The organism is Yersinia alsatica, assembly GCF_902170305.1.
Classification (GTDB): domain Bacteria; phylum Pseudomonadota; class Gammaproteobacteria; order Enterobacterales; family Enterobacteriaceae; genus Yersinia; species Yersinia alsatica.
On the sequence record NZ_CABHWW010000038.1, the window covers coordinates 1 to 57,671 of the forward strand.

The following is a 57,671-nucleotide window of genomic DNA, read 5'->3' on the forward strand; positions in this document are numbered from 1 at the left end:
TCAGAAGTGAAACGCCGTAGCGCCGATGGTAGTGTGGGGTCTCCCCATGCGAGAGTAGGACACTGCCAGGCATCAAATTTAGAGTGCTGATATGGCTCAGTTGGTAGAGCGCACCCTTGGTAAGGGTGAGGTCCCCAGTTCGACTCTGGGTATCAGCACCAGTTACATGGGTTAAAGTTCGGTAGTTGTAGAAAAGAATTTACCTGGCGGCAATAGCGCGGTGGTCCCACCTGACTCCATGCCGAACTCAGAAGTGAAACGCCGTAGCGCCGATGGTAGTGTGGGGTCTCCCCATGCGAGAGTAGGACACTGCCAGGTATCAAATCAAGTAAAGACCCCATGCCAAAAGCGTGGGGTTTTTGCTTTTCTGCTATCCAGTAAAATTCTATTGATAATCCTGAACAAACCGACTGTAAATACAGTCGGTTTTTGTGCTTTTCAGTATCTAAACTTATATAACGACTATTTCCTATACTGTATATGCTGAAATTTCAGCAATGAAACATTTTCAGGTTGTTGCAGATCGCTCGACTTTTTATCAAAAAACCGCTATCTTCGGGCATCTAGAAGTCTAAACGTATAAACGGATATATTGAGGATATAGGCATGCCAATTCGGGTCCCTGATGAATTACCGGCGGTGAGTTTCTTACGCAATGAGAATGTCTTTGTTATGACCTCATCACGTGCGAAAACTCAGGAAATTCGTCCCCTGAAGGTGTTGGTTTTGAATCTGATGCCTAAAAAAATTGAGACGGAGAATCAATTCCTACGTTTACTCTCTAACTCACCATTGCAGATTGATATCCAGTTGCTGCGGATTGATAGCCGCGAGTCAAAAAACACGCCAGCTGAGCATCTAAACAACTTCTATTGCGATTTTGAAGATATTCAAGAGCAAAACTTCGATGGATTGATTGTAACTGGCGCACCTTTGGGGTTAGTTGATTTCTGTGATGTTGCCTATTGGCCACAGATTGAACGTATTATCGCCTGGGCAAAAGATCACGTTACCTCGACCTTATTTGTGTGTTGGGCGGTACAAGCGGCATTAAACATCCTGTATGGCATCCCCAAGATGACGCGTGAGACTAAGCTCTCAGGTATTTACCACCACCAAACCGATAAACCCTTGGCGCTATTGACGCGCGGCTTCGATGAGACATTCCTGGCCCCTCACTCCCGCTATGCAGACTTCCCGGTTGAGATACTTGAGCAATATACCGACTTGGATATTTTGGTCTCTTCTGAAGAGGCTGGAGCCTACCTGTTTGCCAGCAAAGATAAGCGAGTTGCTTTTGTGACAGGTCATCCTGAATATGATGTCGACACTCTGGCAGGTGAATATCAGCGAGATCTAGCCGCCGGTCTAAACCCACAAGTTCCTCTCAATTATTTCCCAAACGACGATGCTTCTTTGCCACCAAAAGCATCTTGGCGCAGCCATGGGCATTTGTTATTTGCCAACTGGCTGAACTACTACGTTTACCAAATCACCCCATTTGATTTGCGCCACATGAACCCTACTCTCGACTGATTTTATCCCCCTTCAAATGTTAACAAAGGCGGCTGAATCGAGGCCGCCTGCCTATTTCCCCTTCTGATATGCCCTATTATCCCTAGCTCTGACTGGTCGGATCTCTTTGTGAAACAATAAGTTACCGTGAAAAATTAGAGGTAATGGAAGCTAATTCCTATCTATCTAATCTACTCATTCATGTTAACGACATGATAAATAAAGATTAAAAAAATAATTTAAATAAAAATGGAAATCGTTTTTGATTTTCGTAATTAATTGATTATTCTTAGTCCTGTCGGGGTGAAAAATGACCATAAAATCTGACCTTCAATTTCCGGTTGGAACGCGTTACCCGATACGAATCCAAGAGTGACGCTACATTAGCGTTGATGTGAAAGTCGTGAGATTGGGAAGGGGAAGGGCAATGACACAACAGTTAGTCAGCACGGAGTTAGTTTTCACCCAGCATTTTAATGCTGCAGAGCGACAGGTTTTGCCAGATGAGGCCATCGAATTCTTAACTGAATTAGTGGTGAAATTTGCGGAACCACGTAGCAAACTCCTTGCTGCACGGGCATCCTGGCAGCAGGCCATTGATCAGGGCGCATTACCTGATTTTATTTCGGAAACCAATTCCATTCGTGAAGGTGACTGGAGAATTCAAGGTATTCCCACTGACTTGCGCGATCGTCGAGTAGAGATCACTGGGCCAGTTGAGCGCAAAATGGTCATTAATGCCCTCAATGCCAATGTCAAAGTCTTCATGGCTGACTTTGAAGATTCACTGGCGCCGAGCTGGGACAAAGTTATCGACGGTCAGATTAACTTGCATGATGCGGTAAAAGGCACCATTTCATATGCCAATGAATCCGGCAAAATTTATCAATTAAAGCCCAACCCTGCGGTATTGATTGCTCGTGTGCGCGGTCTGCATTTGCCAGAAAAACATGTGAAGTGGCAGGGAGAAGCGATTCCTGGCGGCCTGTTCGATTTCGCTTTGTATTTCTACCATAACTATAAGCAACTGCTGGCCAATGGCAGCGGCCCTTACTTCTATTTGCCGAAGATGCAGTCTTATCAAGAAGCCGCTTGGTGGAGTGATGTTTTCACCTTTACCGAGCAGCGTTTCGATTTGCCGCAAGGCACCATTAAAGCCACGGTGTTAATTGAAACCTTGCCAGCGGTGTTCCAGATGGACGAGATTCTTTATCACTTGCGTCATCATATTGTTGGGCTGAACTGCGGTCGCTGGGACTATATTTTCAGCTATATCAAAACGTTGAAAAACCATGGCGATCGTGTTCTGCCCGACCGTCAGTCGGTCACCATGACCAAGCCGTTCCTGAGTGCATATTCTCGCTTGCTGATTAAAACCTGCCATAAGCGCGGTGCTTTGGCGATGGGTGGCATGGCAGCGTTTATCCCCAATAAAGATCCGGTTCAAAACGCGTTGGTATTGGATAAAGTCCGTGCCGACAAAGAGTTAGAAGCCAGCAATGGTCACGACGGCACATGGGTTGCTCATCCGGGGCTGGCTGACACCGTGATGGCGGTCTTTAACCACGTTTTGGGCGACCGGCCTAATCAATTAGCAGTGACTCGTGAGCAGGACAAACCCATCACGGCTGCCGAGTTACTGGAGCCTTGCACCGGTGAGCGCACTGAAGAAGGGATGAGAGCTAATATCCGCGTCGCAGTGCAATACATCGAAGCATGGATATCCGGCAATGGCTGTGTGCCGATTTATGGCTTGATGGAAGATGCCGCGACGGCAGAGATTTCCCGTACTTCTATCTGGCAATGGATACATCACCAGAAAAGCCTGAGTAATGGTCAGACGGTGACGAAAGAACTGTTCCGCCGCATGTTGAGTGAAGAAATGCAGGTAGTGAAGCTTGAACTTGGCGCAGAGCGTTTTGATGGTGGGCGGTTTGAAGAGGCCGCGCGTCTGATGGAACGGATTACAACACAAGACGAGCTTATCGACTTCCTGACGTTGCCAGGCTACGCATTATTAGCCTGAGACGACAGCCTATTTAACCCTACAAAATTAATTATAAGGAATATCGTCATGACTACCTCTCGTACTCAACAAATTCAGCAGTTGGAAGAAGAATGGAAATCACCGCGCTGGAAGGGGATTACCCGCCCCTATACTGCAGAAGAAGTGATCAAGTTACGCGGTTCAGTTAATCCGGAATGTACACTGGCGCAGCACGGCGCTAAAAGATTATGGGAATTGCTGCACGGCAAATCGCGCAAAGGCTATATCAACTGTCTGGGGGCATTAACCGGCGGTCAGGCTTTGCAACAGGCGAAAGCCGGTGTTGAAGCCATCTATCTGTCGGGTTGGCAAGTGGCGGCTGATGCCAACACCGCTTCCAGCATGTACCCAGACCAGTCCCTGTACCCGGTGGACTCTGTTCCTGCGGTGGTTAAACGCATTAATAACAGTTTCCGCCGTGCAGATCAGATTCAGTGGTCGAATAATATTGAGCCGGGAAGCAAAGGCTATACCGACTATTTCCTGCCAATCGTCGCGGATGCTGAAGCCGGTTTTGGCGGGGTACTGAATGCGTTTGAATTGATGAAAGCGATGATCGAGGCGGGCGCTGCCGGTGTGCACTTTGAAGACCAACTGGCCGCAGTGAAAAAATGTGGTCATATGGGCGGCAAAGTGTTGGTTCCTACCCAAGAGGCGATTCAGAAGCTGGTTGCCGCTCGTTTAGCCGCTGACGTGCTGGGGGTCCCCACTTTGGTGATTGCGCGTACCGATGCTGATGCCGCAGATTTGCTGACATCTGATTGTGACCCTTATGACAGCGAGTTTATTACAGGCGACCGCACTGCTGAAGGTTTCTTCCGGACTCATGCGGGCATTGAGCAAGCTATCAGCCGTGGCCTGGCTTATGCCCCGTATGCTGATTTGGTATGGTGCGAAACCTCAACGCCAGACTTAGCTCTAGCCAAACGTTTTGCTGAAGCTGTCCACGCTAAATTCCCAGGTAAATTACTGGCTTATAACTGCTCGCCATCATTTAACTGGAAGAAGAATTTGACTGACCAGCAGATTGCCAGCTTCCAGGATGACCTGTCCGCCATGGGCTACAAATACCAGTTTATTACCCTGGCTGGCATCCACAGCATGTGGTTTAACATGTTCGATCTGGCCCATGCTTATGCCCAGGGCGAGGGTATGAAGCACTATGTCGAGAAAGTACAGCAGCCAGAGTTTGCCTCTGTTGAGCGCGGCTATACGTTTGCATCTCATCAGCAAGAAGTTGGTACCGGCTACTTTGATAAAGTGACTAATATCATTCAGGGCGGTGAGTCATCAGTCACTGCATTGACCGGCTCGACGGAAGAACAGCAGTTTTAATCTGCTGACGGAGTGAAGGTGTGGTGTTATCGAGAGCCTGCTTATGCAGGCTCTGTTCCGTATGGTGGGGGTGAGCATGGTGGCAAAGCTGGAACAATTAATCGCTCAGACAATTTTGCAGGGATTCGATGCACAATATGGCCGCTTTTTGGAGGTCACAGCCGGTGCTCAACATCGCTTTGAGCAAGCCGACTGGCAAGCCGTACAACAAGCGATGAAAAAGCGAATTCACCTCTATGATCACCATGTCGGTCTGGTGGTTGAACAACTGAAGCACATCACCGACCAGCGCTGCTTTGATGTGGCGTTCTTGGCACGGGTAAAAGAGATTTATACCGGATTATTGCCGGATTATCCGCGCTTTGAGATAGCCGAGAGTTTCTTTAATTCGGTTTATTGCCGGTTGTTCAAGCATCGAGATTTAACACCCGATAAATTATTTGTTTTTAGCTCGCAACCCGAGCGGCGCTTTCGCGAAATTCCACGTCCTTTAGCGCGAGATTTCGCCCCAAAAGGTAATCTGATTGGCATGTTACAGATGGTGCTCAATGACTTACCACTGCGTTTACCTTGGGAAAATCTGCCGCGCGATATTGATTATATTGTGACGGCACTGCGGCAAAATTTTACGGATAATCAACTGGCTGATGCGCGGTTTCAAATTGCTAACGAATTGTTTTACCGCAATAAAGCTGCCTGGCTGGTAGGGAAACTACGACTAGCGGAGGGCATTTATCCCTTCCTGCTGCCTATTCATCACAATGAATCTGGTGCGCTATTTATTGATACCTGTTTAACCAGCAAGGCCGAGGCCAGCATTGTATTTGGTTTTGCCCGTTCTTATTTCATGGTGTATGCGCCACTGCCAGCGGCAATGGTGGAGTGGCTGCGGGAAATATTACCCGGTAAGTCAACCGCTGAGCTGTATATGGCGATTGGTTGCCAGAAGCACGGTAAAACCGAAAGTTATCGTGAATACCTAACATTCGTTCATCAATCCAGAGAGCAGTTCATTATTGCGCCCGGAGTCAAAGGTATGGTGATGCTGGTGTTTACCCTGCCGTCATTCGACCGCGTGTTTAAGGTGATAAAAGATCAGTTTGCACCGCAAAAAGAGGTCAGTCAGGCTCGAGTTTTAGAATGCTATCAATTGGTTAAAGAGCATGACCGAGTAGGGCGCATGGCGGATACTCAAGAGTATGAGAATTTTGTGATTGATAAGCATCGTCTGAGCCCTGAATTACTGGCGGAGTTACAGCGGGAAGTACCGGAAAAACTGGAAGACTTAGGTGACCAAATCATCATTAAACACCTGTATATGGAGCGGCGGATGACGCCATTGAACCTCTATATGGAGCAGGCGGATGATCAGCAGTTGAAAGATGCTATCGAGGAATACGGTAATGCCATCAAACAGTTGGCGGCGGCGAATATCTTCCCCGGTGACATGTTATTTAAGAACTTCGGCGTTACCCGCCATGGGCGGGTGGTGTTCTACGATTATGATGAAATTTGCTATATGACGGAGGTGAACTTCCGCGATATCCCACCTCCGCGCTACCCAGAAGATGAGATGGCCAGCGAGCCGTGGTATAGCGTGTCACCCAATGATGTCTTCCCGGAAGAGTTTCGCCATTTTTTATGTAACGACCGGAAAGTGAGACACTTTTTTGAAGAGACGCACAGTGACTTGTTCCATGCCAGTTATTGGCGCGGTTTACAGCAACGTATTCGGGATGGGCATGTGGAGGATGTTTTTGCATACCGGAAGAAAAAACGTTTCTCACAGCGAGTGATCAGTTGACGGCGACTTAAGCGCCGTCATCCAACTAACTCCGATTGCCGCCGCCGTAAGATTGAGTAATTTCTTTTGCAGCATGAATGACTAGCGCGCCAAGTTCTGTGACGCGATCGTCGGTAATGCGCGATACCGGGCCGGAGATAGAGATCGCCGCGAAGGCTTCGTGATGCTCATCGAATAAACACGCGGCGATGCAGCGCAGACCGAGGGCATGTTCTTCATCATCGAATGAATAACCTTGCTTGCGGATTAATGCCAGATTCTCTTTCAGACTGGCTGGGCTGGTGCGAGTATGTTGGGTATAGGCATGCAGCCCTTTTTTATGTAAAAGCTGTACCAGCTGATCGTCCGATAAGGTAGAGAGAAAGGCTTTGCCTGCGCCAGAAGCATGCATCGGCAGCTTGCCGCCAATCGGTGCGGACATGCGCATCAGTGCGGTACATTGCACTTGGTCGATAATAATGGCTTGATAATCACTGTGATCGAGCACCGCCAGATTCACGGTTTCGCCAGATTCATCCATTAAGCGGCGCAGCATCGGGTGAACCATTGCCAGCAAATTGCGGCTTTGCAAAAAGCTGCTGCCCACAATAAAGGCGTGAGCGCCCATGGTCCAAAGGCCTAAATCCCCGACTTGGCGAACAAAACCTTGTTGTTGCATGGTGGTCAACAGACGATGAGTGGTTGAGTTTGGTAAACCCGCCTGTTGCGCTAAATCAGTCAGTGCCACACTTCCTTGAGCTTCGGAAATATATTCCAGTAATTTAAGCCCGCGAGTTAATGATTGAACTTGACCGGTTGCCGCTGTAGGTGTTTGCGCGGCTGCCTTGGGTTTCTTTCCCCGTTTAATCGGAATCGGTAACGCCATAAATCAGCCCCTCAGATATTTTTATGGAATTCATTTTCGTTTTTCAATTATGCATGCAAACCGTAAAAAATGCTCATCCGATGAGTGAGTTTCGCTACCTGAAAAAGTCTCAACTGGCTGCGGACTCATTACGTCGGTAACTTGTGCTAGGATGACAGACTGATTTGTGAATGGATTATTTTTCAGCATATCTGATACTAATAAATACAAAAAATACGTCGGGCAATGGCAAGGCAATAGGGTAAAGAGGCGACAGTGGTGGATACAGTAACAAATAATAAGGTTAAGGAATTACACCAGCAGCTGGCACAAAGGATCTTGGTGCTGGATGGTGGCATGGGCACCATGATTCAGAGCTATCGGCTGGAAGAGGCTGATTATCGCGGTGCTCGTTTTGCCGATTGGTCCAGTGATCTGAAGGGCAACAATGACTTACTGGTGCTTTCCAAACCGGAAGTCATTATTGCCATTCATAACGCTTATCTTGAAGCGGGCGCTGATATTCTCGAAACCAACACATTCAACTCCACCCCCATTGCTATGGCGGATTATCAGATGGAGTCGCTGTCGGCTGAAATTAACTATGAAGCTGCCCGCCTGGCCCGAATTTGTGCTGATGAATGGACGGCCCGCACACCTGAAAAACCGCGTTATGTTGCTGGGGTGCTTGGCCCAACCAACCGAACTGCGTCTATTTCACCTAAAGTTAATGATCCGGCGTTTCGTAACGTCAGTTTTGATCAGCTAGTTGAGGCTTATCGAGAATCGACCCGCGCGTTAATTGAGGGCGGCGTTGATCTGATTATGATTGAAACTGTCTTCGATACCCTCAATGCCAAAGCGGCGACATTTGCCGTTGAATCTGAATTCGAAGCCATGGGCGTGCTACTGCCGGTAATGATTTCCGGCACCATTACCGACGCCTCTGGTCGTACGTTATCCGGCCAAACCACCGAAGCTTTTTATAACTCGCTGCGCCATGTGAAGCCGCTCTCTTTTGGCTTGAACTGTGCCTTGGGGCCAGATGAGTTACGTCAATATGTCGCTGAGTTATCGCGCATTTCTGAATATTATGTCAGTGCGCACCCGAATGCCGGTTTGCCGAATGCCTTTGGTGAATATGATCTGGAAGCCAAAGAGATGGCTGAGCAGATTGGTGAGTGGGCGCGGGCTGGATTTTTGAATATCGTCGGTGGCTGCTGCGGCACCACACCACGGCATATCGCCGCGATGGTCAAAGCGGTATCTGGCGTCGCGCCACGGCCATTGCCGGATATCCCCGTCGCTTGCCGCCTGGCGGGGCTGGAGCCGTTGACGATTGATGCCAATACCCTGTTTGTGAACATTGGTGAGCGTACTAACGTTACCGGCTCGGCACGCTTCAAGCGGCTGATAAAAGAAGATAAATATGGCGAAGCGCTGGATGTCGCTCGCCAACAGGTTGAGAGTGGCGCGCAGATCATCGATATCAATATGGATGAGGGGATGCTCGACGCCGAGGCCGCCATGGTGCGTTTCCTCAATCTGATTGCCGGTGAACCTGATATCGCCCGGGTGCCGATTATGATTGACTCCTCAAAGTGGGATGTCATCGAAAAAGGCCTTAAATGCATTCAGGGCAAGGGCATCGTCAACTCCATTTCGATGAAAGAGGGCGTCGATGCCTTTATTCATCATGCCAAGCTGGTTCGCCGCTATGGTGCAGCCATGGTGGTGATGGCCTTTGATGAGCAAGGACAGGCGGATACTCGCGCCCGTAAAATCGAAATTTGCCGTCGCGCCTATAAGATTTTGACCGAAACTGTCGGCTTCCCGCCGGAAGATATTATTTTCGACCCGAATATTTTTGCCGTCGCTACCGGGATTGAAGAGCATAACAACTATGCTGTCGACTTTATTGAAGCTTGTGCGGATATCAAAGCCGAACTGCCTTATGCCATGATTTCTGGCGGTGTTTCCAACGTCTCTTTCTCCTTCCGTGGCAATGATCCGGTGCGAGAAGCTATTCACGCGGTATTCCTTTATTACGCCATTCGTAATGGTATGGATATGGGGATCGTCAACGCCGGGCAGTTGGCTATCTATGACGACCTGTCAGATGAGCTGCGGGATGCAGTTGAGGATGTGATTCTTAACCGCCGTGATGACAGCACCGAGCGCCTGTTGGACTTGGCTGAAAAATACCGTGGCAGTAAAAGTGATGAAGTCGCGGTTCAGCAAGCGGAATGGCGCGGCTGGCCAGTGACGAAGCGGCTGGAATATTCACTGGTTAAAGGCATTACCGAATTTATTGAGTTGGATACGGAAGAAGCCCGACTGGAAGCCGACCGGCCGATTGAGGTTATCGAAGGGCCATTGATGGCTGGTATGAATGTCGTCGGGGACTTGTTCGGTGAAGGGAAAATGTTCCTGCCGCAGGTAGTGAAATCCGCCCGAGTAATGAAACAGGCGGTCGCCTATCTTGAACCTTATATTGAAGCCAGCAAACAGAAGGGCAGTACCGCGGGTAAGATTCTGTTGGCGACGGTAAAAGGTGATGTGCATGATATCGGTAAAAATATTGTCGGTGTGGTATTGCAGTGCAATAACTATGAAATTATCGATTTGGGTGTGATGGTGCCGACTGAAAAAATCTTGCGCACCGCGCGGGAAGAGAAGGTGGATATTATCGGCTTATCTGGCCTTATCACCCCGTCGCTGGATGAGATGGTTAACGTCGCCAAAGAGATGGAGCGTCAGGGCTTTACTCTGCCGCTGTTGATTGGCGGTGCCACCACTTCCAAGGCCCATACCGCCGTGAAAATCGAGCAAAACTACAGTGGCTCCACCACTTATGTCTCGAATGCGTCACGCAGTGTTGGCGTGGTTTCGGCTCTGTTATCTGATACTCAACGCGATGCTTTTGTGGCAAAAACCCGTAAAGAATATGAAACCGTGCGTATTCAGCATGCGCGTAAGAAACCACGCACTCCGCCGGTGAGTTTGCAAGCTGCCCGCGACAACCGCACAGTGATTGATTGGGAAAATTATACTCCGCCAGCAGTACACAAGTTAGGTGTGCAACAGGTCGAGGCCAGCATTGAAACCTTGCGCAATTACATCGACTGGACGCCATTCTTTATGACTTGGTCGTTGGCGGGCAAATATCCGCGCATTCTGGAAGATGAGGTGGTTGGGGAAGAAGCCAAACGCCTGTTTGCCGATGCCAATGAGATGCTGGATAAGCTATCGGCAGAAGATTTACTGCATCCCAAAGGCGTGGTTGGGTTGTTCCCTGCCAACAGTGTTGGGGATGATATCGAAATTTATCGTGATGAACGGCGAGATGAAGTGCTGGTGGTCAGCCACCATTTACGTCAGCAAACAGAAAAAACCGACTTCGCGAACTATTGCCTGGCGGATTACATCGCACCTAAATCTAGTGGTAAAGCTGATTATTATGGCGCTTTTGCCGTTACCGGTGGTCTGGAAGAGGATGCACTGGCCGAGGCCTGTGATGCCCAACATGATGATTACAATAAAATCATGATTAAGGCGCTGTCCGACCGTCTGGCTGAGGCCTTTGCTGAATATCTGCATGAGCGGGTACGCAAAGTGTATTGGGGCTTTGCACCCAATGAAAACCTAAGCAATGAAGAGCTAGTGCGCGAGAATTATCAAGGGATTCGCCCGGCTCCGGGGTATCCGGCCTGTCCGGAACATACCGAAAAAGGCCAAATCTGGCAGTTGCTGGATGTGGAAACCCACACGGGCATGAAGCTGACCGAGTCCTATGCCATGTGGCCGGGAGCATCAGTCTCGGGCTGGTATTTTAGTCATCCAGATAGCAAATACTTTGCTGTGGCACAGATTCAGCGTGATCAGGTGGAGGATTATGCCGCCCGCAAAGGGATGCCAGTGGCTGAGGTTGAGCGCTGGTTAGCGCCTAATCTGGGTTACGACGCGGATTGATATACCGCTTGGTTGTTGAAGTTGTTGAAAATGCAGAGGGCGCGCGGGTCGCCCCCTGCAATATTACTGACTTTTGGCTAACTGCTAAGGCTGACCGTGGGTAATCCCGGCAACTGCATTTTTCTGTTCTGAGCCACCATGAGCCCCAATCAGCGGGGTTTTACCGCCCATAAGGTCATTGGCTGCACTTCCCATCATTTTGATCGCTGATGAAGCCCCTTTCACTCTGGCTCCACCTTGGCTATGTTTGCCGTTGACGTCCTGAAGCTCAAGGCCATTGGTTTGCAAATCGACATTTCCTCCCTGATTGGCAATATTCCCACCGATCAATTCAGTTTTACCCTTAACTTTTAGGTTCACCGTTTGCTTACCGACAATGGCTGATTGCTCTTCGACCGCCTTGTTGTTTGCCACATCAACGTCAATACTGGCATTACCACTCCCGCCTTTGACCGAGTCATTTTGCACCTTATTTTTGACTTTGTTGCCAATGGCTTTAGTGCCTTTTTGCCACCATTTATCCTTGGTTTCTTTATCATCTTCCTTTTCGTTCGATATGACTTTTTTACCCTCTTTGGTGTAGCTGAGGAGTTTGACGTTATCCTCTTCTTTGCTGGTAAATTTGCTGGAGAGTTGGTTATATTGATTTTTGATTTTATCGAATAACTTGTCGGAGTTAGTATCGAGTTTTTTCTTAATCTTATTTGAACCCATTGGGCTGGCATCGGCTATCTGATTAATCAGACTTTCTTGTTTCGCATTACTGTGACCTGCGCCAAAGTGGGTAGTGGCCTCAACTTGATGTAACTCATCTATGCGGCTTTCGACGGTTAGATCACCACCAATATTGCCATTAATATTATCGGCCTCCAGCTTAGCCCCGGCCAGAACCATATCTTTAGCTGTGTTTAGCGTGATGTTATCGCTGTTTATATGGCTGTTTTGCTGTGTGACTGAATCCAGCTTATCCACGGCGACATCAAGCTTGGCCTCCACATCATGGTTCTTCTCACTGCTTTGTTTATCAATAACGCCTTTATCATCTTTATTAAACTGGTTACTTTGACTGCCATTCGCGGATGCTTCAAAGCTCCAGTTATTCTTATGCTGTTTATCCTGAGCCGATTCCAACGAGATACCGCCATTATTAGCATTCAACGTGGTTTTTTGGCTGTTGATATTGGCATTTTGCATATGAATAGCATCTTCATCGTCACTCCCTGCCTGAACAGAGAAATGCCCATTGCTGTGAATTTCGCTACCCTGATGTATCACCGCAGACTCGTCTGTCTTCGCGACCTTAATTTCAGCATCGGCCTGCATTCCTTTGCTGTTGCCATCTTTACCTTTGCTGATACCGGCATTAGCCCCTGCTGACCACGTCATATCCTGCTTTGAACCTTCAGATTTGGCTGCTTGAATATCAACTTTGCCATCTGCTATGAGTTGAATATCCCCGGTTGGTTTTTCTTTGCTGCCAAAGGCGGTGCCGGTGAGGGTTAAATCTTTTCCAGCATTTAGTTCAATTCCCTGCTGACCTTCCAGAGTGCTGACTTGGGCCATCGAAGCATTGCTTTCACCCTTACTGTGCCCACCGCCCAATCCTGCGCCAAACTCTTTACTGTTAGCATTGGTGCCGAGGTTTAGTTGGACATTGGCATCAACGTTATTATGGTTTTCGCTGATATGATCAGTTGCTTGATCAATGTGAATATCTCCCCCTGCATTAATCGTAATTTTCCCCTCTCCAGCATTGATATTAGTACCTTGATATTTGGCATCTTCTGTTACGTTAATATGGACGCCATTGGCGGCATTCATACTGCCAACCTGAGCATTTTCACCTTTGGTATTCTGCTCGGTGGAACCGCCTTTGCCCTTGCCATCAACAGTAATATCTTCGCCTGTGGTGGTATAAATCCGAATCCCTGCCTCACCTGAGGTTTCTTTAGTTTGCTGATCATCGCGATCAACTGCTGCTTCAAAATTATGGCTGGCAGCATCCAAGGTAATAGCCCCTTTATCAGCCTGATATTTAGTGCCCTGATCTTTTAATGCACCATTAGCATTGATAGCAATATCACCCCCCTTTTATTGAGGTTCCAGTAGATTGACTACTGGTATGGCTGGTTTCTTTCGTCTCTCCTTTGGCATAGATATCAACCCCGGCATTAGGTGAGTTAAAGTCATCTACGGCATCCAGCATGCCGCCCATATCTTGTTCTTTGGCCTTATTGACCATCTCTTCAATTGGCCGGGTTATTCCGTCATAAGCGACATTAACGCCAAAACCTACATCGGCTTTGGTGGTTTCGGTGACGGTTTTTTCACTGTTTTCTGCCGCCAGATTATTTACATTATCAGCATTGACTTGATAAGTGCCTTCGACGTTATGAGAGCTGCCTTGGTTAGTCATATCTTTGGCAGCATCAATATTTAAGTTACCGGCAACTTTAGATCCAGAAACTACCGCGGTTGATTTATCACTGCTGGTTTGGGTGTCTTCATAACTGACATTTGCTCCACTGCCAGCTTTATCCATCCCGCCGTCGTAGTGGACATCAACACCGACACTCTCTTTTTCTTTCTGGCTGGAGGTGGTGTCGTTGGCGGCAATAAACGAGACGTTTTCGCCTTTAATATCGGCATCTCCCTTGGTCGCGACGAGATCAGAACCGGTGAATGTGACGTCTTCTTTTGCATCCAATTTGACAGAGCCGCCCTCAAGAGTAGCCCCTTGGTGTTTAATGCTCTCTGTTTTCTCACTTTCGTCGGTATGTTCCAGTTTTATCCCAGCTTGATATTGGCCATTGCCGTCATCATGGGTAAAACCCTCAAGAGTTAATTTCGTTTTCTGCTCATCTATTTTTTGTTGTTCTACTGCCGCTTTAACATTAATTTCACCCAATGTTTCAATACCCAGCTCCCCGGCACTTTTTACCAGGCTGCCAATAACATCCACATTATCTTTGCTGATTATTTTAAGGTTAGCGTCAGACACTAATTCACTGCCAGTCACCTTTTCATCACGGTTATTAGCTTTATGTGAACTGCCGGTAATATTAAAGGCCACACCGTCACGCTCATCAATTTTGGTCGTTGTAGTACTGAGGGCGTTATCAATTTGAATGCCACCTTTGTCTGACTGAACAAAACCATCGTCAGTACCTTTGACTTTACTGCCGGTAATAGAAACACCATCACGACCACTGACAAAAATTTTACCCTCAGCGGTTATTTCGGAGCCGTGACTGGTTTCTGCATTTTTGTCATTATTATTATGGTCGATACCGCCTAATCCGAGGTTTTGTTCATGTTTACCGTTTGTTGTTGCCCGATCATGGGTCTTTTGTACATCAATTTTGACTTGATTAGCATTAATGAGTAAATCACCTTTCGCACTGGCTTTAGCTCCGCTGGTGGTCATTTTCCCTTCCGCAGTTAGGCCCAAATTTCCATCAGCCTGAAGTGTAGTTTTATTCAGTGTTTGCTTGGTTTCTTTATTATCCCAAGTTTTATCCTTAATAGTATGTGCATAATCATGGCCTTTATTGTGTGTAGATTCCTGATTAATTACACTTTCCAATATTAAGTCTTTTTTTGCTTTGACTGAAATGTTATTTCCAGCATTAACAGAAGAGCCGGAAAGTTTTATATCTCCTTTGGTTGACTGAATTGAAATGTTATTTTTTGCATTGATTTTTGTGAAGACATTTTTTTGTTTTTCTTCTTTGTTGAAGGAGGACTTATTCCATTTGCCCATTCCTAAAAATCCTTTACCTCCCTCTGTTGAATAACTGCTACTGCTATCAGTTAATTTTTCTGCGCCTAAATTAATATCTCCACCTTGCATATCAATATTATTGCCATCAATGGTGGCAGCATCGAGATGATTTTTTCTCTTGGCAATAATAGAAATATTTTTACCAACAATTTGCGTGTGTATTAACTTTTGTTTTACTGATCCTTCTGAATGAGTTTCAATAATGTCACCGGAAGTAAAAATATCACCCGCGCTTATTGTTATATTGTTGGCGCTTAAATCAGTTGGTGTTGGGTTATAATTAATCCCAGGGGAATAGTCGACGTCAAGATTTAGTTTCCCCGGCGTTGAGATATCTATTGATTCACGGCCACTATGATGCCCTGACATATTAACACCATTGCCTTCTGCGGTATTAATAATTCTGATTCTATTCGCCGATATGCTACCAAATATTTTACTGTCGTATGCGGCACCAATGTAATTAGCTGACTTGATTATGCGACCATCGGTACTGACTTCATTTTGACCTAATGTGACATTAATATCTTCCCGGGAATAAAATGCACCTTCCATATTAATTCGTGGTGTAATTAAATCAAGTGGCCCCATGAAAAGATAGCTGCCCTCACCGACTTCTAATAGATTGTTATTATTTCGAGTATCAAAACCTTGTAAATTCCCTTGATCCACTAATGGATTACCGACAACTAAAGACGTTCGGTTAGTATTAATAAATCCACAACCATTACAGGTAATGCCATTAGGGTTAGCCAAAATATAATCTGCGGCCATACCAAACACTTCTTGTTTGCCTAATAGCAATGATGGGTTGCGGCTGATAACTTCATTCAGAATAACATTGGCAGCCTGACCATTTAAGTTTTGGTTAGCGTTTAATTGCCCTGCTAGTTGAGAATTCCCTGAATTGATTGCATTATTCAGTACTGCACCTTCATTCCCCACATTGAAATTATCAAATTGGTTATGCGATAACCCAGATGCCGAGGGCGTGACGATATCAATGATCGGAGTACCATTGCTTGAGTGTACATCGGGTCTGTGAGCACTGTCACCCGCACTGACAATACCGGCTGCATAGCAGGTGGCGACTGAGACTGAAATAATGGCGACCGCCGCCACCAACTTCCCGGCGGGGGAAAGCTTAAATTTATTTTGCTTCATATTTATTGCTCCATCTAATTGTCATATTGCTAGTATTAATAAAAAATGGTGTTCACCGATATCGGCGAGTTAAAAGGAGTAAGAGAAGCGCGCCAGAATATTAATGGGATCTTTACTGTCAGATTTTCCTGACAATAAATGACCACGACTAGCTTCGACATCTAATTTGATATCACGGTAGCTGATATTAATTCCGGTACTGAACCCCATGGCACTGCTCCAATTTTGTGAAGGTTGCTGAATACGACCCACATCAACACCGAGCCGTGGCGTTATGGTGGTATTGCCAAGTGTGAAATTGCGCGACAAGGTATTCTGTAGATACCAACCTTTATCCGCTGATAATGTATTACGGCTAAAGCCGCGAATAGCGTTGTTATCGGTAATACTGAGCCACTCAATACCCGGCAGACGGTCACGGCTATATTGGCCATAGAATTGATTACTTAGCAGGTAGGTATCATCGAATAATTTGAAATATTGTCTGGAGGTAATGGCGGTTTTGGCTTTAGTAAATTGACTATCTTGATGGCGGGCAGAATAGCCCTGATCGGCACCCAACCACGGCAATCCTTGTTCAATACCGAAATTAATATTGAAAATACCGCTTGGCAGTATGTGCAGATGATTAAGCCCGAACTCAAAGACAGTGAGTGTTGGACTACTGACCGCTATTTTTTGGTCATTCAGATAGTTTTTAGCCTGCTTATAAGTTAATTGCGCACTAACGCCATTAATTTGGTCTTGGTCACGATAGAAAACATAATCTGTACGTAGACCGTGTTGCTGTGTTTTGCCATGAAGTTCGATGGAGTTAAATTGTAACTTCACCGGATACCGGTATTCAGAATAACTGCCAAAGCCGCTAAAGGTTAACGCCCCGTAGGGTACGGAATAAAAAAGTGAATAGGCGCGGCTATGATTTTTCTCAGCATTATCTGTGGTGCTGGAAACACTTAAATTAATGGAATCTGATAATCCCAATGGATTATCGAAAGAAAATGAATTCCGGCTCAACCAACTTCCGGTACTTTTATTACCGTAATTATCGAGTGATGTTGTTAGATGCCAAGGTTTTGAACGGATATTACTGAGTTTAAGAATAGACCCTCCCGGTTGGGTGCCGGGTAAAATATCTATGGTTATTTTATTTGATGGTAAGCGATTTGCCTGATCTAATCCTTGGTCAAGCTGAGTAATATTCAGTGGTTTTCCCGTCATATTAGGGAAAATACTTTCAACCGCTAACTGAGGATCGTCACTTTCAATTTTTTCGATAAAACCTTCAGTGACATCTAAACCGAGTTCATCATCGGTTTCAGGTGGAATAAATTGAATGCGCGCTGTGATATAGCCTTTGGAAAGATAAATCTGTGTTAGTTCGCGAGCGAGCAAATTAACATTCTCACTGCGGATGCATTCGTCTGGTATTGCCGTAAGGTTATCTAATTCTTTAATACTTAATAGAGTAATACCCTGAATATAGACACCACTGATTGGTAGGCACTGTGAGGCGCTTTCTAACTCAGGTGCATTGTTGGCGGTTTCAGGCGGTAATCTATGTGGCCCTGAATGCGATTGGCGGCGCTCTTCTATTAATTGATTAATTTCATTACTGCTGTTCTGTAAATTCTGGCGTGACTCATTAATTGGCGAGGGAATATCTATTCCCGGCACCTGAGTGGCGTGAGCACCAGTACTCAATAAAAACCATAATGCAGTGCGTTTTGGGATCATAATGTTTGATTGAGAAATGCACAGGTCAGTTCTCGCCTCCTTGAGTCAAATGCCGGGCAGCATGATTACTGTCCCTGATGAATAGAGACGGCAGGTAATCTCAAGAATTAAGAAATATTCACGAATAGGAGGAATATAATAAAAATTTGATGTTTATTGGATGCAAAGTCCAGATGGTGAGAATTAATTAAACTATATTCAGGCGAATAGCGGATGCTAATTAATTTAATAAAGAGGGGATTTAAGAAGGAATGCCCGGCTAAACCGGGCATGATAGATATTATGAATTATTCTGAGTCTTTTTTAACTGGCTTGCCGGACCAATAACCCGCCAGTAATGAACCAGAGAGATTATGCCAGACAGAGAACAGCGCGCCGGGCAGGGCGGCCAGTGGTGAGAAGTAAATTTTACCCAAGGTAGCGGCCAGCCCTGAGTTTTGCATCCCCACTTCGATAGCCAGTGTGCGGCAGGTTGATTCATCAAAACCGAATAGCTTGCCGCCCCAATAACCACTGAGTAAGCCAATACCGTTATGCAGAATAACTGCAATGATCACCACGAAACCGACGGAGGCAATATGGCTTTGGCTGCCTGCTACCACGGCACTGATAATGGCTACAATACAGACCATCGACATGGCGGGCAGATAAGGCTCAATGCGCTTAACCGTTTTGGTAAAAGTGTGGTGAATAACCAGGCCGGCGGTAATCGGGATAACCACGATTTGCAGAATACTTTTTAGCATCCCCACCACATCCACACTGATGGTGGCATCGACATATAACCGGGTCAGTAGTGGGGTGGCAAAAACACCGACCAACGTGGATACCGCAGAGATAGTGACAGACAGTGCCACGTCACCTTTTGCCAGATAAATCATCACATTGGATGCTGTACCGCTGGCGACACTGCCGACCAGTACCATACCGGCGGACAAATCCGGTGGCATACGGAACAGCATGGCCAGAATCCATGCCGTGAGCGGCATAATCAGATAATGCAGAAAAGTTGCCGCAGCGACGGGGGCCGGACGTGAAAGCACTCGTTTGAAATCATCCAGCCGTAGAGTGACACCCATGGCAAACATAATCAGCATCAATAGCGGGCCGACATAAGGGCCAATGCCAGTAAAGGTTGTCGGCCGGAAATAGGCGGCCACAGAGAGCAGCAGAGCCCATACAGGGAACAGGCGGGTGATTTTTACCAACATGAGGCGAGAATCCTTATTCGTCAGTATCAGAGATATGAAAAACCGGACGAAAACGCCCGGTTTGTTATGCCGTTACTTTGCAGGTTTTGTCATGGCTGCGGCGGTTTTACTCAAATAGATTGTGATGCAGCGTTTGCACCACTTTCTCCGCGTCATGGCCTGGGATCAAGAAACATAGGTTGTGGCTGCTGGCTCCGTAACAAATCATACGAATGTTGAATGGATCGAGCACGCCGAACACTTCTTTGCCGACACCACAGGCTTGCGATAAGTGATTACCGATAATTGCCACTAATGCCAGATTCTCTTCCACTTCCACCCGGCACAGCGAGGAGAGCTCAGTCAGCAATGACGTCGTCAATAGGCTGTCGCCGGTCGATGTGGAGCCGGTGGTATCCAGTGTGAGAGCCACACTCACTTCTGAGGTGGTGATCAAATCCACTGAAATATTGTGGCGCGCCAAAATGTTAAATACCTCGGCCAGAAAACCACGCGCATGCAACATGTTTAGGCTATGCAGGGTGACCAGCGTTTGTTTGCGGCGCAGTGCTAAAGCACGGAACAACGGTGGATTTTTGGTTTCATTGCACACCAGAGTGCCACCCGCCGCGGGATCTTTGCTGGAGCCAACAAACACCGGAATGTCGCTGCGCACTGCCGGTAATAAGGTGGCCGGATGCAGCACTTTGGCACCAAAAGTGGCCATTTCAGCGGCTTCTTCAAAGGCGATTTTATCAATACGTTTTGCCCCCGGAACCACGCGCGGGTCCGTGGTATAAATCCCCGGCACATCTGTCCAGATATCAATACGGCTGACATTCAGTGCTTCACCCAGCAGGGCTGCGGTGTAATCACTGCCACCACGGCCAAGGGTCGTCGTGCGGCCTTTACTTTCACTGCCAATAAAACCTTGAGTCACCACGATGGCGTGCTGGATGCGTGGCGCTAACTGGGTTTGAGCCAGCTCAGACAAGATTTGGGTGTCAGGTTCAGCTCGGCCAAAACGATCGTTAGTGCGCATAATTTTACGCACATCAAACCATTCCACCGCGACTTGGCGCTGGCGCAGTAGTTCGACAAACAGTAATGTCGACATCAACTCGCCGTGGCTGACCAACTCATCCGTCAGTGCTGCTGAGGTAGCCAGACTGGCGGCTTCAGACAACATGGAAATATTTTCCAGCATGCGATCAATTTCTTCGCGGATAACTACCGGATCGGAAAGTCTAGCGAGGATATTGTATTGAATGCGGCGAATTTCATCTAAATGCCGGGTGCGAATTTCCAATTCACAGCCTTCGGCCAGGGCGACCAACAGATTGGTAATACCGGCTGACGCCGACAATATTACCAAACGAACGTCCGGGTTCGATAAAACCACATCAGCACTGCGACTCATGGCATCAAAATCAGCCACGCTGGTGCCACCAAATTTGGCGACCACAGTCGGGGTAGAGGAGCGGCCAGTCTGTTGGGATGCTACTTGAATCATCTAAAAAACCTCGTGTCAGGGATGCCATCTTGGGTGGTCATCTGTATTAGCCTTGGCACAAGGAAAGAGCGGAAAATCAGGGGGCAGGCGTAGAAATAACCCTACGTTACACCCAGAAGCGCTCCACCTTGTTGACCGCCCTAAAGGAACGGCACTGGTGACAACCCAGGGGATTCAGCCCCTGCAGTCGACACGTTGATGGCCGAAATCATCGTGTCTCGGCGTCGCTCCCCCTCGAATGTCTTCAGCGGATCACGGCTCCTCTGACACCTTACCTGGGCGACGCACCTCTTCTGGCTTACGCACTTGGTGCGCAAGTAGGCCTTTAGGAATAACGGGTTATCGGCTTGCTGTCAACGATATGACCATGAGGTATTTTCATATTTAATAAATTGTCACTTCATATAACTAATTTAACTGGATATCGACTGACAATGCGGCATTTACCACATTGGAGGGGGCGTAGATTAAGGGAAAGAGAGAAAACAGGAAGCAGATCAAAAGTTGTTTCGAGAGATATCACCTATCGCAAGAAAAGAGATCTCAATCACAGGGTAACAGGATACAATCAATGTATTCGTTTCATTAATCCTTAAGCCTAGAAGAGCGCCGCTATGAAAAATATTAATCCTAGTCAAACCGCTGCCTGGAAAGCGTTACAGCAACACTTTGAACAGATGAAAGATGTGCAAATCCGCGATCTGTTTGCCGAGGACAAGCAGCGTTTTGAGAAATTCTCCGCGACTTTTGATGATCAAATGCTGGTGGATTTCTCCAAAAACCGCATTACCAGCGAAACCATGGAAAAGCTGCAAGCTCTGGCCAAAGAAACTGACCTGGCGGGCGCGATCAAGTCTATGTTTTCCGGTGAGAAAATTAACCGCACCGAAGACCGCGCAGTGCTACATGTGGCTCTGCGTAACCGCAGCAATACGCCAATTGTGGTTGATGGCAAGGACGTGATGCCAGAAGTTAATGCGGTTCTGGCCAAAATGAAACAGTTCTGTGACCGCGTAATTAGTGGTGACTGGAAAGGCTATACCGGCAAAGCCATTACTGATGTAGTGAATATCGGTATTGGTGGCTCAGACCTTGGCCCTTACATGGTGACCGAAGCGCTGCGTCCTTATAAAAATCACCTGAATATGCATTTTGTTTCTAACGTTGATGGCACTCATATTGCTGAAGCGTTGAAATCATTGAACCCAGAAACTACGTTGGTTCTGGTGGCATCAAAAACCTTTACCACCCAAGAAACCATGACCAACGCCCACAGTGCGCGTGATTGGTTCTTGGCGACGGCGCAAGATCCTGCTCATGTCGCCAAACATTTTGCAGCGCTATCAACCAATGCTAAAGCCGTGGGTGAGTTTGGTATTGATATCGACAATATGTTTGAGTTTTGGGATTGGGTCGGTGGCCGCTATTCCCTGTGGTCTGCGATCGGCTTGTCTATCGCGCTGTCTGTTGGTTTTGAGCATTTCGAACAGTTGCTCAGCGGCGCACATGCCATGGATAAACACTTTGCCAATACCCCGGCTGAGCAGAACCTGCCGGTCCTGTTGGCATTGATTGGTATCTGGTATAACAATTTCTTTGGTGCTGAAACCGAAGCTATCCTGCCTTATGACCAATATATGCACCGTTTCCCGGCTTACTTCCAGCAGGGCAATATGGAATCTAACGGTAAATATGTTGACCGCAACGGTAACCCGGTTGATTACCAGACTGGGCCAATTATCTGGGGCGAGCCAGGCACTAACGGGCAGCATGCGTTTTATCAGTTGATTCATCAGGGTACCAAATTGGTTCCTTGCGACTTTATTGCTCCGGCAATCAGTCATAATCCACTGAGTGACCACCACGCGAAACTGCTGTCTAACTTCTTCGCGCAAACCGAAGCGCTGGCTTTTGGTAAATCATTGGCTGAAGTTGAAGCTGAATTTGCTGCGGCAGGTAAAACACCAGAGCAAGTGGCTCATGTTGCGCCGTTCAAAGTGTTCGAAGGTAATCGTCCGACCAACTCTATCTTGCTGCGTGAAATTACCCCATTCAGCTTGGGTGCCTTGATTGCACTGTATGAGCACAAAATCTTCACGCAAGGGATTATCCTGAATATTTACACCTTTGACCAATGGGGTGTTGAGCTGGGTAAACAACTGGCTAACCGCATTTTGCCTGAGTTGGCAGATGATAAAGCCGTGACCAGTCATGACAGTTCAACCAATGCGTTGATTAACCGTTTCAAGAACTGGCGTTAAGCTTACGGGCTGAAGCTCCTTGATCCGTGCTTATTAGCCTCTTACTTGGGTAAGGGGCTTTTTTTTGGCTCGAGCGCAGCATTGCTGTGATAGGCTCGGGCTGTTTCGCCTATTTTGTATGGGGGTATTTATGGCCAAAAATTCGCGTTCTCAGTGGGTCGCTAAAAATCTACAGCGTTTGTTGAATCTCGGATTGATTGTACTTGCGGCTATTTTGGTGGTCTTTCTGATAAAAGAAACCATTCATTTGGGGCAGATGCTGTTCGTGAATAATCAGGAAACTTCGTCCTATATGCTGATTGAAGGCATTGTGATTTATTTCCTTTATTTCGAATTTATTGCCTTGATTGTTAAGTACTTTGAATCGGGCTATCACTTCCCACTGCGCTATTTTATCTATATCGGGATCACCGCGATTATCCGGCTGATCATTGTCGATCATGAAAATCCAATTGATACCCTGATTTATTCAGCATCCATATTATTGCTGGTGGTGACTCTGTACTTAGCCAATACCGAAAGGTTAAAGCGCGAGTAACCCTTCCTCCTTGGTGCTGTTATTTATTGGCCGCCGGGTTGTAATGACAATTCATTGATAAAAAAGAAAAATGGCGGCCATTAAGGCCGCCCTAAAGACACAGTACCAGAGGGAAAAAATAGGCTATTTTATTTGCCATTTTGGACCAGGGCAGTGCTCGCAATCCTCACGTACTGTATGTACGCTCCGGTTCCTCCGCACTGTCTTGGTCCAAACTGCCTGCAACAATGACGCCTATTGAAAACAAAATAGTTAGCCTTTCACCCCGCCGGCCGTTAGGCCACCCACCAACCAGCGCTGTGCCAGCAAGAAGACCGTGGTAATTGGGATAGCAGACAATACGGCTGCGGCGGCAAAATCGCCCCACAAATAGTTTTGCGGGTTCAGATACTGCTGCATACCTACCGCCAAGGTGTAGCTGTCCACATCGCGCAATAGCAATGAAGCGACCGGCACTTCAGTGATGGCAGCAATAAACGACAGAATAAATACCACGGCTAAAATAGGTACTGACAGTGGCAACAGCACCAGTCGGAAAGCTTGCCATGGGGTGGCGCCATCCAAGGCGGCAGCTTCTTCCAGTGAGTTATCAATGGTTTCGAAGTAGCCTTTGATGGTCCAGACGTGTAGGGCAATCCCGCCCATGTAGGCAAAAATCACTCCGCCATGGGTGTTCAAACCGATAAACGGCATATATTGCCCAAGGCGGTCAAACAAGGCATACAACGCCACCAGTGATAGCACCGCAGGGAACATCTGGAAGATCAACATGCCTTTCAGTAAGGTGCTTTTGCCACGAAAACGCATGCGAGCAAAAGCGTAAGCACAAGTTGTGGAAAGCGAAACAATACCGATGGCGGTGATCACCGCGATTTTAATTGAGTTCCATAACCACAACATCACTGGGAATGGTGGCGGCGTGACCGAACCATCGGCATGGGTCACACTCATACCCAGAGCCAGCCTCCAGTGTTCCCAGGATATTTGGTCTGGGATAAGGCTGCCGGTGGCGAAGTTGCCGGGCCGCAGCGAAATGGCAATAACCATCAACAGCGGGAACATAATCAGCGCGATAAAGCACAACATCAGAAAATGAGTGCCTAATAGACGCAAACGCTGGGATTTAGGTTGAACCATGGCCATCTGCATCTCCTCCTTAGTCAAAATTCATTTTGCTGGCTTTCAAATTCAGTATCGCGAGTGCGCCTACCAGAATGAAAATCAGAGTGGCAATAGCCGCAGCCAGGCCAAAGTCTTGCCCGCCGCCCCCTTCAAAGGCCACGCGGTAGGTGTAGTTAACCAGTAAATCGGTATATCCCGCCGGAGTGCTGGTGCCAATCATATCCGGGCCACCTCGGGTTAATAACTGAATCAATACGAAGTTATTAAAGTTAAAGGCAAAACTGGCAATCATCAGCGGGGTCAGCGGCTTAATCAGCAATGGGAAGGTAATGCGGAAAAAGTTCTGGAATGGCCCGGCACCATCCATGGCAGAGGCTTCATATAAGTCATCTGGAATGGCTTTCAGTAGCCCCATGCACAAAATCATCATGTAGGGGTAACCGAGCCAGGTATTCACAATCAAAATCATGCTCTTGGCGGTGAGTGGATCACTGAACCACTCAGGTTTGATGCCAAATAGCTGATTAAGCATCAAGTTGATTTCGCCAAAGCTTTGGTTGAATAACCCTTTGAAAATCAATATCGAGATAAAGGAGGGCACAGCATAAGGCAGGATCAGCAACACCCGATAAATCGCTTTGCCTTTCAATGCCTCCCACTGCACTACGCAAGCCAATACCATGCCGACGGCAACCGTCAGAATGACACTCATGACTGAGAAGATAATGGTCCAAATAAAGATTGAGATAAATGGCTTCTGGATACCTTCATCTTGCAGCACCCGCAGGAAGTTTTTCCAGCCGATAGTGATGGTAAAGCCGGGGCTGAGTTTCTCGTTTTCCCACTGACCCTCTGCATTCACGGCCTGATAAAAACCGACATCAAGGTTTGGCCGATAAATTACGCCAGTTTGTTTATTAATCAATTCATTGCCGTCGGCCCCCAACTTATACAGTGGGCTGGTTTCGGCGAATTGGCGCAGTGAACTCATGCGCAGCTCGCCGCCATTTGGCAGGATAGCGACCAGCCCGCTCAGTGCCTGACGATTCTGGGTAATGATGCGCAGTGAGGCTCGTTCCCCAGTTTGTTCTGTGCTGGTTGGTGCGACTTTTATTTTTTGCCCGACAGCCTCATTCAAGCTGAAAGGCTCAGAAATCAGTAAGGTATTGTCATCAGGTGCTGTGAGCTGCAAGCGCCATTGGTCGTTGCTTGGATACAGACCAAAGGTAAATGTTTTACCGGTCTGGAATTGCCGGTCCATTAAGACGGACTGGGCGCGCTCAAAGGTTAACTGATTGGTACTGCTGTAGTTGGTAAAGGCGATGGCGATGGTGCAAATCAAGGGGAACAGAACAAACAGCCCCATACCCGCGACACCGGGATAAACATAGCGCCAGGCATAAGCGCGGCGATTGGCGAAAACATACAGCCCCAGACTCACCAGAATCAGCGTCACGATGGCAAAAAGATATTCACCCTGAGCATACATCAACATGATCAAATAGCAGGTGAATAGACTTAATGTGCCAATAATCAGCCATTTAAGTGCATCACTTTGCCACCAGGCAATTTTCTTTTTACGGCTTTGAAACTCGGTGTGGGATAACTGCATAATGGTCCCTTTCATACTCTTCGTACTTGACGTTACAGCGACGTTAGCTGCTCTCGTTACTCGGCCCATCCTTGAACCTCGCCTCTGCGAGGCCGCTGCAAGCAGCGTTCAAATCTGCTCCCTGCCGATTTGTCACCCGAATCACTTACCTTGTGTAAGCTCATCGGGATTTGTTCGTTGGCTGCCTTGCTGCAACATCAATTACTTTGAGTAATGTTGCAGCAAGTATTCTCGGGGCATAGTGAATCTATTATTTGACGATACGGGCGGCTGCGTCGTTCAGGGCAGCTTCCACGGTTTGGCGACCACTGATGGCATTCAACACTGCACTACGGGTTGCGTACCAGAAGGCGGCCATTTGTGGAATATTCGGCATGATTTCGCCTTTAGTGGCGTTTTCCATGGTTGCCGCAATACGTGGATCTTTTGCCAGTTGCTCTTGGTAAGATTTCAGTGCAACTGCGCCCAGCGGTTTGTCTTTATTGACTTCAGCCAAGCCTTGGTCGGTCAGCAGGTAGTTTTCCAGGAACTCGGTCGCCAGTTCTTTGTTCGGGCTGGCGGCGTTGATACCGGCAGTCAGGACACCCACGAACGGCTTGGATGGTTGGCCATGGAAGGTTGGCAGCAAGGTCACGCCATAATTGATTTTGCTCTTATCAATGTTGCTCCATGCCCAAGGACCATTGATGGTCATCGCTGTTTCGCCTTTATTAAAGGCCGCTTCGGCGATGGAATAATCGGTATCAGCATTGATGTGTTTGTTTTTCACCAGATCGACAATAAATTGCAGGCCAGCTTTCGCACCAGCATTGTTCACGCCGACGTTTTTCACATCATAAACACCGTTTTCAAATTTGAAGGCATAACCGCCGTCAGCGGCAATAACTGGCCAAGTGAAGTACGGTTCTTGCAGGTTCCACATGATGGCGCTTTTGCCATTGGCACGCAGTGTTTTATCCAACGCTGGAATTTCTTCCCAGGTTTTCGGTGCTTCTTTCAGCAGGTCTTTGTTATAAATCAGAGACAGCGCTTCTACCGCCACTGGATAACCAATCAGCTTGCCATTGAAACGCACCGCGTCCCATGTGAATGGGAACAGTTTTTCCTGGAAGGCTTTAGATGGACTGATTTCTGCCAGCAAGCCAGATTGTGCGTAGCCGCCAAAGCGGTCATGCGCCCAGAAGATGATGTCTGGACCATCGCCGGTGGCTGCGACTTGCGGGAATTTTTCTTCCAGTTTGTCTGGATGCTCGATAGTGACTTTGATGCCGGTATCTTTCTCAAATTTCTTACCGACTTCTGCCAGCCCGTTATAGCCTTTATCGCCATTGATCCAGATAACCAGTTTGCCTTCTTCAATCTTGGCAAAAGCAGAGGAAGAGAGCACCAGCGTGGTTAACGCTGAAAGGGCCAAAACACGTGCGGTCTTACCAATGCCGGATTTTGTGAAGCTGCTAGTCATAATCCAATCCTTTTATCCAATTTTGTGGGTACCGATTTTTACGCTGCCATATTGAGTCACAACCCGATACCCCATCATCCTCCCCCCGTCTACGCCCCCCGGTCGGTTATTGTGACCCAGTTAACACTGCGGCCTATTCTGTGGTGTCAGGCACAATAATGCAGGTCGAAATTTGCAGGCCAGATCACGTATTTGTATTTACAGTGGAACTTCTGCCCGCATTGGTCGTTCCCTCATCCTCCCATCTCCTCCCCCATGAAAAACTTTGTTACGGATGATTACCTAATAGTGTCACTCCCGCACTATCACCACCATTGAAAAGCAGCACCGTCATTGAAAAGTACCAATGAAACACCGCCATCAATAAAAGGGTGTTGTTCGGTTAATTATTACCCAGCCAGATCAATGCGTTGAAGCGCTAAGCAACATGCAGCCCTATACTCAGGCCGCGACGTCGTCCGAGGCAACCAGGCTCAAAGCATGGCGGTACGGCGCGCTGCAAGAGAGTCATCAGGGGACTGGGAGTAATTGATGGGTCATGCCGGAATTTGCTTCCGCCATTTTTCTTCAGTCAGGTTCATATGAAAAGTTGTTTGCGTAAGCAAAGGAGTAACACATGGCTAATGTAACGCTGAGCGGCGTTTATAAGGCCTTTGGTGAGGCTGTGATTTCCAGAGATATCAATCTGGAGATCGATGACGGTGAATTTGTGGTGTTTGTTGGGCCATCCGGGTGTGGAAAGTCAACGCTACTGCGGATGATTGCCGGCCTTGAGGACATTACCTCAGGTGAATTGTTGATTGGTGGCAAGCGGATGAATGAGGTGCCGCCGTCTGAACGTGGCATCGGCATGGTGTTCCAGTCATATGCGCTTTATCCCCACTTGTCGGTGGCGGAGAACATGTCCTTCGGCCTGAAATTGGCCGGTGTGAAGAAAGCCGAAATTAACCAACGGGTGAATCAGGTAGCAGAAGTGCTGCAACTGGCTCACCTGCTGGAACGGCGGCCAAAAGCACTTTCAGGTGGTCAGCGTCAGCGTGTTGCGATTGGTCGTACTTTGGTCGCAGAGCCGGATGTGTTCTTGCTCGATGAGCCACTTTCCAACCTGGATGCCGCGCTGCGAGTACAGATGCGCATTGAGATATCCCGGCTCCATAAGCGCTTGGAACGCACCATGATTTACGTCACTCACGATCAGGTCGAAGCCATGACATTGGCCGACAAAATTGTGGTGCTGGATGCAGGCAATGTCGCGCAGGTAGGTAAGCCGCTTGAGTTATATCACTACCCAGCCAACCGCTTTGTTGCGGGCTTTATCGGCTCGCCAAAAATGAATTTTTTACCGGTTAAAGTGACCGCCGCTGAACCTCGCCAAGTACAGATAGAACTGCCCAATCGCCAGTTAGTGTGGCTGCCGGTGGAAGGTACGCAGGTTCAGGTTGGTGCAAATCTGTCTTTGGGTATCCGCCCGGAACATCTGCTGCCAAGCAGTGCCTCTGAAGTCACGCTGGAAGGCGAGATTCAAGTGGTAGAGCAACTGGGTAATGAGACTCAAATTCACATCCAAATCCCGGCAATACGTCAGAACCTGGTTTACCGCCAGAACGACGTGGTGCTGGTAGAAGAAGGTGCAACATTCGCCATCGGTCTGCCACCGCAGCGCTGTCATCTGTTCCGTGAAGATGGCACTGCCTGTAAGCGGCTGTACCAAGAACTGGGCGTCTAGTTACCACGGCGTCTGGTTTTGGAAAATGTAAAGCACGCATGCCGATAGGCAAATATAACAGGAGATTACTGATGACTACTCTGCGCAAGTTACCGATAGCACTGGCTGTTGCCGCTGGTGTCCTTTCCACTCAAGCTATGGCTGTCGATTTCCACGGGTATGCACGTTCTGGTATCGGTTGGACGGGAAGTGGTGGCGAACAACAATGTTTCAAAGCAACTGGTGCTCAAAGTAAATACCGTCTGGGTAACGAGTGTGAAACTTATGCGGAAATTAAATTAGGTCAGGAATTGTGGAAAGAAGGCGATAAGAGCTTCTACCTGGATACCAACGTAGCCTATTCCGTTTCACAGCGTGATGACTGGGAATCTACAGACCCCGCTTTCCGTGAAGCCAACGTTCAGGGTAAAAATCTAATTGATTGGTTGCCTGGCTCCACCATGTGGGCAGGTAAACGCTTCTATCAACGTCATGACGTTCATATGATCGACTTCTACTACTGGGATATTTCCGGCCCAGGTGCAGGTTTGGAAGCGATTGATTTGGGCTTCGGCAAGTTATCTATCGCAGCAACCCGTAACTCTGAAGCGGGTGGTTCAAGTGCCTGGATTGACAATCAGCGTAAAAACGCCGACCACACGGTCAACGATGTGTACGATATCCGTTTAGCCGGTTTAGAAACTAACCCAGGCGGTACACTGGAATTTGGTGTGGATTATGGTCGTGCCAATCCTGAAGATGATTATGCGTTAGCACCGAATGCCTCTAAAGATGGCGTGATGCTGACTGCTGAACATACCCAAAGCATGATGGGTGGCTTCAACAAATTTGTTGTTCAGTATGCCACTGACTCCATGACTTCATCTAACAGCGGCCATTCACAAGGTACCAAAGTTGATAACAATGGCCACATGCTGCGTATTATTGACCACGGTGCCATCAACCTGGCTGAGAAGTGGGATCTGATGTACGTCGGTCTGTATCAGGACACTGACTGGGACAACAACAACGGGACCACTTGGTACAGCGTGGGTGTTCGTCCAATGTATAAATGGACCAATATCATGAGTACCTTGGCAGAAGTTGGCTATGACAATGTTAAGTCACAACGTACTGGCGACCGCAATGGTCAGTACAAACTGACACTGGCACAACAGTGGCAGGCAGGCGACAGCATCTGGTCACGTCCAGCAATCCGCGTCTTTGCAACTTATGCGAACTGGGATGAGAAGTGGGGCTATAACGATGTACAAGTCAATGGCGTGAACAGTGCCGATTATGGTCTGGCACAAAATGGCAGCATCGGTACTAACAGCCGTGGTAAGAGCAATGAAGTGACCTTCGGTGCTCAATTCGAAGCCTGGTGGTAACAGCGATTCTTCAGCCGCCTACGGGCGGCTGTTTGCTTAACGCACCATAAAGCGACAACCCAAAAAGGTTATATATTGGTTAACTTTGCCGACCTTGCCTGGCACAGTTACGTATGAGGGTATAACAATGAAAAAGAATCTTCTGACACTCTGTCTGGCATTGGCTCTGGGGGTGACTACACCGCTGGCAGCACAGGCCGCATCTACGATTTCTCCGGCGAATGTTTCCATCGCGCCGACCATTAGCACCGCAACATTACAGCAGTTGCCCTGGCAGCCATTAGTGCCGCCAGCAACTGAGGAAATTAAGCTCACCGCAGCTAGCCCACAAATTTCTCAAGGGAATGTTGAAGGCGCGGTTGCCGCCTTTGCATTGCCCGCCGATCGTGGCTCAATGGAGATCACGCTCAGCAGCTTAGTGTCTAATAACCAACTATTTTCTCCTAGCGTATTAGTTTTAGACGAACAGATGCGCCCGGCGGCTTATTACCCGTCCAGCTATTTCACTTATGAAAAAGCGGGCATCATGGTCAATGACCGGTTGCAAGGGGTGATGAAACTGACTCCGGCACTGGGCCAAAAACAGATCTATCTGCTGGTCTATACCACCCGCGAAGATTTAGCGAAAACCACCACACTACTGGCCCCGGCCAAGGCTTATGCCATGGGGGTGGGTAATGCGGTGCCCGATATCCCAGATCCTATCGCCAAACATACGCCAACCGGCAACTTGAAAATTAAGGCGACAGCTGAGCAGGGCATGGGCAATATTATGATTGGCTTGATGCAGCCAGCAGCGCAGTCGGCCCCTGTGGTGGTGGGCAATAGCGCTCAACCGGCAGCGGTAGCCGCACCGACATCAGCGCCGGCCAAACCCGCAGAGCCAATGCTGAGTGAGACGGAAACCTACTTCAACCAGGCGATTAAAGACGCGGTGAAATCCGGCGATGTCGATAAGGCGCTGAAATTGTTGAACGAAGCGGAACATTTGGGCTCAACTTCAGCCCGAAAAACCTTTATTAGTAGTGTAAAAGGCAAGGGGTAAATCCCGGCACTGCTGAATATGGCTAGATGGTTGGTGCGCCTTGGCGCACCTTTTTTCTCGCTACCATTCGAGTTACCTATTTTGGGGGGAATATAAAAGATAGATAAGGTTCTATCAGACCGGGAATAGCGCCAGTATCGGTATCTTGGATGAGATGCCGAAGAGTCGCAGCTAAAGGCTCTTTATTGTTCAGCTAATCAGTTAAAGGAATTGATTGATGTTGAAGAATACTCAACTCTGTTTATGGATTGTGTTACTCCCATGGTTAGTCCCGTTTGCAGAAGAAAATATTTTGTTGCCCCCCCTAATCCCGCTCTCTATCGCTGCTCAGCATCCTTCTTTCCATAACGTTCAGCAGTTACCTATAAAGGTGACGGCAAGAGATCATCTGCTGTTGGATAAATTGGCTGAAGAGCTGCCCAATGTCAGCTCAACATCGGAGCCAGTATTTAGCCACGCAATGCAGTTAATTGATAATGCCAAAGAACTGGATCAGAAAAGGTGGGCGCAACAATTCCCAGAAATCAGTGATGCCCGGGTGGGCAGAATTGTCGATCTTTATCTGCAACTTTATGATGTAGAAGGTATTGAATATGCGGATGGTGTCGATAACTTATTGCATTTAAGGCCCGGATTAACTGCGGCTCAAGGATATGAAAAAGCCCGAATAGCCAGTTTGGAGCGCGACATACTTTTTAAGCTATCCCAACAAGGCCTGACACTGTCCCAAGCAGAAAAACTGACCCCACTTGCTGCCCTCAGCCTTGCCTGGCGGCTACAGCAAGAGCATCAATCCACGTTAGCTGCATTATCCACAGCCATTTATCAGCCTGAAAATAAAGCGATAAAAATTCAGGCGACAATACTTTTCAACCTTTCCCATTATGGCAATCACTATGGTGAAATAACGGCAGTTGCTACGACGGATTTGAATGATTGGGGCGTGGATCAACTGGCGGGGTCGGAACAACCGGTCTCCCGAGCCGCCCGAGCATTGAGGGTTATCCACCAAGGGACTCATGCAACACCCGCGAAAGTGACATCTGATGACGCTTATCTTGCCAATGGTTTTGCACCGAAAAATGCCCAAGGGCGCTATCTGCAAAGCCAGTCGTCGGAATTGGAGGAGATGATTTTAGTCGGATGTATCCAGATTGGATTTGATGTTTGCAGCCAACAAGATTTCACTCAATTTCTTGATCTTCAACACGCCGTCGGCAGTCTTGAGTTTTCGCTCAAAAATACCCTTAAGTTACATTATCAATTACAAGGCCAATCCCTTGATCAATTGGAAAATAAGAATGCCGAGCAACTGTATAACTTATTACTTCAAGAAGAAGGGCAAATGCAGCAAGTCGGAGGGATTGGTTACAGCCCGACGGTTATCTTCTTATCCCATTTCAGCCAATCTAATGAAGTTGAGCCTTTAACGTTAGAGCAAACAGCAAGTGCATTAAAACGTATTGCTGAATCAATGGATGTCTCCCATTTGCCTGAGTTAGCTCAGATTACCTTTGAGCGAATAAAACAATCAGCAGACTATATTATTGATAATACAGCCATTGATGTGGAGCGCGATAGATTTGAGTGGGACCTTAAGGCGCTCACTGAATATTTTGAGCCAGACCATCCCTTATACCCGCTGATGCATGACAGACCCTACAAAACTGAGCAAGAAAGGATAGCGCGGCAATTAGATTATCTTGATATGCGTTTGGCCTATCGCCATCTTCCCGCAGCATTTGATGAGGATCAGGCGATAAGAGCTATTCTGACAGAGAAAGGAGTTAGAAAAATTGATGATTCCAGACGATATATTTACCGTCAGGATCTCCAGTCCGGTTTTCCGCAGAAGGAATATGACTTACCGGTTAATGAATTTAAACGACGCCGGGATGCCAGCAGCCACTTTGTTGCCAATATGTCGATGCCCGGCAACAACGGCCGGCCAATTAACGTGTTCGACACGCTAGAGGCGAAAAAAGCTGAGTATTATGACCAAATCAAATCTCACCCGGCAATTCGGGCTCAGGCCATTAGGGCATTAATTGCTGAAGGTCGGCGGCCAAAGGGCGGTGCGCTGCAAGATAAAATCAACAACCTTGCCAAGGACTATCGACCAGAATCCGAGAATTCGCGTTTTTGGGGCAATGCCTGGACGATGTTGGAAAACCATTGGACTTGTAAACTGCCAGTACCGAATCCCATGTGCACTATCGCCAGAGTGGAAGGGCCGCGCTACCGCAATGAAAAAGAGAATATGGCGGCAGGTATGACGGCAATGGTGATGGAGGCAGGTCTGCTTAGAGGAATGGAAAGGGGTGTGGTGACGCTAGAAAATGCCCCGCCAGGTATTGATCCTGTGTTGTCTCCCACGTTATCGGCCGAGATAGACATATCAGAAGAGGCGATCGAGCCGGGTCACCGTGCCATACAAAACCCACATGGTAAACCCATTGAAGTGCAACTTATTGAACTTAAAGACCCTGCCTTGCCAAGTGGAAAGCGCGCAGCTTGGGTTAGACAAGGAGGGAGCGGGGCTTATTGGGAAGTTGATGTCGCCACCGGTCAAGACTTGGGCATGGTATTGAAAGACGGCCCTCAATTTGTCAAACCGGGCAAATTACTGGGCGGGGGGCCATCTCAATCAAAAGTTTTACGCCCTGTTAAATTAGGTAAAAAAATAGGTAGTGGGCGGGCTGGAGATGTCTATTTTGATGCCGGTAACCCTGGTTTTGTGTTAAAGAAATTGGCTACACAAGATGAGTTTCTTATAACCGAAATCCATACGAAAGAAGTTGAATTTTTTAATCGATATTATGGTGAAGGTTCTTCTGAGTTAATTCTAGATAAAAATCAATACTATATAAGAATGTATAATGTGCCTGGGGCAACTTTGGCAGAGATGACGGGTAAAATTTTCCCGTCAAATGCAAAAGAGAGGTTTTTCAGCATGATGGACGATTTGGGGTATTACAATATCATCCATAATGATTTGCACTTGCGTAATGTTTTATATGACCCAAAAACTAACACCTTTTACCCTATCGATTTTGATAATGCTTTCGATGGATATTATTCACCAAGAGATTCAAATAACGGATCTCAAAATCAGGGAATAAATATGAGAGTTAAAATTATCCTAGAACACATTGAAAAATATACTAAAAATTAGCCATAAGGATAATGTCGCTGGTCTGAATAAAAAAGTAACCTAGTGCCGCCTGAGCTTCATTCTGCGCTACAATGGTTGTCTATTTAGCCATTACCAATTGCGGGGATGGGTGTTTTATCCTCGGCAGGGAGCGAGCCGCATGTCTACCGGCGATGCATCAATTTTAAAGCCTATCCACTGGTGTGCCCTTGAGCACCCGACTCTTCCTGCGAACATCGCCGACTGGTTGATGGAGCTGGGGTCGATGACCCGACGTTTTGAACAGCATTGCCAACGGGTTCATGTTGAACCGCAGCGGGAATGCTTTATTGTGCGTAATGAGTTGGGAGAGGATGCGGAGCATTTACCCGTAAGTGAACGTTATTGGCTGCGAGAAATTGTGTTGTGTGGTGATAATGAACCGTGGCTGCTTGGCCGCACAATTATCCCGGAAGAAACCTTGTCTGGCCCTGATAGGGCGCTGGTGGACTTAGGGACATTACCGCTCGGGCGCTATTTATTTGGTGGTGACAATTTAACCCGGGATTATATTCAAGTGGGGCGGCAAGATACCCTATGGGCGCGCCGTTCGTTACTCCGCTTATCGGGTAAGCCTCTGCTATTAACTGAAGTTTTTTTACCGGCTTCGCCGCTTTATACCAAATAACGTAGCTTCAGTAGTGTGATGTGGTGGTGAGATTTTGGAGACTGATAAATTGAAGGGAAGTACAGTTCAGAGCAAATGGCTGGCTTATTGCCGTTTGATGCGTATTGATAAACCCATTGGCTCATTATTACTGCTATGGCCGACATTGTGGGCGCTGTGGCTGGCAGGGCAAGGTATCCCCGAAACCAAGATACTGATTGTCTTTGTGCTGGGTGTTTTTTTCATGCGCGCGGCTGGCTGTGTCGTCAATGATTATGCTGACCGACATATTGATGGCTTTGTGAAACGCACCGCATCCCGGCCATTGCCGAGCGGTCTCATCAGTGAGAAAGAAAGTAAAATCCTGTTTGTGGTCTTGGTGTTACTGTCGTTTGGGTTGGTATTAACGCTCAATAGCATGACTATATGGTTATCACTGGCAGCACTGGCATTGGCTTGGGTTTATCCCTTTATGAAGCGGGTTACCCACTTGCCACAAGTGGTGCTGGGGGCTGCATTTGGTTGGTCAATTCCGATGGGGTTTGCCGCCGTGAGTGAAAGCCTACCTCTGGCTTGTTGGTTGCTCTTACTGGCCAATATCTGCTGGACGGTGGCTTATGACACTCAATATGCCATGGTTGATCGTGATGATGATCTGAAGATTGGTGTTAAATCCACGGCAATTTTATTTGGTCAGTATGACAAGTTAATCATTGGCTTACTGCAATTGGCAACACTGGTATTGATGGTGGCGATCGGCTGGCTGATGAATCTGGGCGGCGCGTTTTATTGGTCCGTCTTGCTGGCAGGCGCGCTGTTTGTGCATCAACAGAAGATGATTGCCCAGCGTGAGCGCGACCCATGTTTCCGCGCTTTCCTGAACAATAACTATGTGGGCTTGGTGTTGTTCCTTGGGATTTTAGTGAGTTACATGTAAAAAAATGGCCAGATGATTTATCTGGCCATTCTATTTCTAATCTTATGCCAAAGGATTAATCTTCCGATTCATCCTCGGTTTCAGGGGCTGGCAACTGATTGCTGGTTTCAGCCGGCATACTGACGCTTTCTATTGTCAGCTTCACTTCCGGTGTCATCAACGCACTCAGCATGTTGTAAACTTCCAGCGTATGTTCCTGAACGGCATCACCGCTATCACTGATATATCCCTCTTCGCGCAAGGTACCTACCAGGGTTGAGAACACGGCTTTATCGAAGAATTCCGGTGCATTAATTCCATGCAGTACAGACAAGCGCTGCGCCATAATGCGGCTCTCTTTCTCCAATGCCCCACGATTGATACTGGGGTTAGCACTGAGTAATGACAGCGTAATCGCATAACGTTGCAGTGTCTCACGCACACCTGCTGCCAATAATTGCAGAGGGCGAATACGGGCTGGGTTCAGCACCAATTCATGCCCTTTATCACAAATCAGCTGCTGGCGAGCCAGTTCATCAATTAAAGTATCCAATGTTTGTGGCAGCTGTTCTTTACTGTAATGCAGGAACAGTTCGGCTTTTAACATCGGATAAATCATGCTGATTTGACGCAATAATTCAGCGCGAGTAATGCGGCGGTGGTACATCACCATACTGGCAATCAACGACGGCAGCATCAGCAAGTGCTGGATATTATTGCGATAATAGGTCATCAGCACGGCTTGTTCCCGTGGCAGGATGATAATGTCACCGATATTGTCTTTCTCCACCTCAAACTTATTCATATTCAAGGCGTGATTAAGTAACTCTTCCGGCGTTTTATCCGGCACGGTGACATCTTTTGCATAAGGCACATTGCGCATCAATTGTAGATAGCAATCGAGCTGCTCAAGCAGTTGCTCACGGGTTAGTGAGCGCTGACGTGAAGCTAACAATGCGGTAGAACACAGGTTCATGGCATTTGCCGCCGCCGCATTGTTAATTCTGACCATAATCTTACCGGCCAAATCATTGACCGCCGGTGTCAGCCAGCTTGGACGCTGCGCTTCAATGGGGTCGATAGCATCGCGCCATTGCGGCACATTGGTGTTCAGATAAGTTGTGAGCGGGATCGGCTCACCAAAGTTGACGTAGCCCTGACCCAGATTGCGCAACTTGCGCAGGCCACGCACCATCTGCAACAGGTTTTCCTTCTCTTTGGTGGCTCCTCTCAGCTCTTTGGCGTAGGTGCCCACTTCCATCACATGTTCATAACCAATGTAGATTGGCACTAGGGTGATTGGCCGTGAACCACCGCGCAGCATGGCTTGGATAGTCATCGACAGTGTGCCGGTTTTAGGCTCCAGCAAACGGCCTGTACGCGAGCGACCACCTTCAACAAAGTATTCCACTGAGTAACCCCGGGTGAACAGTTCGCCCAGATATTCGCGGAACACGGTTGAATAGAGTTTGTTGCCTTTAAAGGTGCGGCGGATAAAGAAGGCACCCAAGCGACGGAAAATCGGGCCAGCAGGCCAGAAGTTAAGGTTAATACCGGCAGCAATATGCGGCGGTACCAGCCCTTGATGATAAAGCACGTAAGAAAGCAGCAAGTAATCCATATGGCTGCGATGGCAAGGCACATAGACAATTTCGTGGCCATCCTGCGCCAACTGCCGCACACGCTCGGCATTATGGACATTAATACCCTGATACAAACGGTTCCACGTCCAGCTCAGTACCCTGTCAGACAGACGCACGGCTTCATAAGAGAAGTCTGCGGCAATTTCTTCCATCAGCGTAATGGCATTTTGCTGTGCTTTCTCGTGGGAGATTTTCTTGGTACGTGCTTCATCTGCCACGGCTTTTTCAATCGCCTTGGAAGCCAGCAGCTTTTTGAATAGGTCTTGACGATCCGGCAAGCTTGGGCCTACTGCGGCCAGACGCTGGCGAGAGAAGTGCATCCGCGCGACGCGTGCCAACTTATGGGCGATAGTTTTATCGGTACCATGCTCGCTGGCCATTCGGCGCAATGATACTGTGGTCGAGAAACGCACAAAACTATCGCGGCCCAGCCACAATACGGCAAAGAATTTCTGCACACCATTCAGTACACGCAAATGTGGTGTACCATGGCCTTCGCGCCCAGGAGAACGACCAAACATCACCGAAACCGGCAGCATTTGGATATCCAGCGCTGGATTATTACGGTGCAGATCCAGATAATCGTGGAATATTTTTACCGATTCCTGCTTAGGAGCGTAATAACGAAAGACCCTCGGGCCATTATCGATAAACACATGGCTAGGCAGCTGTACACCATCAATTTCCAATGGAATCAATGGGTCAGGTAGATCTTGTGCCTGACACTGTGCTCGCAAAGTCAGCAAATCGGCCTTAGAATTGTAAGGCAAAACGTACAGAATAGGACGAGAAGGGTCTAACCCTAACTCAGTCACAGGATCTGCCGGAATAACCTTGCTTTTTACCAACAATTTAAGTGGTAAATTCAGTAACTTATAATATATTTTACGCCAACCTGACATAACTACATGAAGCCTCTTGTTAGCAATTCGTCGCAAGGATACCAGAAACTGGTTTTGAGATCTGTGGTGATAAGACAACAGAAAGCGGCAAAAATCATCATTAACTTAAGATAAAGGCAATAAATCATGGCGAATCAATCAACAGGGCTAACTCGAATCTTTAAAGCGACCGGTTATTCTGTGAAAGGCTTAAGTGCTGCCTGGAAAAATGAGGCCGCTTTTCGCCAAGAAGCCGTGGCTGCCATACTGGCTATCATACTGGCCTTCTGGTTGGATGTAGATGCTTTAGCGCGTATTTTATTGGTTGGCAGTGTGGTGTTAGTGATCATTGTTGAGGTGATCAACAGTGCCATTGAAGCCGTGGTCGATCGTATTGGCAGTGAGTTTCATGAACTTTCAGGCCGGGCCAAAGATATGGGCTCCGCCGCAGTGTTTCTCGCCATTCTGTTAGCGCTATTTATATGGGTAACCGTACTTTGGCAGCATGCTGGCTAGTTATGTCCCCCATAACGCCGATGACCTTAAGCATAGCGAGTAATACGATAAAAATAAGCTGTGATTAATCCCTGTTTTTGTTCACTCTTTGGTTCCCAATACCGGCTTACCTGTATATACTCACAGCAAGACTGTATAAACAAACAGGGGGCGAAATGAAAGCACTTACTACCAGACAGCAAGAGGTTTATGACCTGGTGCGCGATCACTTAGCGCAAACAGGTATGCCGCCGACCCGTGCCGAAATTGCGCAGCGTCTGGGATTCCGCTCTCCTAACGCCGCTGAAGAGCATTTAAAAGCACTGGCCCGCAAGGGTGTTATTGAGATTGTCTCTGGCGCTTCCCGTGGTATTCGTTTACTGATGGAAGAAGAAGATGGTTTGCCGCTGATTGGCCGCGTGGCCGCGGGTGAACCACTGCTAGCACAGCAGCATATCGAAGGGCACTACAAAGTTGACCCATCCATGTTTAAGCCAAGTGCAGATTTTCTATTGCGGGTGAATGGAATGTCGATGAGAGATATCGGTATTCTGGATGGCGACCTGTTGGCGGTACATAAAACACAAGATGTACGTAACGGGCAAGTGGTTGTTGCGCGCATTGATGATGAAGTAACGGTAAAACGTTTGAAAAAACAAGGTAATATCGTGCAGCTTCTACCTGAAAATACCGAGTTCCAGCCAATTATTGTCGATTTGCGAGAGCAAAGCTTCACTATCGAAGGGCTGGCCGTTGGTGTCATCCGTAATGGCGATTGGATCTGATCCTCGCTATTGATGTATACCCTTCGAGCAAGGAGGGTATACAATTTATTTAATTTCTCGCCAATATATTCATGCTTATATTGAGATTGAGAACAATCCGATAATAAGCTATTACTTACTGTTTTAACTGAATATTACCTGCTTTCATTTTTGATCCCTTGCCCAAATTATAGTGATTAATATTTGCTTGGCTTTAATTATTAGTCTCAGCTGCTATAGTTATTCACACGGTAAGCAAAACAACCTGAGTTAATTTAAATTATGACTGTGAGTGATTAATTTAAACCAAGGTTGCTGTTATAAAGAGAGAATGTTTACCGTGATTAATTAAATAGACTGACTAATTCCAAGGTAGCGGAGATATTATGAATAAAGATCAAGCCGATGGTAACTGGAAGCAGTTTAAAGGAAAAGTGAAAGAGAAATGGGGCAAGCTCACCGATGATGACCTTAAGGTCATAGAAGGCAAGCGTGACCAGTTGGTAGGGAAAATCCAGGAGAAATACGGCTATCAGAAAGAGCAAGCCGAGAAAGAAGTTAAAGCCTGGGAAGACCACAGCAAATATCGCTGGTAACAGCGTTAAATGGAATTAAACTGATATCGATATAAGTTAATTGGGTCTCTCACTTTATAGAATATATATTATTAAGTCGTGATATTAATAACGAACCTTATTCTATTTATTCCTATTCTCATATCGATAGACACAAGGAAGTGTCTAATTCTATTTCTATCTCACCCTATGGATGTTATTAACTCAAATTGTTGGTATTAAATTTTATTATTATAAATTTAATATTACGCTGCCGCCATTCGGACGACAGCCTGATTTTTATCGCCAGAGACTATTTCTTTTTAGCCACAATAGAGTGGTCATGATCACAATGATCGTGGCTTTCACAGGCTTCAACTTCTCCGCATTCAGCACATAGGCCATGAGCCTCTACCACGCTATGGCGCAGGGTAAAACCTGATTGCTGCGCTAATTGCGCCAGCGCTTCTTCAATGCCGACAGTCGTACGCTCAGTCACAATTTTGCAGCGATCACAGATAAATAGCGCAGAGGTATGAGTGGGCTCTTCAAAGTGATGGCACAGCACATAACTGTTCGCTGATTCTACGCGGTGAATAAACCCTTGCTCCAACAAAAAATCTAATGCGCGGTAAACGGTTGGTGGCTTAGCTTGTGGTTCCGATACGCGTAGCAAATCCAACAGATCATAAGCACTGATTGCACCGGGTTGTTGTGCCATTAAGCGTAATACTTCAAGACGTTGCGGTGTCAGCCGGACGTTACGTTGTTGGCAAAGGCTTTCAGCCTGAGCAAGCAGCTTTTCCTGATTGATTGAGTTCATGGTTTCATCCCGCAGCGTTTGAATGGAACAGATTTTATCATATTTACGGTTAATCACCGATAGGTGAAAAAGTGCCGGGCAGTGGAGTGTCACAATTTTGGTAATTTACCGGAATATCTCCCTTTTTACGGCACAACTATCACTCAGGCAGTCATAGCAAGGTTCTATGGTATAATCACGCATTCCATCCCTTGATCTCGTGTGTTTAATGCGCAATATCAATGGGTAATTGATGCAATAATAACCGATGAAATCACAGTAAATGCACCAAGCTCAGACTTTTTCCAGCACTCAGGCAGATAAGCCACACTATCCCCTACAGCGTTTCTCCGTCGCGCCGATGCTCGATTGGACAGATCGTCATTGTCGTTACTTTCATCGTTTGTTAACCAAACAGACGTTGCTGTATACCGAGATGGTCACCACAGGGGCGATTATCCATGGTAAAGCCGACTATCTGGCTTATAGCGAACAAGACCATCCGGTAGCCTTGCAACTGGGGGGCAGTGACCCGCAAGCCTTAGCCCATTGTGCCAAGCTGGCGGAACAGCGTGGATACAATGAAGTAAATCTGAATGTCGGTTGCCCCTCTGATCGGGTGCAAAATGGCCGTTTTGGTGCCTGCTTAATGGCTGAAGCCAATCTGGTTGCTGATTGCATTAAAGCCATGCGTGACGTGGTTTCTATTCCGGTCACGGTGAAAACCCGTATTGGGATTGACCAACTGGATAGTTATGAGTTTTTGTGCGAATTCGTGCAAACCGTCGCGGAACGTGGTGAATGTGATATTTTCACGATTCATGCCCGTAAAGCCTGGCTTTCAGGGCTGAGCCCGAAAGAAAACCGCGAAGTTCCGCCACTGGATTATGAGCGGGTTTATCAGCTCAAACGTGATTTCCCGGCGCTAACTATTGCCATTAACGGCGGCGTCAAAACATTGGCTGAAGCCAAAGAGCATCTTAAACATGTTGATGGCGTGATGATGGGGCGAGAAGCCTATCAAAACCCAAGTATTTTAACGCAAGTGGATCGCGAGCTGTTTGATCCCAATGCGCCAGTGGTTGATAGCGTTAAGGCTATCGAAGCACTTTATCCTTATATCGAGCAGGAACTGTCCCGTGGTGCTTATTTGGGTCATATAACCCGGCATATTCTTGGTATTTTCCAAGGGATCCCCGGTGCGCGCCAATGGCGTCGTCATTTGAGTGAAAATGCGCATAAACCTGGGGCTGATGTTTCCGTGGTAGAACAGGCACTCGCGCTGGTGACTCGCCCACAGCACAATTCGCTGTAGGAAACTTCACTATAAGTTAGTCAATTTGACCATGCCTGCCAGTGTTTTGGCAGGCTGTGTTTTATCTATAGCTTGTAAATTCAATCTGTTAACCTTATTTTCAGGTTGGCACGTTTCTTGTAATACTCCTGATAAAGCCCCTGTTTAAATGTAATGCATGGGAACAAACAATTATTAAGGAGCCAACCATGTTTGAAATTCTCTTTGTTATCGGCTTTTTTATCATGTTGATGGTGACCGGCATTTCTCTGTTGGGCATATTCGCCGCTTTGATGGTCGCTGCTGCTTTAATGATGTTGGGCGGGTTATTTGTGATGATGATTAAGCTGTTGCCATGGTTGATTCTGGCTGTCGTCGTGGTCTGGATCTGGCGTTCGATGCAAAAACCTGTTGTAAGGCGCTACTGATTATTTTGTTTTCTTGCGGGAGCGATCACAGGCTGAAAGTTTAGTCAGGATAATTCTTGGGAAAACGTATTTTTTCCTGAATCAGCTTGCTAGGATGCTAGCCGATACGATTCGTTATCACATTTTCATCCCTGCCAGAGGATAAAATAGCTGTATAAACGGCAACGTCATTTAAGTGAATATGCCTCTGACAGAATACCCTGCTATACCCCTACATGTGCATCAAAGAAAGCGTTAAAACAAAAGGCTCCCTAATCGGAGCCTTTTGTTTTTTATCATATTACTGAAAATATGCTTTACGGGATGAGCAGACTGGAACCGGTTGTCTGACGGCTTTCTAATATTTCATGGGCGCGACGAGCCTCTTGTAGCGGGAATTTTTGAGCCTCCGCTACATCCACTTTAATCGCGCCACTGGCAATCAATGAAAACAGCTCATGGCTGGCCGCTTCCAATTCTTTTCGATTAGTGACATAAGCATTCAGCGATGGGCGGGTAACATACAGCGCGCCTTTTTGGTTCAGTATTGCAAGGTCAACGCCAGTCACTGGGCCAGAGGCATTGCCGAAACTGACTAACAATCCTCGGCGTTTTAGGCTATTGAGTGAATCTTGCCAAGTGCTTTTCCCTACCGAGTCATACACCACACCCACTTTTTCACCGTGGGTCAGCTCGGCCACTCGCTCGGCGATATTTTCTGTGCGGTAGTTGATGGTGGCCCAGGCACCATTGGCTTTTGCCAACTCGGCTTTCTCATCAGAGCCGACACTGCCAATCAGTTTTGCACCGAGCGCTTTTGCCCACTGGCAGGCAATCAACCCAACCCCACCGGCTGCCGCATGGAATAAGAATACTTCGCCGGGTTTGATTTCATGGGTTTGGCGTAATAAATACTGGACTGTCAGCCCTTTAAGAAATGAGGCTGCGGCTTGTTCGAAAGAGATTTGCTCAGGAAGTAGGGCAATTTTCTCAGCGGCGACATTATGGACTTCGCTGTAAGCGCCAAGAGCGGATTGAGCATAAACGACCCGGTCACCGGCTTTTATGGTGCTAACTGATGAGCCGACTTTAGTGACAATCCCGGCAGCTTCAGTCCCTAGTCCACTGGGGAAGTGGGGCGGTGGATAGAGCCCACTGCGGATATAGGTGTCGATGTAGTTAATACCGATAGCTTTGTTTTCTACCTGAACTTCATCAGCCGCGGGATCCACCGGCGTAAAATCAAGATATTGCAACACTTCCGGCCCGCCAACGGTGCTAAATTGAATATGCTTTGCCATGTTAGCTCCTTCGTATTTAGTGTATTTTCACCCTACAGTGTTCTACACGCAGAGCCAAGATCTTGCTAATACCGATAAGTAATAGGGAATTCATAATTACCCTTCGGATATCATCGCGTATACTAAGCCACTGTATTTTTTATTCGTCGTTTTTCTCTTCGCAACAAAGGTAAAGAACACTTTTCATGGCAGCGAAAAAACCAACCAACAATATGACAGAGCCACGAGACCGCCAGATGGAAGGGCTGAAACTCCCGCCTCATTCACTGGAGGCAGAGCAGTCCGTGTTGGGCGGTTTGATGCTGGATAATGAACGCTGGGATAACGTTTCCGAGCGTGTTGCCAGCAAGGACTTTTTCAGCCGCCCGCATCGCCGGATCTTTACTGAAATGCAGCGTTTGCTGGAAAACAGCAAGCCGATCGACTTGATCACCTTATCTGAGTCACTGGAACAAAAGGGTGATTTGGAGTCCGTAGGTGGCTTTGCTTATCTCGCGGAATTATCAAAAAATACGCCAAGTGCCGCGAATATCGGTGCTTATGCTGACATCGTGCGCGAACGTGCTGTAGTACGTGAAATGATCTCTGTTGCCAACGAGATAGCCGATGCCGGTTATGATCCTCAAGGTCGTAGCAGTGAAGATCTGCTGGATCTGGCGGAATCCAAAGTATTCCAGATCGCAGAAAGCCGGGCTAATAAAGATGAAGGCCCGAAAAGCGTCGATCAGATCCTCGAAGCCACTGTGGCGCGAATTGAGCAGCTTTATCAACGGCCACATGATGGTGTCACCGGTGTTTCAACCGGTTTTGCTGATTTGGATAAAAAGACTGCTGGATTGCAGAAATCAGATTTGATCATTGTGGCGGCGCGTCCATCGATGGGTAAAACCACCTTTGCGATGAACTTGTGTGAAAACGCCGCGATGATGCAGGAAAAACCGGTATTGATCTTCAGTCTGGAGATGCCCGGCGACCAGATCATGATGCGTATGTTAGCCTCATTGTCACATGTCGATCAGACCCGCATCCGTACCGGCCAACTGGATGATGAGGATTGGGCGCGGATCTCCAGCACCATGGGCATATTGATGGAAAAGCGCAATATGTACATCGATGACTCCTCCGGCCTGACACCAACTGAGGTGCGTTCTCGTGCGCGGCGTATTTTCCGTGAGCACGGTGGTTTGAGCTTGATTATGATCGACTACCTGCAATTGATGCGGGTGCCGTCACTGTCAGATAACCGTACATTAGAAATTGCAGAAATTTCACGCTCCCTGAAAGCCTTGGCGAAAGAGCTACAAGTGCCGGTGGTGGCGCTGTCGCAGCTTAACCGTAGTTTGGAGCAACGTGCCGATAAACGCCCGGTAAACTCCGACTTACGTGAATCCGGTTCTATTGAGCAGGATGCCGACTTAATCATGTTTATTTACCGTGATGAGGTTTATCACGAAAACAGTGATGAGAAAGGGATCGCTCAGATTATTTTGGGTAAACAGCGTAACGGCCCGATCGGTTCTGTTCGGCTGAAATTTAATGGTCAATGGTCGCGCTTTGATAATTACGCGGGCCCGCAATACGACGACGAATAGCGAGTAACAACTATCCCCTGCGAATCTGATGTTACCTTGCGGTAGCACCAATTTCTTTGGGTATAATATTGATAATTAAGGATAAGAAATGAAAGCGGCAACAGCAGTAATCGACCGCCGCGCTCTGCGACATAACTTGCAACAGGTACGGCGCATGGCGCCGCAAAGTCGCCTGATTGCCGTTGTGAAAGCAAACGCTTATGGCCACGGTTTATTAGAAACAGCGCATACCTTACAGGATGCCGATTGCTATGGTGTCGCGCGGATCGGCGAAGCTCTGATGCTGCGATCCGGTGGGATCGTCAAACCGATTTTGTTGTTAGAAGGCTTTTTTGCTGCCGAAGATCTGCCGATCTTGGTGGCTAACCGTATCGAAACCGCAGTACATAGCATTGAACAGCTGGAAGCGCTGGAAGTTGCGACTCTCTCCGCCCCGATTAATGTTTGGATGAAACTGGATACCGGTATGCACCGCCTGGGTGTTCGCCCAGAACAGGCCGAGGCTTTTTACCAGCGCTTAAGTGCATGTCGAAATGTTATTCAGCCAGTCAATATCATGAGCCACTTTAGCCGGGCAGATGAGCCGCAAGTGGATACTACTCGCCAGCAACTCGACTGCTTCGATACCTTCGCGAAGGGTAAACCGGGCAAGCAATCTATTGCGGCGTCTGGCGGCATTTTGCTGTGGCCAGAGGCCCACCGCGATTGGGTTCGTCCGGGCATCATACTGTATGGCGTTTCACCGATGGACGAGCCTTATGGTAGCCATTTTGATCTGCTACCAGCAATGGCATTGAAATCCAGCCTGATTGCTGTTCGTGAACATAAAGCCGGTGAACCCGTCGGCTATGGCGGTACTTGGGTCAGTGAGCGGGATACCCGTTTGGGTGTGGTGGCCATTGGTTATGGCGATGGTTATCCGCGCAGTGCGCCATCGGGAACGCCGATGTGGGTCAATGGGCGCGAAGTCGGCATTGTGGGCCGGGTCTCAATGGATATGATTTCAGTTGATTTGGGGCCGGATGCTACGGATAAAGTCGGTGATGAAGTGCTGCTATGGGGCGCGGAATTACCGGTTGAAAAAATTGCGGCACGCACCGGAATCAGTGCCTATGAATTGATTACTAAGCTGACCTCCCGTGTTGCGATGGAATATCTAGGGGAATAAGGTAAGCTGCATAAGTCATTCACTGCCATATACCCGCCATACTGATAAGTTGCCGCAAGCTGGCAACTCGGATTATTTAGGGTATAGACAATCATTATCAATCTAGGAGTGCAGCGCCGTGTTCCAAAATGTTGACGCCTACGCAGGTGATCCGATCCTGTCACTGATGGAAAGTTTTAAAGCCGATAACCGAGCTCACAAAGTGAACTTGAGTATTGGGCTTTATTACAATGAACAGGGCGAGATCCCGTTGATGCAGGCAGTGAAGACGGCGGAAGCACAGCTGAGCGCTCAGCCACACGGGACGCCAGTCTATTTACCGATGGAAGGTCTGCAATCTTATCGTAGTGCTATCCAGCAATTATTATTTGGTGCCGAGCACCCCATGCTGGCACAGCAGCGGGTTGCAACAATCCAAACTGTCGGTGGTTCTGGTGCATTGAAAGTGGGCGCTGATTTCCTGAATCACTACTTCCCAGATTCACAGGTCTGGGTCAGTGATCCTACCTGGGAAAACCACGTCGCTATTTTTAGTGGCGCAGGTTTTAAGGTGAATACCTATCCCTATTTTGATAACGACAAGCTGGGTGTGAAGTTCGACCAAATGCTGGCAACTTTGCAGCAGTTACCGGCTAGAAGCATTGTGTTATTACACCCTTGCTGTCATAACCCGACGGGTTCTGATCTGACCAATGCACAGTGGGATCAGGTTATTGAAGTGGCTAAAGGCCGTGATTTAATCCCATTCCTTGATATTGCTTATCAGGGATTTGGTGCCGGGCTGAATGACGATGCTTATGCTATTCGAGCGATGGCTGCTGCTGAATTGCCGTGCCTTATCAGTAACTCCTTCTCTAAAATTTTCTCACTGTATAACGAGCGGGTCGGTGGCCTGTCTGTAGTGTGTGAAAGTGAAGAAGCTGCTGGCCGCGTATTGGGGCAGTTAAAAGCCACGGTGCGCCGTAACTATTCCAGTCCGCCAAACTTTGGGGCACAAGTTGTTGCAAAAGTCCTGCATGACAGCGAGTTAAAAGTGCAGTGGCAGACTGAAGTTGAAGAGATGCGCTTACGTATTATTGAAATGCGCCGCACTTTGGTACAAGCCTTAAAAGCGTCGCTGCCCAATCGTAATTTTGACTACTTGCTGCAACAGCGCGGGATGTTCAGTTACACCGGTTTTAGCGCAGCACAGGTAGACCGGCTGCGTGAAGAGTTTGGCGTGTATCTGATTGCCAGTGGCAGAATGTGCATGGCGGGCGTCAATCACAGCAATGTTCAGCGCGTTGCGGCGGCTTTTGCTGCGGTGCAGTAATCTGAGTGAGATTCAGGTGATAGTCATCTGAGGCGATAACCATTGAAGGCGATAGGTAATATCGCCTTTTTCTTTTATTTTTTCTACCTTATTTCCGCCACTTACCCCGATCTTCGACTTGTTTTCACCTTATCCCATGGCTGTTAATAGATTAAAGAATATACTAATTAGTGCGGTAGATTCATGCCAAACGATCATTCATCGCTCACAGTAAATCTGTTGTTATAGGTGCAAGCTAGCCTTGCAGCAGGTTGCTGTTCGGATGGAATGAAATCTTTATGAGGCCCTTTCGCTAGACGGCACCGGCCCATGACAGGAGATATACCCATGAATAATTCGGCATTACTAGAATACTGTTTGTCCAAACCAGGGGCAGAGCAGAGTGACCATGAGATGTGGCAGGCAAATCAAATTAAAGTCGCAGATGTGATGTTTGCTATGGTGGGTAAGACGGGTGGGCGCCCCTCTATTTCATTGAAAACCAGCCCTGAATTGGCCGAAAGCCTACGCGAGCAACATCCGGAGATCGTGCCGAGTGAACACTTGAATAAAGCGCACTGGAACACGGTGTTTCTGGATGGAAAATTACCAAACTCACAGTTCTATTCACTGATTGACCGCTCTTATCAATTGGTATTACAGGGGTTATCAGCCCAGAGACGGCAGGAGTTAGTTGTTTGAGAACTGAGAAAATAATAGTGTTTGGGGCAATACACTGATTGCCCCAAAGCACTTAACTTCACATCTTATTGGCGTTGCAGCATAGGTTTTAGGAACCGTGCTGTATGGGAAGCCGCGCATTCCGCGACGGTTTCCGGCGTGCCAGAGACTAAAATCTCACCGCCGCCACTGCCACCTTCTGGCCCCAGATCGACAATCCAGTCTGCGGTCTTAATCACATCCAGATTATGCTCAATGACCACGATGGTATTGCCTTGATCTCGTAACTGGTGCAATACCGCCAGTAGCTGCTGGATATCGGCAAAGTGCAGGCCAGTGGTTGGTTCATCCAGAATATACAAGGTTTGACCGGTGCCGCGTTTTGACAATTCGCGCGACAGTTTCACTCGCTGCGCTTCCCCACCTGATAAGGTGGTTGCCGACTGGCCCAGACAAATATAGGACAGGCCAACATCCATCAAGGTTTGCAGCTTGCGGGCTAATGCTGGCACCGCATCAAAGAATTCGCGCGCTTCTTCGATAGTCATCGCCAGCACTTCATGAATACTCTTGCCCTTGTATTTAACTTCCAGTGTCTCGCGGTTATAGCGCTTACCTTTACACTGATCGCAAGGTACGTAGATGTCGGGCAGGAAGTGCATTTCAACTTTAATCACCCCATCCCCCTGACAAGCTTCGCAACGTCCGCCCTTCACATTGAAGCTAAAACGGCCCGGTGTATAACCGCGAGCGCGTGATTCTGGTACGCCAGCGAACAGTTCGCGAATCGGGGTAAAGATGCCGGTATAGGTGGCCGGGTTAGAGCGCGGTGTCCGGCCAATAGGGCTTTGGTCAATATCGATAACTTTATCGAAATGCTCCAGCCCATGGATATCGCGATATGGGGCCGGTTCAGTAATAGTTGCGCCGTTCAGTTGGCGCTGCGCAATCGGGTATAAAGTATCGTTAATCAGTGTTGATTTACCCGAGCCGGAGACACCGGTAATGCAGGTGAACAGCCCGACAGGCAGCGTCAGCGTGACATCTTTCAGGTTATTACCACTGGCTCCCATCAGTTTTAATACTTTGCTCGGATCACCCGCGACGCGTTGCGCCGGTATGGCGATTTCTCGTTTCCCGCTCAGGAACTGGCCCGTTAATGATTCTGGCGTGGCCATAATGTCATCGACGGTACCTTCCGCTACGACTTCACCGCCATGCACACCGGCACCCGGGCCGATATCTATCACATGGTCAGCTGCGCGGATAGCATCTTCATCATGCTCGACCACAATTACGGTATTACCCAAATTACGTAGGTGAATCAGGGTTTCTAATAAACGTTCATTATCGCGCTGATGCAAGCCGATGGACGGCTCATCAAGCACGTACATGACGCCGACCAAACCGGCACCAATCTGGCTTGCCAGGCGGATACGCTGCGCCTCGCCACCGGATAACGTTTCTGCCGAGCGGGACAGTGACAGATAATTTAGACCGACGTTGACCAAAAACGTCAATCGCTCGCCGATTTCTTTCAGAATTTTATCGGCAATTTGCGCTCTTTGGCCGCTCAATTTTAAGTTCTTGAAAAACTCAAGGGCATCGCCGATGCTCATATCCGAGATTTTCGGTAGCGGGGTATTTTGCACAAAGACATAACGTGCTTCTTTGCGCAGGCGGGTACCTTCACAGGAAGCACAAGAGCGGTTGCTGATAAATTTGGCTAACTCTTCGCGCACAGCACTGGATTCCGTCTCTTTATAACGGCGTTCCATATTGTGCAGTACCCCCTCAAATGGGTGGCGGCGAACAGTGGTATCACCACGGTCATTAATATATTTGAATTCGATGGTGTCTTTGCCGGAGCCGTACAGCACGGCTTTTTGTATGTCGGCACTCAGCGAATTAAAGGGCGCTTCGATATCAAACTTGTAGTGATCCGCCAGTGAACGCAGCATCTGGAAATAATAGAAGTTACGGCGATCCCAGCCACGAATAGCCCCACCCGCCAGTGACAGCTCAGGATTTTGCAGCACGCGGTCGGGGTCAAAGAACTGCTGCACACCCAGACCATCACAGGTCGGGCAAGCGCCCGCCGGATTGTTAAAGGAGAACAGGCGTGGCTCCAACTCGCTCATGCTATAGCCGCAAATCGGGCAGGCAAAGTTGGCGGAGAATAACAGCTCTTCGGCGTGTGGGTCATCCATATCGGCAACCACAGCAGTACCGCCGGATAACTCCAGTGCGGTTTCAAATGATTCAGCCAGGCGCTGCGCCAGATCTTCACGGACTTTAAAGCGATCGACCACGACTTCAATAGTGTGTTTCTTCTGCAATTCTAATTTCGGAGGATCAGAAAGATCGCAGACTTCGCCGTCGATCCGCGCCCGAATGTAGCCCTGCATCGCCAGATTTTCCAAGGTTTTGGTATGTTCGCCTTTGCGATCTTTTACCACTGGCGCCAGTAACATCAGGCGGCGACCTTCGGGCTGACTGATGACGTTATCCACCATCTGGCTGACCGTTTGGGCGGCTAACGGAACATCGTGGTCGGGGCAGCGCGGTTCACCCACGCGAGCAAACAGCAGGCGCAGGTAATCATGAATTTCAGTGATGGTTCCCACGGTAGATCGCGGGTTATGGGAAGTCGATTTTTGCTCGATAGAGATAGCCGGAGACAGACCTTCAATATGGTCAACATCCGGTTTTTCCATCAGCGATAAAAATTGGCGGGCATAGGCGGAGAGAGACTCAACATAGCGACGTTGCCCTTCAGCATACAGGGTATCAAAAGCCAGTGAGGACTTACCTGAACCCGATAAGCCGGTGACAACAATCAGTTTGTCGCGCGGGATAATCAGGTTGATATTCTTAAGATTATGGGTGCGAGCGCCCCGAACTTCGATATTATCCATTCAAACATTTCCCGGATTAAAACTGAGCCTCTCACTGTGTCTTTATCGCGTTTATACCCTTCGTACTTGAAACTGTAGGGTTGTTAGCTACGTTCACGCACCCGGATCACTAACTTGTGTCAGCTCATCGGGATTTGTTCACTTGCCGCCTATACCTGCAATTCCAATTACTTTGGGTAATATTATCGGTGCACTTTGCAACGCCGAAAAAGGGACACAGCCAGTACGAAACGGATAATTATGACACAAAAAAACCTGAATGGATATCCAGTATATGAGTGCAATTAAGGCAGTTGTCACGATAAATCTGTAATGCATTCCGCAGTTATGATCTGTTGTGCCGTTTGGTGGTTAGCGTGTTAAACTTACTCGTTTATACTGTACAAAATTTACTTCATCAGGAGAGTTCACATGGCCAGCAGAGGCGTAAACAAAGTGATTTTGGTCGGGAATTTGGGCCAAGACCCGGAAGTCCGCTACATGCCTAACGGCGGCGCTGTTGCCAATATCACCCTGGCCACTTCCGAAAGCTGGCGTGATAAAGCAACCGGCGAGCAGAAAGAAAAGACGGAATGGCACCGTGTAGTGTTATTCGGCAAACTGGCTGAAGTGGCTGGTGAATATCTGCGCAAAGGCTCTCAGGTCTATATTGAAGGCGCATTGCAAACCCGTAAGTGGCAGGATCAAAGCGGCCAAGAGCGTTATACCACTGAAGTTGTGGTTAACGTGGGTGGCACCATGCAAATGCTCGGTGGCCGTCAGGGCGGCGGTGCTCCAGCTGGTGGTGGCGCACCACAACAAGACGGTGGCGCGCAAGGTGGTTGGGGTCAGCCTCAGCAACCTCAAGGCGGTAACCAGTTCAGCGGCGGTCAGACTTCACGCCCAGCTCAGGCAGCGCCAGCAGCACAACCACAAGGCGGCAATGAGCCACCAATGGATTTTGACGACGACATCCCGTTCTGATATTTCCCTTTCTGTATAAAGACAAAATCTACCAGACCCCGCAAATGCGGGGTTTTTTATATTTATTGAATCAACGTATTTATTCAGCTAAGGCATTGCGGCCATTTTTCTGCACTGTTGTTGCAGGCCGGTAAGAATACTGTCTGCTAAATCAGCAGGAAAGTTGGGTGGAAGTTGAGCTGTTGTGCGCTTGATAACATCAGGTGTTGCGGTAATAACTTCGTCAATTATTTGGTCTGCCTGAAGGCCACCCATACCTGCAAGCTCAGCTTGCTTACGCCAATGACGCCGCTGGATTTGATTAATTAAATAATAATTTTCACTCCCACGCACCGCCATGGCTAATTTACTTTTCTGCAATGCGATTTGATTACTGCCCGAGCCTGTAATTGGGTGAGTTGATAACACGTCATAGAATGGGGTGAGTTCGTAGTGACTACCCGGTAAATGTGCAATGCTAAAGTTCTTGGCATGACCATCGGTGGCAGCTAATAACCAGAAAACGACCTGTACTTTAAAAAATGCGACTCTGTCAGCTTCTGCATTGTCTGAGCTGCTGAGTATTTCCATTATGTTCGTGATCCCTGGGCCGCCATCAGCCTGATACTTTCTTAACGGAGATATACCCGTAGCCTGGCACATATCTTCCTGAGGGAGTCTTATTATCCAGCTACCGTCACTGGATAATCTGCGATCAAAACGCTTTACGATCAATGCTTTTTGATCTTCAAATACCCCAATTTCGCTGCTTGCCACCGGTAGATTATAATTTTCCAAGATTTTTCCACACAGCCACTCATTTTCAATGGAAGTGTGCATATCTGCTTTCATATTACCCACCAGACCCAGCGGTAATTTAAATATATGTGTCGTAGGTGTACTTCCTTGGGGGCGATTCCAGCAACCATTGTGAAATAACAGCGCCGTTTTTTCCTGTGCTCCGGCGATAGATAATCTCAGGTCATGTTGATGATCGGAATATCCTAAGGTTTTATCAGATAGAGAATTTCGTAATATCTCGGCGATATCATGCTCGGTTAATGGTTCGTGCTGAATTGAATGCAAATCAGTGGGTTCTTCATTCTCCGCAAGCAGCTGTATTGCGCCAACACAATCCCTACCTAGCTCAATAAGCAGATCGAATGGGTCAATACTGTTCGCGTGATATTTTGTTGCCAGACGCCGTCTGATTTCATCGCTATCGGGTAACAAATTATCAAAATAGTCTTTAACTACCTGCCCGCGGTAGATGCTATTACCTGGAGTAAAGGGAAGTGATAGTGACAACGGTCGTCCTTGCTCACTGGAGACCCACTCTTGAGTATAAGCGAGATATTCTTCACCCTGGCGCTTTTCCCAATAGCCAACCAGCTGGCCATTCATCCAGATATTGAGTCTTTGTCTCCGGGCCATATCACCAATACTCCTTTTTCGATGGATTACTCGAGCTTTCTGTCGATATATCGATTTTAATATTTTGTTTTTTATCGACTTTATAATCTTTCTCGCTGCACCTCTCTGCGAGGATTATTTCTGCATCCAGGAGTTGTAACACCTTAAAAAGTCTTTCGACGCTGACTGATGTCGGATTGGCTTCCAGCTTCGCATAGGTTTGTTGTGTAATCCCCAATAGCTTTGCAACCTCTGCTTGAGTCAGTGCCTTTTTCTTCCGAAAGCCGATAAGCGTTGGCCGTAACTGACTCAAGATTTTAATTGGATAGTTCATAGCAACCTCGATAGCGATTCAGAACCTAAAAGTATTTCCATACATATTATAGTCTGTAATTTCAATATACAGCTAATAAGCTGTAAATATAAAATACAGACTATAGACTGTAAATATGCAATGCACATTATAGTCTGTAATTTTGCGATACAGCTAATAAGCTGTAAATCATTAATACAGCCTAAAGATTGTAAAATGTACTGATTGAGCTTTAACGTTACTCTCTAGTCGGTACAGTCGGAGCCGATTGGGATGAGATGAATAAATGGTCTATTTCTCCATCAACTATAATCAGCCTTATGTGTTCCAACACCGCCTGTTAATCAAGTTGTTCAATTCCTAATAACATGGAGCCCGATCATGGTCATTGTTCACCATCTGAATAATTCACGTTCACAGCGTATTTTGTGGATGCTGGAAGAGTTGCAAGTTCCCTATGAGTTGAAGCGCTATCAGCGCGACCCCGGTAGTTTACTGGCTCCGCCGGAGTTGAAAAAAATTCATCCACTAGGGAAATCACCGGTGATTACTGATGGCGATCTGACGTTGGCTGAGTCGGGTGCCATTATCGAGTATTTACAGGAAACCTATGATGCACAGGGGCAATTTAAGCCCACGGGTCATTATGACCGCCAGCAATTTCGCTACTGGATGCATTATGCGGAGGGCTCATTGATGCCATTGTTGGTGATGAAACTTATCTTCAGCCGGTTTGGCGGGCCGCCAGTACCTTGGATTATTCGCCCGGTTGCCAAAGCTCTGGGAGATGGGGTGCAGAAAAGTTATCTGAATAAGCAAATTGCCACGCACCGCGATTATTTGGAGCAGCATTTAACGCAAAATCTATGGTTTGCCGGCCGAGATTTCAGTGCTGCCGATATCCAAATGAGCTTTCCTATCGAGGCAATCAACACCCGTGGCGGCCTGGAAGGGTTCCCGAAACTGCAAGATTTCTTAGTGCGTATTCATCAGCGGCCAGCTTATCAACAGGCGATTGCCAAGGGCGGTGCCTTCACGTTAGAGAAGTAATCACCGCTGATGAAAACCAAGAATCACTGAAGGAAAACGGGTGTGAGGCGGCTCACACTTTCGTTTCCTGCTGCAATTAATGCTCCCGGACAAATTAATGTAAAAAAATGTATTAAATGTCGCTATCTGATGTTGCTTAGTCGCTGCAAATAGCTAGATAATCGTTTGCCTTAAATGGCATCTGCCCTAAACTTCGATTTTTTTTTCAGTCATGCGCACTTTCAGCTAATCGTTTGCTATTTTCTCTTTCACTTCGGTGCTGGAGGAATTGACGAGTTAATCGGCAGCGACGGAAACGATTACGTATGGAAAGGGCGCGTGACTTGCTGACTACATTTAAAATGACACACAGGGGACATAACCATGTCTAGCACCAATCCTCAAGCGAACCCGGCAGCAAAGCCAAAAGGTTCGCTTGATGCATTTTTCAAACTTAGTGAACGTGGCAGTAATGTACGCCAGGAAGTGCTGGCCGGTCTGACAACCTTCTTGGCTATGGTCTACTCGGTGATTGTTGTGCCGAGCATGCTGGGTAAAGCGGGCTTCCCACCAACAGCTGTATTTGTTGCGACCTGTCTGGTTGCTGGTTTGGGTTCTTTGCTGATGGGCTTGTGGGCGAATTTGCCGATGGCGATTGGTTGCGCCATCTCCCTGACCGCGTTTACGGCTTTCAGTTTGGTATTGGGCCAACATATCAGTATTCCTGTGGCATTGGGCGCGGTATTCCTGATGGGGGTGCTGTTTACCATTATTTCCGTCACCGGTATTCGTTCGTGGATATTGCGTAACTTACCAATGGGTGTGGCGCATGGTACCGGCATTGGTATCGGCCTGTTTCTGCTGCTGATTGCGGCGAACGGTGTCGGCTTGGTAATCAAAAACCCAATTGAAGGTTTACCTGTCGCGCTGGGCGCATTTACCTCCTTCCCGGTAATGATGACCTTACTGGGTTTGGCAGTAATTTTCGGTCTGGAAAAACTGCGGGTGCCGGGTGGCATTCTGTTCGTGATTATTGCCATCTCGGTTATCGGCCTGATTTTTGACCCAAGTGTGACTTATCAAGGGCTGTTCGCCATGCCAAGTTTGGCGGATGCAAACGGTAACTCGTTGATTTTCAGCTTGGATATCATGGGCGCATTAAAACCGGTGGTGCTGCCAAGTGTGTTGGCGCTGGTGATGACCGCGGTCTTTGATGCTACCGGCACCATCCGTGCAGTTGCCGGGCAAGCTAACTTGCTGGATAAAGATGGCCAGATTATCAGTGGCGGCAAAGCCCTGACGTCTGACTCCGTCAGCAGCATTTTTGCGGGTTTGGTGGGTGCGGCTCCTGCTGCGGTATATATTGAATCTGCTGCCGGTACTGCGGCGGGGGGTAAAACTGGCCTGACAGCGACTGTCGTCGGTA

The 57,671-nt window shown here is 47.7% G+C and carries 38 protein-coding genes, 1 tRNA gene, 1 rRNA gene, 2 pseudogenes and 1 riboswitch (1 of these 43 running past the window's edge); of the genes and pseudogenes, 28 read left to right on the forward strand and 14 right to left on the reverse strand.

Annotated features, from left to right (window positions below; all coding sequences use genetic code 11):
• The first annotated feature begins 85 nt into the window (after positions 1 to 85).
• The 6 genes from FTA96_RS21400 to aceK all read left to right on the forward strand — a co-directional run bounded on the left by FTA96_RS21400 (position 86) and on the right by aceK (position 6,701).
• A tRNA-Thr gene (locus FTA96_RS21400) sits at positions 86 to 161 on the forward strand.
• Between the two features lie 41 nt (positions 162 to 202).
• A 5S ribosomal RNA gene (rrf, locus tag FTA96_RS21405) occupies positions 203 to 318 on the forward strand.
• A gap of 288 nt (positions 319 to 606) precedes the next feature.
• Positions 607 to 1,536 carry a homoserine O-acetyltransferase MetA gene (gene metA, locus FTA96_RS21410; RefSeq protein ID WP_050111075.1) on the forward strand — a complete coding sequence of 310 codons (930 nt, stop codon included), beginning with the start codon at positions 607 to 609 and terminating at the stop codon, positions 1,534 to 1,536.
• A 406-nt stretch (positions 1,537 to 1,942) separates the two neighbouring features.
• Positions 1,943 to 3,541 carry a malate synthase A gene (aceB, locus tag FTA96_RS21415; protein WP_145535566.1) on the forward strand — a complete coding sequence of 533 codons (1,599 nt, stop codon included), beginning with the start codon at positions 1,943 to 1,945 and terminating at the stop codon, positions 3,539 to 3,541.
• A gap of 48 nt (positions 3,542 to 3,589) precedes the next feature.
• Positions 3,590 to 4,897: an isocitrate lyase gene (aceA, locus tag FTA96_RS21420; protein ID WP_050111073.1), complete on the forward strand. Its 1,308-nt coding sequence runs from the start codon at positions 3,590 to 3,592 to the stop codon at positions 4,895 to 4,897.
• 76 nt (positions 4,898 to 4,973) lie between these two features.
• A complete protein-coding gene (gene aceK / locus FTA96_RS21425; RefSeq protein ID WP_145574931.1) occupies positions 4,974 to 6,701 on the forward strand; it encodes a bifunctional isocitrate dehydrogenase kinase/phosphatase in 1,728 nt (575 codons plus the stop codon).
• 25 nt (positions 6,702 to 6,726) lie between these two features.
• On the opposite strand, the gene iclR is transcribed toward aceK, so the two are convergent.
• Positions 6,727 to 7,566: a glyoxylate bypass operon transcriptional repressor IclR gene (iclR, locus tag FTA96_RS21430; protein ID WP_050111072.1), complete on the reverse strand. Its 840-nt coding sequence runs from the start codon at positions 7,564 to 7,566 to the stop codon at positions 6,727 to 6,729.
• A 255-nt stretch (positions 7,567 to 7,821) separates the two neighbouring features.
• Here iclR and metH point away from each other — a divergent pair, with 255 nt between their 5' ends.
• Positions 7,822 to 11,517: a methionine synthase gene (gene metH, locus FTA96_RS21435; RefSeq protein WP_145574852.1), complete on the forward strand. Its 3,696-nt coding sequence runs from the start codon at positions 7,822 to 7,824 to the stop codon at positions 11,515 to 11,517.
• 84 nt (positions 11,518 to 11,601) lie between these two features.
• Here metH and FTA96_RS21440 read toward each other — a convergent pair.
• The 4 genes and pseudogenes from FTA96_RS21440 to lysC form a co-directional block, all read right to left on the reverse strand.
• Positions 11,602 to 16,465, reverse strand: a pseudogene (locus tag FTA96_RS21440) (hemagglutinin repeat-containing protein).
• Positions 16,466 to 16,534: 69 nt separating this feature from the next.
• Complete coding sequence (locus FTA96_RS21445) at positions 16,535 to 18,202, reverse strand: ShlB/FhaC/HecB family hemolysin secretion/activation protein (protein ID WP_145574855.1); 1,668 nt, start codon at positions 18,200 to 18,202, stop codon at positions 16,535 to 16,537.
• Positions 18,203 to 18,489: 287 nt separating this feature from the next.
• On the reverse strand, positions 18,490 to 19,413 hold the full coding sequence (gene panS / locus FTA96_RS21450; protein WP_050111068.1) for a ketopantoate/pantoate/pantothenate transporter PanS: 924 nt from the start codon (positions 19,411 to 19,413) through the stop codon (positions 18,490 to 18,492).
• Positions 19,414 to 19,519: 106 nt separating this feature from the next.
• Positions 19,520 to 20,905: a lysine-sensitive aspartokinase 3 gene (lysC, locus tag FTA96_RS21455; protein ID WP_145574858.1), complete on the reverse strand. Its 1,386-nt coding sequence runs from the start codon at positions 20,903 to 20,905 to the stop codon at positions 19,520 to 19,522.
• A 108-nt stretch (positions 20,906 to 21,013) separates the two neighbouring features.
• Positions 21,014 to 21,206, reverse strand: a riboswitch (Lysine riboswitch).
• Positions 21,207 to 21,519: 313 nt separating this feature from the next.
• Between lysC and pgi the strand changes: the two genes are divergently transcribed.
• Together pgi and psiE are read left to right on the forward strand one after the other, a co-directional pair.
• Positions 21,520 to 23,166 (forward strand): glucose-6-phosphate isomerase, encoded by a 1,647-nt coding sequence (pgi, locus tag FTA96_RS21460; RefSeq protein WP_050136261.1) that lies wholly within the window; start codon positions 21,520 to 21,522, stop codon positions 23,164 to 23,166.
• 130 nt (positions 23,167 to 23,296) lie between these two features.
• Positions 23,297 to 23,704, forward strand: coding sequence for a phosphate-starvation-inducible protein PsiE (gene psiE, locus FTA96_RS21465; protein WP_050111065.1), 408 nt, complete (start codon positions 23,297 to 23,299; stop codon positions 23,702 to 23,704).
• A 252-nt stretch (positions 23,705 to 23,956) separates the two neighbouring features.
• On the opposite strand, the gene malG is transcribed toward psiE, so the two are convergent.
• The 3 genes from malG to malE all read right to left on the reverse strand — a co-directional run bounded on the left by malG (position 23,957) and on the right by malE (position 27,900).
• A complete protein-coding gene (gene malG / locus FTA96_RS21470; protein WP_050110830.1) occupies positions 23,957 to 24,847 on the reverse strand; it encodes a maltose ABC transporter permease MalG in 891 nt (296 codons plus the stop codon).
• A gap of 13 nt (positions 24,848 to 24,860) precedes the next feature.
• On the reverse strand, positions 24,861 to 26,438 hold the full coding sequence (gene malF / locus FTA96_RS21475) for a maltose ABC transporter permease MalF (protein WP_050318540.1): 1,578 nt from the start codon (positions 26,436 to 26,438) through the stop codon (positions 24,861 to 24,863).
• A gap of 250 nt (positions 26,439 to 26,688) precedes the next feature.
• Positions 26,689 to 27,900, reverse strand: coding sequence for a maltose/maltodextrin ABC transporter substrate-binding protein MalE (malE, locus tag FTA96_RS21480; RefSeq protein WP_050110826.1), 1,212 nt, complete (start codon positions 27,898 to 27,900; stop codon positions 26,689 to 26,691).
• Between the two features lie 370 nt (positions 27,901 to 28,270).
• On the opposite strand from malE, the pseudogene FTA96_RS23820 reads away from it, so the two are divergent.
• The 7 genes and pseudogenes from FTA96_RS23820 to ubiA form a co-directional block, all read left to right on the forward strand.
• A pseudogene (locus FTA96_RS23820) lies at positions 28,271 to 28,524 on the forward strand (hypothetical protein); the annotation flags it as partial.
• Entirely contained in the window at positions 28,517 to 29,626 is a 1,110-nt protein-coding gene (gene malK, locus FTA96_RS21490; RefSeq protein ID WP_050110824.1) for a maltose/maltodextrin ABC transporter ATP-binding protein MalK, read from the forward strand. The pseudogene FTA96_RS23820 and the gene malK, both read left to right, overlap by 8 nt.
• Positions 29,627 to 29,697: 71 nt before the next feature.
• On the forward strand, positions 29,698 to 30,996 hold the full coding sequence (locus tag FTA96_RS21495) for a maltoporin (RefSeq protein WP_050110821.1): 1,299 nt from the start codon (positions 29,698 to 29,700) through the stop codon (positions 30,994 to 30,996).
• A gap of 127 nt (positions 30,997 to 31,123) precedes the next feature.
• Entirely contained in the window at positions 31,124 to 32,041 is a 918-nt protein-coding gene (malM, locus tag FTA96_RS21500) for a maltose operon protein MalM (protein ID WP_050123168.1), read from the forward strand.
• A 217-nt stretch (positions 32,042 to 32,258) separates the two neighbouring features.
• Positions 32,259 to 35,216 (forward strand): OspG family effector kinase, encoded by a 2,958-nt coding sequence (locus FTA96_RS21505; RefSeq protein WP_145574861.1) that lies wholly within the window; start codon positions 32,259 to 32,261, stop codon positions 35,214 to 35,216.
• Between the two features lie 139 nt (positions 35,217 to 35,355).
• Positions 35,356 to 35,862: a chorismate lyase gene (ubiC, locus tag FTA96_RS21510; protein WP_050110817.1), complete on the forward strand. Its 507-nt coding sequence runs from the start codon at positions 35,356 to 35,358 to the stop codon at positions 35,860 to 35,862.
• Positions 35,863 to 35,911: 49 nt separating this feature from the next.
• Positions 35,912 to 36,778, forward strand: a complete 867-nt coding sequence (ubiA, locus tag FTA96_RS21515; RefSeq protein ID WP_032911631.1) for a 4-hydroxybenzoate octaprenyltransferase — start codon at positions 35,912 to 35,914, stop codon at positions 36,776 to 36,778.
• Positions 36,779 to 36,833: 55 nt separating this feature from the next.
• On the opposite strand, the gene plsB is transcribed toward ubiA, so the two are convergent.
• The gene (gene plsB / locus FTA96_RS21520; protein ID WP_050110815.1) at positions 36,834 to 39,302 is read right to left on the reverse strand and encodes a glycerol-3-phosphate 1-O-acyltransferase PlsB; all 2,469 of its coding nucleotides are present in this window, start codon (positions 39,300 to 39,302) and stop codon (positions 36,834 to 36,836) included.
• Positions 39,303 to 39,428: 126 nt separating this feature from the next.
• On the opposite strand from plsB, the gene FTA96_RS21525 reads away from it, so the two are divergent.
• From FTA96_RS21525 to FTA96_RS21535, 3 genes are all read left to right on the forward strand, one after another.
• On the forward strand, positions 39,429 to 39,797 hold the full coding sequence (locus tag FTA96_RS21525; protein ID WP_050110813.1) for a diacylglycerol kinase: 369 nt from the start codon (positions 39,429 to 39,431) through the stop codon (positions 39,795 to 39,797).
• A 155-nt stretch (positions 39,798 to 39,952) separates the two neighbouring features.
• Complete coding sequence (lexA, locus tag FTA96_RS21530) at positions 39,953 to 40,561, forward strand: transcriptional repressor LexA (protein WP_050110812.1); 609 nt, start codon at positions 39,953 to 39,955, stop codon at positions 40,559 to 40,561.
• Positions 40,562 to 40,926: 365 nt separating this feature from the next.
• Positions 40,927 to 41,136: a CsbD family protein gene (locus tag FTA96_RS21535; RefSeq protein ID WP_050110809.1), complete on the forward strand. Its 210-nt coding sequence runs from the start codon at positions 40,927 to 40,929 to the stop codon at positions 41,134 to 41,136.
• A 271-nt stretch (positions 41,137 to 41,407) separates the two neighbouring features.
• On the opposite strand, the gene zur is transcribed toward FTA96_RS21535, so the two are convergent.
• Entirely contained in the window at positions 41,408 to 41,917 is a 510-nt protein-coding gene (zur, locus tag FTA96_RS21540; protein WP_050110832.1) for a zinc uptake transcriptional repressor Zur, read from the reverse strand.
• A gap of 262 nt (positions 41,918 to 42,179) precedes the next feature.
• Between zur and dusA the strand changes: the two genes are divergently transcribed.
• Together dusA and pspG are read left to right on the forward strand one after the other, a co-directional pair.
• The gene (dusA, locus tag FTA96_RS21545) at positions 42,180 to 43,211 is read left to right on the forward strand and encodes a tRNA dihydrouridine(20/20a) synthase DusA (RefSeq protein ID WP_050318544.1); all 1,032 of its coding nucleotides are present in this window, start codon (positions 42,180 to 42,182) and stop codon (positions 43,209 to 43,211) included.
• Between the two features lie 188 nt (positions 43,212 to 43,399).
• On the forward strand, positions 43,400 to 43,618 hold the full coding sequence (gene pspG / locus FTA96_RS21550; protein ID WP_145574864.1) for an envelope stress response protein PspG: 219 nt from the start codon (positions 43,400 to 43,402) through the stop codon (positions 43,616 to 43,618).
• 296 nt (positions 43,619 to 43,914) lie between these two features.
• Here the strand turns inward: pspG and FTA96_RS21555 are convergent, their stop codons facing one another.
• The gene (locus FTA96_RS21555; RefSeq protein WP_145574867.1) at positions 43,915 to 44,898 is read right to left on the reverse strand and encodes a quinone oxidoreductase; all 984 of its coding nucleotides are present in this window, start codon (positions 44,896 to 44,898) and stop codon (positions 43,915 to 43,917) included.
• A 185-nt stretch (positions 44,899 to 45,083) separates the two neighbouring features.
• Between FTA96_RS21555 and dnaB the strand changes: the two genes are divergently transcribed.
• From dnaB to FTA96_RS21575, 4 genes are all read left to right on the forward strand, one after another.
• Positions 45,084 to 46,490 carry a replicative DNA helicase gene (gene dnaB / locus FTA96_RS21560; protein WP_004711204.1) on the forward strand — a complete coding sequence of 469 codons (1,407 nt, stop codon included), beginning with the start codon at positions 45,084 to 45,086 and terminating at the stop codon, positions 46,488 to 46,490.
• A gap of 88 nt (positions 46,491 to 46,578) precedes the next feature.
• Positions 46,579 to 47,658: an alanine racemase gene (gene alr / locus FTA96_RS21565; protein ID WP_050110804.1), complete on the forward strand. Its 1,080-nt coding sequence runs from the start codon at positions 46,579 to 46,581 to the stop codon at positions 47,656 to 47,658.
• 118 nt (positions 47,659 to 47,776) lie between these two features.
• A complete protein-coding gene (locus tag FTA96_RS21570; RefSeq protein ID WP_050123179.1) occupies positions 47,777 to 48,970 on the forward strand; it encodes an amino acid aminotransferase in 1,194 nt (397 codons plus the stop codon).
• Between the two features lie 327 nt (positions 48,971 to 49,297).
• The gene (locus FTA96_RS21575; protein ID WP_050110802.1) at positions 49,298 to 49,651 is read left to right on the forward strand and encodes an MmcQ/YjbR family DNA-binding protein; all 354 of its coding nucleotides are present in this window, start codon (positions 49,298 to 49,300) and stop codon (positions 49,649 to 49,651) included.
• A 65-nt stretch (positions 49,652 to 49,716) separates the two neighbouring features.
• On the opposite strand, the gene uvrA is transcribed toward FTA96_RS21575, so the two are convergent.
• Positions 49,717 to 52,548 carry an excinuclease ABC subunit UvrA gene (gene uvrA / locus FTA96_RS21580; protein WP_050110800.1) on the reverse strand — a complete coding sequence of 944 codons (2,832 nt, stop codon included), beginning with the start codon at positions 52,546 to 52,548 and terminating at the stop codon, positions 49,717 to 49,719.
• A gap of 411 nt (positions 52,549 to 52,959) precedes the next feature.
• Here uvrA and ssb1 point away from each other — a divergent pair, with 411 nt between their 5' ends.
• Positions 52,960 to 53,511 carry a single-stranded DNA-binding protein SSB1 gene (gene ssb1, locus FTA96_RS21585; protein WP_050110798.1) on the forward strand — a complete coding sequence of 184 codons (552 nt, stop codon included), beginning with the start codon at positions 52,960 to 52,962 and terminating at the stop codon, positions 53,509 to 53,511.
• A gap of 87 nt (positions 53,512 to 53,598) precedes the next feature.
• Here the strand turns inward: ssb1 and FTA96_RS21590 are convergent, their stop codons facing one another.
• Positions 53,599 to 54,924: a type II toxin-antitoxin system HipA family toxin gene (locus FTA96_RS21590; protein WP_050136301.1), complete on the reverse strand. Its 1,326-nt coding sequence runs from the start codon at positions 54,922 to 54,924 to the stop codon at positions 53,599 to 53,601.
• Position 54,925: 1 nt separating this feature from the next.
• Positions 54,926 to 55,237, reverse strand: a complete 312-nt coding sequence (locus tag FTA96_RS21595) for a helix-turn-helix transcriptional regulator (RefSeq protein ID WP_087816763.1) — start codon at positions 55,235 to 55,237, stop codon at positions 54,926 to 54,928.
• Between the two features lie 360 nt (positions 55,238 to 55,597).
• On the opposite strand from FTA96_RS21595, the gene FTA96_RS21600 reads away from it, so the two are divergent.
• Positions 55,598 to 56,266, forward strand: coding sequence for a glutathione S-transferase family protein (locus FTA96_RS21600; RefSeq protein ID WP_004711191.1), 669 nt, complete (start codon positions 55,598 to 55,600; stop codon positions 56,264 to 56,266).
• A gap of 363 nt (positions 56,267 to 56,629) precedes the next feature.
• Positions 56,630 to 57,671, forward strand: the 5' portion of a protein-coding gene (locus tag FTA96_RS21605) for an NCS2 family permease (protein ID WP_050110795.1). It continues 326 nt past the right edge of the window; 1,042 of the gene's 1,368 nt are visible here — the first part of the coding sequence; its start codon is at positions 56,630 to 56,632; its stop codon lies off the right edge, out of view.

Bases quoted from the DNA above. Each gene is read 5' to 3' on its own strand.
- metA (WP_050111075.1), top strand. From the start codon at position 607: ATGCCAATTCGGGTCCCTGATGAATTACCGGCGGTGAGTTTCTTACGC.
- aceB (WP_145535566.1), top strand. From the start codon at position 1,943: ATGACACAACAGTTAGTCAGCACGGAGTTAGTTTTCACCCAGCATTTT.
- aceA (WP_050111073.1), top strand. From the start codon at position 3,590: ATGACTACCTCTCGTACTCAACAAATTCAGCAGTTGGAAGAAGAATGG.
- aceK (WP_145574931.1), top strand. From the start codon at position 4,974: ATGGTGGCAAAGCTGGAACAATTAATCGCTCAGACAATTTTGCAGGGA.
- iclR (WP_050111072.1), bottom strand. From the start codon at position 7,566: ATGGCGTTACCGATTCCGATTAAACGGGGAAAGAAACCCAAGGCAGCC.
- FTA96_RS21445 (WP_145574855.1), bottom strand. From the start codon at position 18,202: ATGATCCCAAAACGCACTGCATTATGGTTTTTATTGAGTACTGGTGCT.
- panS (WP_050111068.1), bottom strand. From the start codon at position 19,413: ATGTTGGTAAAAATCACCCGCCTGTTCCCTGTATGGGCTCTGCTGCTC.
- lysC (WP_145574858.1), bottom strand. From the start codon at position 20,905: ATGATTCAAGTAGCATCCCAACAGACTGGCCGCTCCTCTACCCCGACT.
- pgi (WP_050136261.1), top strand. From the start codon at position 21,520: ATGAAAAATATTAATCCTAGTCAAACCGCTGCCTGGAAAGCGTTACAG.
- psiE (WP_050111065.1), top strand. From the start codon at position 23,297: ATGGCCAAAAATTCGCGTTCTCAGTGGGTCGCTAAAAATCTACAGCGT.
- malG (WP_050110830.1), bottom strand. From the start codon at position 24,847: ATGGCCATGGTTCAACCTAAATCCCAGCGTTTGCGTCTATTAGGCACT.
- malF (WP_050318540.1), bottom strand. From the start codon at position 26,438: ATGCAGTTATCCCACACCGAGTTTCAAAGCCGTAAAAAGAAAATTGCC.
- malE (WP_050110826.1), bottom strand. From the start codon at position 27,900: ATGACTAGCAGCTTCACAAAATCCGGCATTGGTAAGACCGCACGTGTT.
- malK (WP_050110824.1), top strand. From the start codon at position 28,517: ATGGCTAATGTAACGCTGAGCGGCGTTTATAAGGCCTTTGGTGAGGCT.
- FTA96_RS21495 (WP_050110821.1), top strand. From the start codon at position 29,698: ATGACTACTCTGCGCAAGTTACCGATAGCACTGGCTGTTGCCGCTGGT.
- malM (WP_050123168.1), top strand. From the start codon at position 31,124: ATGAAAAAGAATCTTCTGACACTCTGTCTGGCATTGGCTCTGGGGGTG.
- FTA96_RS21505 (WP_145574861.1), top strand. From the start codon at position 32,259: ATGTTGAAGAATACTCAACTCTGTTTATGGATTGTGTTACTCCCATGG.
- ubiC (WP_050110817.1), top strand. From the start codon at position 35,356: ATGTCTACCGGCGATGCATCAATTTTAAAGCCTATCCACTGGTGTGCC.
- plsB (WP_050110815.1), bottom strand. From the start codon at position 39,302: ATGTCAGGTTGGCGTAAAATATATTATAAGTTACTGAATTTACCACTT.
- FTA96_RS21525 (WP_050110813.1), top strand. From the start codon at position 39,429: ATGGCGAATCAATCAACAGGGCTAACTCGAATCTTTAAAGCGACCGGT.
- lexA (WP_050110812.1), top strand. From the start codon at position 39,953: ATGAAAGCACTTACTACCAGACAGCAAGAGGTTTATGACCTGGTGCGC.
- FTA96_RS21535 (WP_050110809.1), top strand. From the start codon at position 40,927: ATGAATAAAGATCAAGCCGATGGTAACTGGAAGCAGTTTAAAGGAAAA.
- zur (WP_050110832.1), bottom strand. From the start codon at position 41,917: ATGAACTCAATCAATCAGGAAAAGCTGCTTGCTCAGGCTGAAAGCCTT.
- dusA (WP_050318544.1), top strand. From the start codon at position 42,180: ATGCACCAAGCTCAGACTTTTTCCAGCACTCAGGCAGATAAGCCACAC.
- pspG (WP_145574864.1), top strand. From the start codon at position 43,400: ATGTTTGAAATTCTCTTTGTTATCGGCTTTTTTATCATGTTGATGGTG.
- FTA96_RS21555 (WP_145574867.1), bottom strand. From the start codon at position 44,898: ATGGCAAAGCATATTCAATTTAGCACCGTTGGCGGGCCGGAAGTGTTG.
- dnaB (WP_004711204.1), top strand. From the start codon at position 45,084: ATGGCAGCGAAAAAACCAACCAACAATATGACAGAGCCACGAGACCGC.
- alr (WP_050110804.1), top strand. From the start codon at position 46,579: ATGAAAGCGGCAACAGCAGTAATCGACCGCCGCGCTCTGCGACATAAC.
- FTA96_RS21575 (WP_050110802.1), top strand. From the start codon at position 49,298: ATGAATAATTCGGCATTACTAGAATACTGTTTGTCCAAACCAGGGGCA.
- uvrA (WP_050110800.1), bottom strand. From the start codon at position 52,548: ATGGATAATATCGAAGTTCGGGGCGCTCGCACCCATAATCTTAAGAAT.
- ssb1 (WP_050110798.1), top strand. From the start codon at position 52,960: ATGGCCAGCAGAGGCGTAAACAAAGTGATTTTGGTCGGGAATTTGGGC.
- FTA96_RS21590 (WP_050136301.1), bottom strand. From the start codon at position 54,924: ATGGCCCGGAGACAAAGACTCAATATCTGGATGAATGGCCAGCTGGTT.
- FTA96_RS21595 (WP_087816763.1), bottom strand. From the start codon at position 55,237: ATGAACTATCCAATTAAAATCTTGAGTCAGTTACGGCCAACGCTTATC.
- FTA96_RS21600 (WP_004711191.1), top strand. From the start codon at position 55,598: ATGGTCATTGTTCACCATCTGAATAATTCACGTTCACAGCGTATTTTG.